Origin of the sequence: Kitasatospora sp. NPDC058444, assembly GCF_042721415.1 — a bacterium.
Taxonomy (GTDB): Bacteria; Actinomycetota; Actinomycetes; order Streptomycetales; family Streptomycetaceae; genus Kitasatospora.
In genome coordinates this window covers 286,352-333,550 of the sequence record NZ_JBHXLL010000004.1, presented here as the reverse complement: position 1 = coordinate 333,550, position 47,199 = coordinate 286,352, and the positions used below count along the sequence as shown (strand labels likewise).

General features: G+C 73.0%; 42 protein-coding genes and 1 tRNA gene. 12 read left to right on the top strand and 31 right to left on the bottom strand.

Annotated elements, in window-relative coordinates:
• Window positions 1-1,569 (bottom strand): ATP-binding protein (locus tag ACFWP2_RS07815; RefSeq protein WP_380449362.1); only part of this gene is annotated, 1,569 nt, incomplete at its 3' end.
• Between the two features lie 310 nt (window positions 1,570-1,879).
• Here ACFWP2_RS07815 and ACFWP2_RS07810 point away from each other — a divergent pair.
• The 3 genes from ACFWP2_RS07810 to ACFWP2_RS07800 all read left to right on the top strand — a co-directional run bounded on the left by ACFWP2_RS07810 (window position 1,880) and on the right by ACFWP2_RS07800 (window position 5,354).
• Entirely contained in the window at window positions 1,880-2,827 is a 948-nt protein-coding gene (locus tag ACFWP2_RS07810; RefSeq protein WP_380449361.1) for a terpene cyclase, read from the top strand.
• Window positions 2,828-3,223: 396 nt separating this feature from the next.
• Window positions 3,224-4,747, top strand: coding sequence for an aldehyde dehydrogenase family protein (locus tag ACFWP2_RS07805; RefSeq protein ID WP_380449360.1), 1,524 nt, complete (start codon window positions 3,224-3,226; stop codon window positions 4,745-4,747).
• A 283-nt stretch (window positions 4,748-5,030) separates the two neighbouring features.
• Entirely contained in the window at window positions 5,031-5,354 is a 324-nt protein-coding gene (locus ACFWP2_RS07800; RefSeq protein ID WP_380449359.1) for a nuclear transport factor 2 family protein, read from the top strand.
• A 69-nt stretch (window positions 5,355-5,423) separates the two neighbouring features.
• Here ACFWP2_RS07800 and ACFWP2_RS07795 read toward each other — a convergent pair whose 3' ends face one another.
• The gene (locus ACFWP2_RS07795; protein ID WP_380449358.1) at window positions 5,424-6,647 is read right to left on the bottom strand and encodes a serine hydrolase domain-containing protein; all 1,224 of its coding nucleotides are present in this window, start codon (window positions 6,645-6,647) and stop codon (window positions 5,424-5,426) included.
• Between the two features lie 111 nt (window positions 6,648-6,758).
• Between ACFWP2_RS07795 and ACFWP2_RS07790 the strand changes: the two genes are divergently transcribed.
• The 3 genes from ACFWP2_RS07790 to ACFWP2_RS07780 all read left to right on the top strand — a co-directional run bounded on the left by ACFWP2_RS07790 (window position 6,759) and on the right by ACFWP2_RS07780 (window position 10,273).
• Window positions 6,759-7,268, top strand: a complete 510-nt coding sequence (locus ACFWP2_RS07790) for an NUDIX hydrolase (protein ID WP_380449357.1) — start codon at window positions 6,759-6,761, stop codon at window positions 7,266-7,268.
• A 97-nt stretch (window positions 7,269-7,365) separates the two neighbouring features.
• Window positions 7,366-8,208, top strand: a complete 843-nt coding sequence (locus ACFWP2_RS07785) for a TetR/AcrR family transcriptional regulator (RefSeq protein ID WP_380449356.1) — start codon at window positions 7,366-7,368, stop codon at window positions 8,206-8,208.
• A gap of 139 nt (window positions 8,209-8,347) precedes the next feature.
• Window positions 8,348-10,273 carry a hypothetical protein gene (locus tag ACFWP2_RS07780; protein WP_380449355.1) on the top strand — a complete coding sequence of 642 codons (1,926 nt, stop codon included), beginning with the start codon at window positions 8,348-8,350 and terminating at the stop codon, window positions 10,271-10,273.
• Between the two features lie 195 nt (window positions 10,274-10,468).
• On the opposite strand, the gene ACFWP2_RS07775 is transcribed toward ACFWP2_RS07780, so the two are convergent.
• From ACFWP2_RS07775 to ACFWP2_RS07725, 11 genes are all read right to left on the bottom strand, one after another.
• Window positions 10,469-11,179 (bottom strand): spermidine synthase, encoded by a 711-nt coding sequence (locus tag ACFWP2_RS07775; protein WP_380449354.1) that lies wholly within the window; start codon window positions 11,177-11,179, stop codon window positions 10,469-10,471.
• A 142-nt stretch (window positions 11,180-11,321) separates the two neighbouring features.
• Entirely contained in the window at window positions 11,322-12,449 is a 1,128-nt protein-coding gene (locus tag ACFWP2_RS07770) for a YeiH family protein (protein ID WP_380449353.1), read from the bottom strand.
• Between the two features lie 58 nt (window positions 12,450-12,507).
• Window positions 12,508-13,089 carry a cysteine dioxygenase gene (locus ACFWP2_RS07765; RefSeq protein ID WP_380449352.1) on the bottom strand — a complete coding sequence of 194 codons (582 nt, stop codon included), beginning with the start codon at window positions 13,087-13,089 and terminating at the stop codon, window positions 12,508-12,510.
• Between the two features lie 83 nt (window positions 13,090-13,172).
• On the bottom strand, window positions 13,173-14,078 hold the full coding sequence (locus tag ACFWP2_RS07760; RefSeq protein WP_380449351.1) for a LysR family transcriptional regulator: 906 nt from the start codon (window positions 14,076-14,078) through the stop codon (window positions 13,173-13,175).
• Between the two features lie 182 nt (window positions 14,079-14,260).
• Window positions 14,261-15,130, bottom strand: coding sequence for an amino acid ABC transporter permease (locus ACFWP2_RS07755; RefSeq protein ID WP_380449350.1), 870 nt, complete (start codon window positions 15,128-15,130; stop codon window positions 14,261-14,263).
• On the bottom strand, window positions 15,127-15,771 hold the full coding sequence (locus ACFWP2_RS07750) for an amino acid ABC transporter permease (RefSeq protein WP_380449349.1): 645 nt from the start codon (window positions 15,769-15,771) through the stop codon (window positions 15,127-15,129). The genes ACFWP2_RS07755 and ACFWP2_RS07750 overlap by 4 nt, the downstream gene beginning before the upstream one ends.
• 12 nt (window positions 15,772-15,783) lie before the next feature.
• The gene (locus ACFWP2_RS07745) at window positions 15,784-16,719 is read right to left on the bottom strand and encodes a glutamate ABC transporter substrate-binding protein (protein ID WP_380449348.1); all 936 of its coding nucleotides are present in this window, start codon (window positions 16,717-16,719) and stop codon (window positions 15,784-15,786) included.
• 87 nt (window positions 16,720-16,806) lie between these two features.
• Window positions 16,807-17,535 (bottom strand): amino acid ABC transporter ATP-binding protein, encoded by a 729-nt coding sequence (locus tag ACFWP2_RS07740; protein WP_380449398.1) that lies wholly within the window; start codon window positions 17,533-17,535, stop codon window positions 16,807-16,809.
• A 47-nt stretch (window positions 17,536-17,582) separates the two neighbouring features.
• Entirely contained in the window at window positions 17,583-17,828 is a 246-nt protein-coding gene (locus ACFWP2_RS07735; RefSeq protein WP_380449347.1) for a LapA family protein, read from the bottom strand.
• A 147-nt stretch (window positions 17,829-17,975) separates the two neighbouring features.
• Window positions 17,976-19,748: an ABC transporter ATP-binding protein gene (locus ACFWP2_RS07730; RefSeq protein WP_380449346.1), complete on the bottom strand. Its 1,773-nt coding sequence runs from the start codon at window positions 19,746-19,748 to the stop codon at window positions 17,976-17,978.
• Between the two features lie 43 nt (window positions 19,749-19,791).
• Window positions 19,792-21,570, bottom strand: coding sequence for an ABC transporter transmembrane domain-containing protein (locus ACFWP2_RS07725; protein WP_380449345.1), 1,779 nt, complete (start codon window positions 21,568-21,570; stop codon window positions 19,792-19,794).
• A gap of 612 nt (window positions 21,571-22,182) precedes the next feature.
• On the opposite strand from ACFWP2_RS07725, the gene ACFWP2_RS07720 reads away from it, so the two are divergent.
• Window positions 22,183-23,049 (top strand): aldo/keto reductase, encoded by an 867-nt coding sequence (locus ACFWP2_RS07720; protein WP_380449344.1) that lies wholly within the window; start codon window positions 22,183-22,185, stop codon window positions 23,047-23,049.
• 179 nt (window positions 23,050-23,228) lie between these two features.
• Here the strand turns inward: ACFWP2_RS07720 and ACFWP2_RS07715 are convergent, their stop codons facing one another.
• On the bottom strand, window positions 23,229-24,053 hold the full coding sequence (locus ACFWP2_RS07715; RefSeq protein ID WP_380449343.1) for a MarR family winged helix-turn-helix transcriptional regulator: 825 nt from the start codon (window positions 24,051-24,053) through the stop codon (window positions 23,229-23,231).
• Window positions 24,054-24,498: 445 nt separating this feature from the next.
• Here ACFWP2_RS07715 and fabG point away from each other — a divergent pair, with 445 nt between their 5' ends.
• Both fabG and ACFWP2_RS07705 read left to right on the top strand, forming a co-directional pair.
• Window positions 24,499-25,266: a 3-oxoacyl-ACP reductase FabG gene (gene fabG / locus ACFWP2_RS07710; protein WP_380449342.1), complete on the top strand. Its 768-nt coding sequence runs from the start codon at window positions 24,499-24,501 to the stop codon at window positions 25,264-25,266.
• A 231-nt stretch (window positions 25,267-25,497) separates the two neighbouring features.
• A complete protein-coding gene (locus ACFWP2_RS07705) occupies window positions 25,498-26,316 on the top strand; it encodes a phosphatase PAP2 family protein (RefSeq protein ID WP_380449341.1) in 819 nt (272 codons plus the stop codon).
• A gap of 114 nt (window positions 26,317-26,430) precedes the next feature.
• Here the strand turns inward: ACFWP2_RS07705 and ACFWP2_RS07700 are convergent, their stop codons facing one another.
• Complete coding sequence (locus ACFWP2_RS07700) at window positions 26,431-26,724, bottom strand: I78 family peptidase inhibitor (protein ID WP_380449340.1); 294 nt, start codon at window positions 26,722-26,724, stop codon at window positions 26,431-26,433.
• 75 nt (window positions 26,725-26,799) lie between these two features.
• On the opposite strand from ACFWP2_RS07700, the gene ACFWP2_RS07695 reads away from it, so the two are divergent.
• Window positions 26,800-27,072, top strand: coding sequence for a DUF6343 family protein (locus ACFWP2_RS07695; RefSeq protein ID WP_380449339.1), 273 nt, complete (start codon window positions 26,800-26,802; stop codon window positions 27,070-27,072).
• 72 nt (window positions 27,073-27,144) lie between these two features.
• Here ACFWP2_RS07695 and ACFWP2_RS07690 read toward each other — a convergent pair whose 3' ends face one another.
• From ACFWP2_RS07690 to ACFWP2_RS07620, 15 genes are all read right to left on the bottom strand, one after another.
• Complete coding sequence (locus ACFWP2_RS07690; RefSeq protein ID WP_380449338.1) at window positions 27,145-28,542, bottom strand: aspartate aminotransferase family protein; 1,398 nt, start codon at window positions 28,540-28,542, stop codon at window positions 27,145-27,147.
• The gene (dxs, locus tag ACFWP2_RS07685; RefSeq protein WP_380449337.1) at window positions 28,532-30,442 is read right to left on the bottom strand and encodes a 1-deoxy-D-xylulose-5-phosphate synthase; all 1,911 of its coding nucleotides are present in this window, start codon (window positions 30,440-30,442) and stop codon (window positions 28,532-28,534) included. Before dxs ends, ACFWP2_RS07690 begins: the two co-directional genes overlap by 11 nt.
• 159 nt (window positions 30,443-30,601) lie before the next feature.
• The gene (gene hpnH / locus ACFWP2_RS07680; RefSeq protein WP_380449336.1) at window positions 30,602-31,630 is read right to left on the bottom strand and encodes an adenosyl-hopene transferase HpnH; all 1,029 of its coding nucleotides are present in this window, start codon (window positions 31,628-31,630) and stop codon (window positions 30,602-30,604) included.
• Window positions 31,631-31,632: 2 nt separating this feature from the next.
• Window positions 31,633-32,313: a 1-hydroxy-2-methyl-2-butenyl 4-diphosphate reductase gene (locus tag ACFWP2_RS07675; protein ID WP_380449335.1), complete on the bottom strand. Its 681-nt coding sequence runs from the start codon at window positions 32,311-32,313 to the stop codon at window positions 31,633-31,635.
• The gene (gene shc, locus ACFWP2_RS07670) at window positions 32,310-34,334 is read right to left on the bottom strand and encodes a squalene--hopene cyclase (protein WP_380449397.1); all 2,025 of its coding nucleotides are present in this window, start codon (window positions 34,332-34,334) and stop codon (window positions 32,310-32,312) included. Before shc ends, ACFWP2_RS07675 begins: the two co-directional genes overlap by 4 nt.
• Window positions 34,335-34,398: 64 nt before the next feature.
• Window positions 34,399-35,487: a polyprenyl synthetase family protein gene (locus ACFWP2_RS07665; protein WP_380449396.1), complete on the bottom strand. Its 1,089-nt coding sequence runs from the start codon at window positions 35,485-35,487 to the stop codon at window positions 34,399-34,401.
• A gap of 206 nt (window positions 35,488-35,693) precedes the next feature.
• Window positions 35,694-37,142 (bottom strand): hydroxysqualene dehydroxylase HpnE, encoded by a 1,449-nt coding sequence (gene hpnE, locus ACFWP2_RS07660; protein WP_380449334.1) that lies wholly within the window; start codon window positions 37,140-37,142, stop codon window positions 35,694-35,696.
• Between the two features lie 127 nt (window positions 37,143-37,269).
• On the bottom strand, window positions 37,270-38,127 hold the full coding sequence (hpnD, locus tag ACFWP2_RS07655) for a presqualene diphosphate synthase HpnD (RefSeq protein ID WP_380449395.1): 858 nt from the start codon (window positions 38,125-38,127) through the stop codon (window positions 37,270-37,272).
• 41 nt (window positions 38,128-38,168) lie between these two features.
• Window positions 38,169-39,131: a squalene synthase HpnC gene (hpnC, locus tag ACFWP2_RS07650; protein WP_380449333.1), complete on the bottom strand. Its 963-nt coding sequence runs from the start codon at window positions 39,129-39,131 to the stop codon at window positions 38,169-38,171.
• Window positions 39,132-39,403: 272 nt separating this feature from the next.
• Window positions 39,404-40,213, bottom strand: a complete 810-nt coding sequence (locus ACFWP2_RS07645) for an ABC transporter ATP-binding protein (protein ID WP_380449332.1) — start codon at window positions 40,211-40,213, stop codon at window positions 39,404-39,406.
• Complete coding sequence (locus ACFWP2_RS07640) at window positions 40,206-41,147, bottom strand: ABC transporter permease (RefSeq protein WP_380449331.1); 942 nt, start codon at window positions 41,145-41,147, stop codon at window positions 40,206-40,208. The genes ACFWP2_RS07645 and ACFWP2_RS07640 overlap by 8 nt, the downstream gene beginning before the upstream one ends.
• Window positions 41,148-41,298: 151 nt before the next feature.
• Window positions 41,299-42,195 carry a glycosyltransferase family 2 protein gene (locus ACFWP2_RS07635; protein WP_380449330.1) on the bottom strand — a complete coding sequence of 299 codons (897 nt, stop codon included), beginning with the start codon at window positions 42,193-42,195 and terminating at the stop codon, window positions 41,299-41,301.
• Window positions 42,192-42,929: a CDP-alcohol phosphatidyltransferase family protein gene (locus ACFWP2_RS07630; protein WP_359901747.1), complete on the bottom strand. Its 738-nt coding sequence runs from the start codon at window positions 42,927-42,929 to the stop codon at window positions 42,192-42,194. Before ACFWP2_RS07630 ends, ACFWP2_RS07635 begins: the two co-directional genes overlap by 4 nt.
• A 91-nt stretch (window positions 42,930-43,020) precedes the next feature.
• Entirely contained in the window at window positions 43,021-44,082 is a 1,062-nt protein-coding gene (locus tag ACFWP2_RS07625) for an iron-containing alcohol dehydrogenase family protein (RefSeq protein ID WP_380449329.1), read from the bottom strand.
• On the bottom strand, window positions 44,070-44,825 hold the full coding sequence (locus tag ACFWP2_RS07620) for a sugar phosphate nucleotidyltransferase (protein WP_380449328.1): 756 nt from the start codon (window positions 44,823-44,825) through the stop codon (window positions 44,070-44,072). Before ACFWP2_RS07620 ends, ACFWP2_RS07625 begins: the two co-directional genes overlap by 13 nt.
• A gap of 569 nt (window positions 44,826-45,394) precedes the next feature.
• On the opposite strand from ACFWP2_RS07620, the gene idi reads away from it, so the two are divergent.
• Window positions 45,395-46,048, top strand: coding sequence for an isopentenyl-diphosphate Delta-isomerase (gene idi / locus ACFWP2_RS07615; protein ID WP_359901625.1), 654 nt, complete (start codon window positions 45,395-45,397; stop codon window positions 46,046-46,048).
• A 57-nt stretch (window positions 46,049-46,105) separates the two neighbouring features.
• On the opposite strand, the gene ACFWP2_RS07610 is transcribed toward idi, so the two are convergent.
• Window positions 46,106-46,672 (bottom strand): ATP-binding protein, encoded by a 567-nt coding sequence (locus ACFWP2_RS07610; RefSeq protein ID WP_380449327.1) that lies wholly within the window; start codon window positions 46,670-46,672, stop codon window positions 46,106-46,108.
• Window positions 46,673-46,993: 321 nt separating this feature from the next.
• Between ACFWP2_RS07610 and ACFWP2_RS07605 the strand changes: the two genes are divergently transcribed.
• Window positions 46,994-47,078: transfer RNA gene (locus ACFWP2_RS07605), tRNA-Leu, on the top strand.
• Window positions 47,079-47,199 lie beyond the last annotated feature (121 nt).

The following is a 47,199-nucleotide window of genomic DNA, read 5'->3' as shown; positions in this document are numbered from 1 at the left end:
GCCCTGGCCCAGCTCACCGGCGTGGGCGAGCACCTCGGAGAGCCGGAAGGTGGCGTCCACGCGCAGCGCGGGGCGCAGCGGGACCTCGTCGGGGTCGAGGGCGAGCTTGAGCTGGTTGACGGTGGCGACGGGGTCGGTGAGCAGTGCGGAGCACCCGAGTTCGTAGAGCACCTCGGCCTTGATCTCGTCGGCGGGCGGCTCGTTGAGCGCGCGGTGCAGACAGCGCTGGGCCGCCTCGGGGGCGCCGATCAGCTGGTGTTCGACGGCGGCGCGGCGCAGTTTCTTGACGATCCGGTCGTCGCCCTCGCCGGAGTGGGTCTCGACGAGGTGGCGGGAGGCGGCGAGCAGGCCGAGTCCGGCGTTCTCGATCTCGGCGGCGGCGATGCCGTGCATGCCGAGGCGGGTGGCGTCCGGCATGGTGTTGTAGATGGAGCTGGCGATCAGCGGGTGGACGAACTCCAGGTTCCCGTTGGGGGTCTGGGTCAGCACGCGCTGCTTGCGCAGCTGCTTGATGGAGTCGCGGGCGCCCTCGGTGCTCTGGGTGGAGATCCGGGTGGCGAGGTCGACCCGGATGTCGGTGCCCAGCATCGCGCAAGCCCAGGCGAAGCGCAGGGTGCTGGCACCGAGCCGGTCCAGCCAGCTCTTGAGCGTCATCCCGGCGGCGTCGACGGCGAGTTCGCGCAGCTGCCGGGAGTTCTCCTCGACCGGTTCGAGTTCCTGTTCGCGGACCTGGTCGAGCAGGGCGTTGGCCTCGAACGGGTTGCCGTTGACGACGTTCCAGAACTCGTAGCAGAAGGCGTCCTCGGCCTTGTCGCCGAGTTCGGCGCGGATCATGTCGGTGACGGAGCTGAGGGTGAGCCGGTTGAGCTCGTGCTTGCGGCCCTTGAGCGCGAGGACGTCCTTGAGGAAGTCCTGGGTCTCGATCGGCCAGTCGTTCTCGTCCTCACGGAAGGCGAAGACGAGCAGGACGGGAAGTTCACTCGATCGGATGGCGAACTTGGTCAGCCAGGAGAGTGACTCCCCGTCCGCCCAGTGCAGGTCGTCGACGATCATCACCATCGGTGCGCGGCGCGGTGCGAGCTGGGTGAGGACGTAGTCGAGGCCGTCGCGCACGCCCTGCGGGTCGAGGCGGCGGGCGCCGGCCTTGGGCTGCTTGAGGCCCATGGCCGGTCCGACGACCTCCTCCCAGGTGCCCATGACCTGGCGGAACACCTCGGGCTTCAGGTTGCTGAGCACGGGCTGGAGCAGTTGGCGCAGTACGTGGTACGGCTCCTTGAACTGCCGCTCGCCGCCTCGGGCGAACAGCACCGTGGCGCCGTCGCGGAGCTTGGCGAGCCGCCGGACCTCGTGCAGCAGACTGGTCTTGCCGATGCCGGGGCGGCCGGAGAAGGTGAGCAGGTCACCGATCTCGGTGCCGCCGGCGGCGAAGCCGCGGCAGAGCCGGTCGATGGCGGCCTCCACCGAGCGCAGTTCGGCGTCCCGGTCGCGCAACCGGACCCTGGGCGCGATGCCCTCGCCGTCATGGGCGGAACCAGCACCCGCCCGAAGTGCGTTCTCCTGCTCGGTCACCGTCGTGCCTCCGCCTCACCCGCTGCGTCACAGCTCCATCACTGCGTGGAGCCGAGGTTAGCGCCGCGCGGACCTCCCCGTGGGACATTCGTGCAGGCTGGGGCGGACGGTGAGGGTTTGGGGGACCCACCAGGGGCATTTGCCCTATATCCCTAACGTCCGATCATTGCATCAGATACCCTACGGCCTTCGAGGCAGCGGATGATCTTGCGAAGCCCACCCCCACCGTCCGCGCCCCGTCGCGCCAACTCCCCCCACCATCAGTGCTCGAACATAAAGCGCCCCCACCCTCCGCTGCACCGGGAGTCCGATGTCTGACGACACCTCACTTCAGATTCCGTTCCCGCACCGCCGCAGTCCGCACGGCGTCCGCGCCACCGCACTGCACAGGGACTGGCTGATCCGCCACCCGCTGCTGCCCGACGCCGATCACCCCGGCTACGCCCACTGGGAGGTGGTGGACCTCGCCGCACTCGGCTATCCGGACGCCGGCCCGGACGAACTCGCCCTGGCCGCCGACCTGATGGGCTTCTACTTCCTCTTCGACGACCAGTTCGACGGCCCGCTCGGCCGCCGCCCCGCCGAGGTGGCCCCGATCTGCGAACGGCTGATCGCCGTGCTGCACGGCGCCCGCCCCGACCAGGGCTCCGCGGTCGAAACCGCCTTCGCCGACCTGTGGGACCGCAGCGTGCGGGGCATGCCGGCCCGCTGGCAGGCCCGCGCCGCCTACAACTGGGAGTACTACCTGGCCAGTCACCCCGCCGAGGCGGCCGGCCGGATCTCCACCCGGCCGCCGGACCGGGCCGGCTACCTGGAGCTCCGACGGGGCACCGCGGCGATGGAGACGATCTTCGACATGGTCGAACGCCTGGGCCAGTTCGAGGTCCCGGCCGCCGTGCTGCACCACCCGGTGCTGCGCCAACTCCGCCAGCTGGCCGCCGACATACCGTCCCTCAGCAACGACGTGCACTCCTACCCGCTGGAGGCGCCGCGCGGGGACGTGAACAACCTGGTCATGATCGTCCAGCGGGAGCGGCAGTGCACGGCCGAGGAGGCCTGCGCGGCGGTCATCGCCGAGGCCCAGCTGATGGTCGACCGCTGCGCCGAACTGCACGCCCGACTGCCGGACGTCCACCGCGAGTTGGGGCTCTCCCGGATCGAGCGAACGATCGCCCAGCGGTACGCGGACGGGCTGCTCACCTGGCTGGCCGGCTACCTCCGCTGGGAGGCCCGCACCGGTCGGTACCACGCGGTCTGACCGGCACGCGCCCGGAACCGTCCGACGGGCGTGCGGCGGCGCGCGGCAGCGGGTCGCGGGGGTGCGGCCGAAACGCGCGCCCCCACGGAGATCCGGTTCGGGATGCCCGCGGCGATCCGGCGCCAGGCTCCCGCGGAGATCCGGTTCGGGGGCATCCGGCGGCCGCACCCCGGGGAACGAGGACACACCCTCCGTACCGGACGGGCGTACGGACCGTAGCCGCGCCGGGCGCCCGGCGGTTATCGTGCTCGGCGGCGGGCGCCCCGGCGGGGCGCCGGTCCGATGGCGTGTCCGACCCCTCCCGCCGGACCGACCCGTGACCGGGCGGCCCGGCGCGCCGCCGCCCACGGCCGAGCCGTACCGGACGGCCCCCGACACAGCGAGGAGACACCGAGCATGACGGTCTACCAGCCCCCCGGAACTCCCGGCAGCATCGTCGACTACCGTTCCCGGTACGAGCACTGGATCGGCGGCGAATGGACGCCGCCGGTGCGCGGCGAGTACTTCGGCAACCCGACCCCGGTCACCGGCGAGGTGTTCACCGAGGTCGCCCGCGGCACCGCCGAGGACATCGAGGCCGCCCTGGACGCGGCCCACGCCGCCGCCCCCTCCTGGGGCCGCACCTCGGCCGCCGAGCGGGCGCAGGTCCTGCAGCGGATCGCCGACCGGATCGAGGCCAACCTGGAGCGGCTGGCCGTCGCCGAGAGCTGGGAGAACGGCAAGCCGGTGCGCGAGACGCTGGCCGCCGACCTCCCGCTCGCGGTCGACCACCTGCGCTACTTCGCCGGCGCGCTGCGCGCCCAGGAGGGCAGCCTCTCCCAGCTGGACGAGGACACGGTGGCGTACCACTTCCACGAGCCGCTGGGCGTGGTCGGCCAGATCATCCCGTGGAACTTCCCGATCCTGATGGCGATCTGGAAGCTCGCCCCGGCGCTGGCCGCCGGCAACGCGGTGGTGCTCAAGCCCGCCGAGCAGACGCCGGCCTCGGTGCTGCTGCTCGCCGAGCTGACCGCCGACCTGCTGCCGCCCGGCGTGCTCAACATCGTCACCGGCTTCGGCGAGGAGGCCGGCGCCCCGCTCGCCGCCAGTAACCGGATCCGCAAGCTCGCCTTCACCGGCGAGACCACCACCGGCCGGCTGATCGCCCGTTCGGCGGCCGACAACCTGATCCCGGTCACGCTGGAGCTCGGCGGCAAGAGCCCCAACGTGTTCTTCGCGGACGTCGCCGCCGAATCGGACGCCTTCTACGACAAGGCCGTCGAGGGCTTCGCGATGTTCGCCCTCAACCAGGGCGAGGTCTGCACCTGCCCGAGCCGCGCGCTGATCGACTCCGCGATCTACGAGCGGCTGCTCGCCGACGGCCTGGAGCGGGTGCGGGCGATGCGCCAGGGCAACCCGTTGGACACCGAGACCCAGGTCGGCGCCCAGGCCAGCGTCGAGCAGCTGAAGAAGATCCTCTCCTACTTCGAGATCGGCCGGGACGAGGGCGCCAACGTCCTGGTGGGCGGCGAGCGGGCCGACCTCGGCGGCGCGCTGGCCGGCGGGTACTACGTGACGCCGACCGTCTTCGAGGGCGACAACTCGATGCGGGTCTTCCAGGAGGAGATCTTCGGCCCGGTGGTCTCGGTGACCCGCTTCAACGGCTTCGACCAGGCCGTCGCCCTCGCCAACGACACCCAGTACGGGCTCGGCGCGGGCGTCTGGACCCGCAGCCTCAACACCGCCCACCGGGCCGGGCGCGCCATCCAGGCGGGCCGGGTCTGGACGAACTGCTACCACGCCTACCCGGCCCACGCCGCCTTCGGCGGCTACAAGAACTCGGGCATCGGGCGGGAGAACCACAAGGCGCTGCTGGAGCACTACCAGCAGACCAAGAACCTGCTGGTCAGCTACTCCCCCGACGCGGTCGGCTTCTTCTAGGCCCGGCAGGCCCGGCTGGCTCGAAGAGTCCGGCCCGGCAGGTCCGGCAGGCCGGGTGGATCCGGGAAGAGCCGCTCGGACCGGAAAGCGGAGCGGGAGGCCCATCGGGGCCTCCCGCTCCCTCGCCACTCCCCGTGGCGGGCTCCGCGGCAAATCGCCTGTTCCGGGGATCAAAGCACATGAATGTCGCCAATTCACCGACGCGCCGCCGACATGCCCGGACGACCCGCGCGAAAGCCGTAGACAGGACTCCCCGACCCTCACCCTCATCCGGGAGTCCCGCGTGACCATCGCCCCCACGAAACTCAGCGACCCCGCCGTCCGCGCCTTCGTCACCGCGGTCAACGCGGGCGACCGCGAGGCCTTCTTCGCCCTGCTGGCCCCGGACGCGACCATGTCCGACGACGGCTCGGAACGCGAGCTCGCGGACTGGGTCGACCGGGAGATCTTCGGCCCGAACGGCCGGATGGCCGTCCAGACCGAGTCGAACGGCGGCCATGCGCTGGTCGCCGAGTTCACCAACGAGACCTGGGGCACCATGCGCACCGCCTGGCGCTTCACCGTCGACGGCGGGAAGATCCACCGCTTCGAGACCGGCCAGGCCTGAGGCCCCCGCCGGCCGGGCGCAGGGCCACCGCCGGCCGGGCGTCAGGCGTGCGGCCGCCGCCGGCCGGGGCTACCGGTCCAGCCCCAGGCACCCCCGCACCGCGCGGATCAGGTTCCGCGAGCGGATGTCCCCGGTGACGCCCGGCTGCATGCCGTTGGTGACGTAGCCGAAGCCCAGCCCCAGGTCGGGGTCGGCGAAGCCGAGCGAACCGCCCCGACCCGGGTGGCCGAAGCTCGCCGGGGAGGCCATCGGCGCGGTCGGGCCGTGCCGCCAGAAGCCCAGGCCGAAGGTGGAGTTGACGATCAGCACCCGGTCCGGCCCACTCGCCACCGGCCCGACCGCGCGCTCCAGCACCTCGGGGCCGAGCAGCGGCGGCAGCAGCGCGCCGGAGCCGTCCGGGCGGTCGGCCGCACCGATCAGTGCCGCGTAGAACCGGGCCAGCGACCGGGCGGTGCCGATGCCGCCGGCGCCGGGGATCTCGGCGGCCTGCACCGCCGGGTCGTTGAGGTCCACCCCGGGGCGGACCGAGGCGAAGGAGCGGGCGGTCAGCGAGGCCGGGTCCTGGTAGGCGTCCCGGACGGACTGCTTGGGCCGCACCCGCAGCCCGTTCGGACCGGTCCGGGCCGCCTCCGGGGCCGGGAGGTCGACCAGCTTGCCGACCCGGGGCGCGGCACCGGCCGGCAGCCCGATCCACAGGTCCAGCCCGAGCGGCCGGGCGACCTCCTCCGCGAAGTACTGGCCTATCGTCCGGCCGCTGACCCGGCGCACCACCTCGCCGACCAGCCAGCCGAAGGTGTACGGGTGGTAGCCGTGCGCGGTACCGGGCTCCCAGGCGGGCGCCTGCGCGGCGACGGCGGCGGCCGCGCGCTCCCAGGTGAGCACGTCCTCCAGCCGCAGCGGCACGTCCAGCGCGGGCACTCCCGCCTGGTGCGAGAGCAGCCAGCTCACCGGTGTCCGGCCCTTGCCGGCCGCCGCGAACTCCGGCCAGTACGAGGCCGCCGGGGCGTCCAGGTCGAGCAGGCCGCGTTCGGCCAGGAGCAGCGCGGTGGTCGCGGTCAGGCCCTTGGTGACGGAGCGCAGCACCTGCGCGGTGTCCGCCGTCCACGGCACCGCGGGCGCCGGCCGGCCGCCGATCTCGGGCCGGGCGTCGCCGCCCCACAGGTCGACCACCTTGCGGCCGCGCACGTACAGCGCGAAGGCCGCGCCGAGCTCGCCGTAGTCGGCGAAGTTCCGCGCGAAGGCCGCCCGTACGGGCTCGAACCCCTCGGCCGTCTCGCCCCAGATCTCCACCACTGCGCGCCGCCCTCGACCAGTTCCGTTGCTTCTCGTGCCACTCGCGTTCGCTCTCGATCTCCTTCGATCGAATCCGTTCGAACCGAGCCCCGAAACCCTAACCTGTCCTCCATGACCAACCCTGCCGAGGAACTGCTGGACATCGTCGACGAGCACGACCGCGTGATCGGGACCGCCCTGCGCGGCGAGGTGTACCGGCGCGGGCTCACCCACCGCTGCGTCTTCATCCTGGTCCGCGACCCGGCCGGGCGGATCTTCGTCCACCGCCGCACCGACACCAAGCTGTTCGCCCCCGGCGCGTACGACATGTTCGTCGGCGGCGTGGTCGGCTCCGGCGAGACCTACGCCGAGGCCGCCGTCCGCGAGGCCGAGGAGGAACTCGGCGTCCACGGCATCACCCCGCGGCCCCTGTTCAAGTTCCTCTTCGAGCAGGACCGGCTCTCCTGGTGGTGCGACATGTACGAGGCCGAGTGGGACGGCCCGGTCTCCCCCCAGGAGTCCGAGGTCGCCTGGCACGCCTGGCTCACCCCCGCCGAGCTCGCCGACCGCCTCGCCCACGACTCCTTCGTCCCCGACGGCCGCGACGCCTACCGCCGCTACCTGGACCTCCGGTCCGCGTAGCGCCGCCACGGCCTCGGCTCCGGGGCCGCTCCGCGGGCGGCACCGCAGCAAGCCCCCGTATCCACCGGAGGGCCATCGACGAACTAGGGTGGCGCGCATGGCCTCCCGTACGCCGTCGCCGACGGCCGACCGCGCAGCACGGACCTCCGCATCCACCCGGGCGGCGGGCGAGCGGCCGCGCCGGCGGCTGAGCGTGGACGAGCGGCGGGAGCAGCTGATCGCCGTGGCGCTGGAGCTGTTCAGCCGGCGGCCGCCGGAGGAGGTGTCGATCGACGACATCGCCGCCGCCGCGGGCGCCTCCCGGCCCCTGGTGTACCACTACTTCCCCGGCAAGCAGGCGCTGTACGAGGAGTCGCTGCGGCGGGCCGGGCAGGAGCTGTCGGCCCGCTTCGAGGAGCCCATGGACGGGCCGCTGTCGGAGCGGCTGCACCGGGTGATGGGCCGCTACCTGGACTTCGTGCAGAGCCACGGGCCCGGCTTCGCCGCACTGCTGCGCGGCGGCTCGGTGGCGGCCAGCGCGGGCACCTCGGCGGTGATCGACGAGGTGCGCCGGGCCGCGCAGGAGCAGATCCTGGCCCATCTGGCGCTCCCCGAGCCGAGCGCCGGACTGCGGCTGACCGTCCGGGCCTGGATCGCCAACGCCGAGATCACCTCGCTGGAGTGGCTGACCGAACGCTCGGTGCCACTGGAGGAGCTCCAGCTGCACCTGGTGCAGGAGTTCGTCGCGTCGCTCACCCTCACCGCCGCCCGTGAGCCGGCCCTCGCCGCCCGACTGGCCGCCTTCTTCGCCGACGAGCGTCCGGACGGCCCGACCGGCCGCCTGGTGCGGGACCTCGCGGGGCTGTTCGCCGTGCCGGGAATCGTCGAGGCGGGCACGGCACTCGCCTCCGGCGCCCCTGCGGACGGGTCGGCGCAGGCCACCGGCGCCGCCTCCGAGTGATCATCGGGTCATCCTGCGGTTCGGTCAGGACAGTGGGCTCTGATAGGAATGAGCAGGGATCTGACGGCACGCCGCCGCGGCGGGCCCGGTCCCACCCGAACCACCGACGGCAGACGGAGCAGAGCGGGGGGCTCACCAGGTGACCCAGGACGTCCAGTTCAGCGTGGAGGCCAATCCCTTCGCGGCGGCGGAGCAGGTCTGCGCGACCCTCGGCACCCTCACCGACGCCCTCTTCGACGCGCACACCTCGCGCCATCCGGCGGCCTCGCTGAGCGCCCTGCGGACGGCCGAACACCCCGCCGCCGAAACGCTGTTCGGCCTGCCGCTGGCCCCCAACGGCCCGGTGCACACCGCCCTCGACCGGCTCGGCACGGTGACCACCGCCGGCACCGCCCGTCCGGGCACCGGCGCACGGCTCACCGACCGGGTGGTCGCCGCGCTCCAGGCCCGGTACGGCGGCGGCGCGGTACGAGGTGCCATCGCCGACCGGGGCACCACCTCGGCCGCGCTGTTCCAGCTCCCGGTCACCGGCGAGTTCGCCGACGCCAAGCTGCGCCCGCCGTTCGCCCCCGCGCTGGCCGCGCTGGCCTCCGGTCAGCAGACCCGGCGGCCGGTCGAACTGCCCACCGGCGCGGGCGCGGAGGTCCGGCTGGTCGTGCCGCCCGGCTTCCACGCGCTGACCTCCCCGGGTGGTCCGCCCGGCGTCTCCGCCCGTGCGGTGCCCCCGCTGCCGGCTCTGCCCGACGGCACGGGGACCGACGGCACGCAGCGGACCGGCGGCACGGGGACCGGCGGCACGCACCGGACCGACGGCGCGGACCCGGCCACCGTGGCGGCCGCCCACGAACTGGCCCGGCACCTGGCGGAGGTTTCCGAGGAACTGTTCAGCGCCACCGGCCCGGAGCCGCGGCGCGACTTCGCGGTGATCTCCGCCACCCTGGCCGACCTGATCCGCGATGCGGGCGTCGTGTACGCCGGCGTCTGCGCCCTGGAGCTGGACGACCACACCTCGGACGCCGCCCTCGTCGTCTCGCTCGCCCGGCACCCGCTGCCGATCACCGCGCTCGCCACCGAACTGGCCACCGTCCGGCGGCACGCCGAGGTGTGGACCGTCCTGCTGCCGGCCGGTCCGGCCGCCGTCCTGGTCGAGGGCCGGACCGCCCCGGTGCCCGGACCGCTGGCCGCCGACGGACAGCGGCGCTGGGTGGTCACCTCGGCCGTCCAGGCCTTCGTACCGCTGCCGGACGGCGGGACGGTGCTGTGCGTCCAGCTGTCCACGGCGCGACCGGAGGACTGGGAGCTGTACACCGAGGCGTTCGCGGAGCTGCTGAAGAGCGTCCAGTTCGGCTGGGACGGCGTGCCGACCGCGGTGGGCAGCGTTCCGGTCCAGGCACCGGCTCCGGCGCAGACCTCTGCTCCGGCTCAAGTTCCCGCTGTTCCCGCTGTTCCCGCTGCCGCCGCGGCTCCGACCGCCGAGCAGAACGCGGAGGAGAAGCCGGTGCACCTGCGCGGCACCCCGGTACGGGTACCGCCCGCGGACTTCAACCCCTTCGCACCGGTCGCCGAGGTCCCCGCCGCCGGTGGGGGCGACGCGGCGCCGGACACCGGGGACGGACCGAAGGGCACCCCGGTGATGGTCCCACCGCCGGACTTCAACCCGTTCTCCATGGAGGGCATCCCGGACGCGCCGGGCGAGGTGCCCGCGACGCGGCCCGCCGGAGCCGCTCCGGTCGCCGACCCGTTCGGCACCACGGTCGCGGCCGAGGAGAAGGCCGACCCGTTCGGCACCACCCTTCCCACGCAGGGCCCTGCCGTCCCGCCGCCGCCCTCGACCCCACCCGTCATCCCGGCCCAGGCCCCGCCCGTCGCGGTGGAAGCGGCGGCACAGGGTTCGGAGGAGCGCGGGGACGCGGAGGAACCCGCTCCGGGCAAGGGCACGCCGGTGATGGTTCCGCCGCCGGACTTCAACCCGTTCTCCATGGAGGGCATCCCGGCCCTGCCGACGGACGACCCGGAGCCGGCGGCCGAGGTCGAGCCCGAGCCCGGAAGCCGACCGTTCGGCTGAGCCGGTGCGCGCCGCGGGCGAACAGATGACGGCCGACGGATTTCAGCTAACAGATTTCAGATTTCGTTCGCTGAAATCTGTTAGCTGTTACCTGCTACCTGTCGGCCGTCATCTGCTCGCCCGCTCCCGGCGGAGGCCGGCCGACCACGGATGCCGCCGGTGGACCCGCCCGACCCGCCCGACCGGGTTCGGCCCTCAGCCCGCCCGCCGGGCCAGGTGCACCACGTCCGGCACCCCGCGGGCCACCGGGACCTCGTGGGTCACCACGTCCGAGAACCCCACCGCCCGCAGCGCGTCCTCGAAGGCCGCCGAGGGCTGCGCACTCCACACCGCCAGCACCCCACCCGGCCGCAACCGGTGCCACAGCACCGCGAGCCCGTCCGCGCCGTACAGCCCGTCGTTGGACTCGGTGACCGTCCAGTCCGGCCCGTTGTCGATGTCGAGGCAGAGCGCGTCGTAGCGCTCGCCGTCCGCCGCCGCGAGGTACTCCAGCAGGTCGGTGTGGAGCACGTCGACCCGCTCGTCGTCCAGCGCACCGCCCGAGAAGGCGCCGAGCGGGCCGGTCCGGTGCCAGTCGATGATCGCGGACTCCCGCTCGACGACGGCGATCCGCCCCCAGCGCGGCTCGGCCGCCGCGTACGCCAGCGAGAAGCCGACCCCGAGGCCCCCGATCAGCACCGACGGGCGCTCGACCGGGTCTCCGGTACGGTCCAGCTCGTCCAGCGCCGCCTGGATCAGCAGCCGCTCCGAGCGCCCGTCGGCGGTGTCCATCAGGAAGCAGCCGTTGGCGATGATCTCGAAGTCCCCACCGCGTTGCCGGAGCACCACCTCGCCGTACGGGCCCTCCCGCCGGTCGAGCGTGACGACGGCCTCGTAGCCGTCGCGTTCGGGCAGTGCGGTGGTCATCCATCCTCCTTGACGGACTCCGGCGAACTCCGGCGGACACCGGCGGAATCCGGTGAACTCGGGCGAACTCGGCTACGCGGCCGCCCTGGTACGGGCGGAGCGGGCTCCCGCCCGACAATAGCCGAGTCCGCACCCGGGTCCGTCAGGTCGTGACCAGCACCCCCGCGTACGAGACGCCCGCGACGACCACCCAGGATCCGAGCCCGAGCAGGGCGATCCGCCCGCCGGTGCGGGCCATGGTCGGCAGGTGCACCGCGCTGCCGAGGCCGAACAACGCGGCGGCCAGCAGCAGTTCCTGGGCGTCCGCGGCCAGGCCGAGCGCCCGCTCGGGCAGCACCCCGGTGGTCCGCAGGACGATCATGGCGAGGAAGCCCGCCACGAACAGCGGCACGATCGGCGGACGGCTGCCGGTCTTCACCGACTTCTCACCCGGCTCCTCCGCCGCCTCTCCCGCCGCCGAAGCCTCCGTTGAAGCCCCCGCCGAACTCCCCACCGGACTTCCCACCGAGGCCCCTACCGAGGCCCCCGCCGGTACCTTCACCGAAGCAGCAGCCCGCGCCGCCCGCAGGTTCCGCCGCACCATGACGGCCACCCCCGCGACCAGCGGCGCCAGCAGCACCACGCGCATCAGCTTGACCAGCACCGCCTCCCGCAGCGCCCCGGCCCCGCCGGTCTGCGCGGTGGCGACCACCTGCCCGACGTCGTGCACGCTCGCCCCGACCCAGCGCCCGAACTCCAGCTCGCCGAGCCCGAGCGGATGCTGGAGCAGCGGCAGCACGGCGATCGCCAGCGTCCCGCACAGGGTGACCAGCGCCACCGAGGCCGCGACGTCCTCCTCCTCGCTGCCCGCCGCCTGGCTGACCGCGCCGATCGCCGAGGCCCCGCAGATCGAGTACCCGGTGGCGACCAGCAGCGGCTGGTCGCCGGGCAGGCCGAGCCGCCGGCCCAGCCAGAGCGTGCCCGCGAAGGTGGCCGCGACCACGGCGAGCACCATGGCGACGGTGGCCCAGCCGAGGCCGAGCACGTCCTCCAGGCTGAGCTTGAGCCCGAGCAGCACGATCCCGAGCCGCATCAGCCGCTTCCCGGCCGTGGACAGCCCCGGCCGGGCGATCCCGCGGACCACCGGGCGCAGCCCCGGCAGGTGGGCCGCCACCATGCCGAGGACGACGGCGGCGGTGAGTTTCGGCACGGCCGGCACCAGCGCGTGGACGCCCAGCGCGGCGGCCACCCCGAGGGCGGCGAGCAGCAGTCCGGGGGCGTCCCCGCGCATCGGGGGCAGGGAGCGGGTTCGGGCAGTACGGTGCCGGAGGGTCAGTGACACGCCGTGCTCACTGCTGCCCGTCGGCGGGCAGCCGGTAGACCCGCCGGATGCTGGTGCCGAGCCGCGAGACGTCCGCGCCGTAGACGTGGATGGAGATCGCCGTGCTGCTACAGGAGTTGCGCACGAGGTGGATGTCGCCGGGCGGGGCGAAGGCGGCCACGGTGCCGGCCGGGCCGGCCACGTGCTCGGTCTCGACCAGCCGCGCGGTCGGGCCGTCGGAGACCAGCCGGTAGCGGGTCTCGCTCTCCTGGCCCTGGTGGACGCCGGCCACGCACCAGGAGACGTGGTCGTGGATCGGGGTCTGCTGCCCGGGCAGCCAGACCAGGGCGACGACGGAGAAGCTGCCGTCCTCCTCGGCGTGCAGGACGTGCTGGCGGTAGCGCTGCGGGTCGCCCTCGCGGTGGACGGGGGCGAGCAGCGCGCCGGGACCGTCCGCGTCGGCGTGCAGGTGCGGGGCGAGGCGTTCGCCGACCAGGTAGGCGGTGAGCTCCGGCGGGAGACCGCGGTCCACGATGGCGCGGATCTCACTGATCAGCGCGGTCATCCGCTCGGTGAGTCGGTCGCTGCCGACCGTGGCTGAGGGTGTCATCCCAGCAGGTTCACCCCGGACGACCTATCACGTCCAAGGAGGATTCCTAAGCGACCTCCCCATCAACGCTTATAGGTCGGCGCTCAGCACCCGACCCGGCTCGCCGCCGCCTGCCGCAGGTGGTCCAGCACCAGCGCGGTGGCCGGGATCCGGCGGTGCTCGCGCAGCACGTACGCGCTCACCTGCCGCCGCAGGTGCGGTTCGGCGGCCCTCCCGGTGACCTTGCGGTGGCACATGAAGGAGAGCACCAGCGCCGGCATCAGCGCGATCCCGACCCCGGCGGCGACGAGCGACTGCACCGCGAGGTTGTCGTCGGTGGAGAACACGATGTCCGGTGCGAAGCCCTCCTCCGCGCAGACGTGCAGCAGGTTGGCCCGGCAGCGCGGACAGCCTGCGATCCAGCGTTCGCCGCCGAGGTCGGCCAGCCGTACGGCGTGCCGGCGGCCGAGCGGGTGCCCGACCGGCAGCAGCACCGTGAGCAGGTCCTCCATCAGCGGGATCTCGTCCAGGCCCTCCGGCACCTCGGTGGCCCCACCGGGGTAGCGGAAGGCCAGCGCGATGTCGCACTCCCCGCGCAGCAGCCGCTGGACGGAGTCCGGCGGCTCGGCCTCCAGCAGCTCGACCCGCACGCCGGGGTGTTCGGCCAGCAGGCGGGCCATCGCCTCGGGTATCAGGGTGGCGTTGGCGCTGGGGAAGGCGCAGACCCGGACCCGCCCGGCGCGCAGCCGGGCGAGCGCGGCGAGCTGCTGCTGGGCGGCGGACATGCTGCCGAGGATCAGCTCGGCGTGCCGGGAGAGCGCCTCGCCGGCCTCGGTGAGGCGCAGTCCGCGGCCGGCCCGGGTGAAGAGCGGAACGCCGACGGTGCGTTCCAGTGCCTTCATCTGCTGGGTGATGGCGGGCTGGGTGTAGCCGAGCTCGCGGGCGGCGGCCGAGTAGGAACCGGCCCGGACGACCTCGTGGAACGTCCTGATGTGCCGCGAATCGAACACCGGCTCCACGGTCCCTCCCGCCCATCCACTCTCGACAGCCCAGCTCCGGCCGCGCTCCGGCCGTGCCCGGCCCGCGCCGACCCGCTCGGCCGCGCCCCGGGCACCCGAGAATCATAAGAGGAATTTGGAGGTACCGACCCCGACCCCACCCGTACCTTTGAGTCAGCCCCGAACCGGCCGGCTCACTGCTGCGCCGACGGCGGCAGCCCCATCGCCACCCCGGCCTTGACCACCGGCGCCCCGCCGCGCGCGCTCGGGCTGCGCCGGCTGCGCCGCTCCACGAAGCGGGCGAGCCAGGAGAGCAGCAGGCACATGCCGATGTAGACCGGTGCGATCACCATCACCACCGGGATGAACGGCAGGTCGTAGTCCAGGTTGGTGGCGATCAGCTTGCCCGCGTGCAGGAACTCCTCGTAGGTGATCAGGAAGCCCAGCGAGGTGTCCTTGAGCGCGACCACCAGCTGGCTGATGATGGCCGGCAGCATCGCCCGGTTGGCCTGCGGCACCAGGACGTACGACATCACCTGGGTCTTGCGCATGCCCAGCGCGTACGCCGCCTCCCGCTGCCCCTTGGGCACCGCGAGCACGCCGGCCCGGAACACCTCGGCGAGCACCGAGCCGTTGTAGAGCACCAGGCCGGCGACCAGCGCCCAGAGCGGCTGCGCCTTGAGCGCGACGAAGACGAAGAAGATCATCACCAGCACCGGCATGGCCCGGAAGAACTCCACCACCAGCGTCGCGAACCAGCGCACCACCCGGTGGTCGGAGAGCCGCCCGGCGGCGAACAGCGCGCCGAAGGGCAGCGCGAACAGCACCGTCCAGCCGAAGGCCTTGAGGGTGTTGCCGAGCCCGCGCAGCAGCAGCTCCTGCACGCCCCGGTACTCGAAGGCCATCCACTTCTCGTACGTGAACTGGTCGGTGTGGAACAGCATGTAGATCACCCAGCCGATCAGCGCCGCGATCAGCAGCAGCGCGATCCCGCCGTACAGCCGGTGCCGGGCGAGTGCCTTGGGGCCGGGGATGTCGTACAGCGCCGAGGCTTCAACGGTCATCGGGACACCGCCACTCGTCGTTCCAGCAGGTTGAAGACGGCGCTGATGGCCAGGGTGATGATCAGGTATCCGACGGCGATCCAGACGAAGGTCCAGATGATGCTGTAACCCAGTTCGTTGATGGTCCGGTAGGTGCCCAGCAGTTCGGTGACGCTGAACGAGCCGGCGATGGCCGTGTTCTTCGCCAGCGCGATCATCACACTGCCGAGCGGTGCCACCACCGAGCGGTACGCCTGCGGCAGCACCACCAGGCTCATCGTCTGCCCGAAGCTCATGCCGAGGCTGCGGGCCGCCTCGCCCTGCCCGGTCGGCACCGTGTTGATGCCCGCGCGCATCGACTCGCAGACGAAGGCCGAGGTGTAGCAGCCCAGCGCGAGCACCGCGAAGGTGTAGAAGGGCAGGGTGATGTCGAACCGGGGCAGGCCCAGCACCACGATGAAGAACAGCAGGGTCAGCGGCGTGTTGCGCAGCAGCGTCACCCACACCGTCCCGAACACCCGCAGCGGTTTGACCGGCGAGACCCGGAAACCCGCGATCAGCACGCCCAGCACCAGCGACAGCACGGCGCTCACCGCGAACAGCGAGAGCGTGCCGAGGAACCCCTCCCAGTAGGTCGACCAGTTGTCGATCAGCGTTTTCACGGCGCGGCCCTCTCAGTACCGGACGATCTGCGGCGGGGTCGGCGCGGGCTCCCCGGAGAGGCCGAGGGTCGCCTCGAAGGCCCTCTGCCAGTCGCCGTTCTGCATGTGGTGCTCCAACGCGTCGTTGATCGCGCCGCGCAGCACGGTGTCGTTCTTCGGCACCCCGACCCCGTAGGGCTCGGTCGAGAAGAGCGGGCCGACCACCTTGAGCTCGTCCGGCACCTTGGCCGCGTACCCGAGCAGGATCGCGTTGTCCGTGGTCACCGCGTCGACCTGGTTGGTGATCAGGTTGTCCACGCAGGCCGAGTAGGTGTCGTAGCCGATCAGCTTGGCCTTCGGGTACTGCGACTGGATGCGCTGGTACGGCGTCGAGCCGGCCGCCGAGCAGACCTTCTTGCCGTCCAGGTCCTCCGGGCCGTGGATGGTGTCGTTGTTCTTGCGCACCAGCAGCGACTGCCCGGCGATGAAGTACGGGCCGGCGAAGCCGACCAGCTTCTTCCGGTTGTCGTTGATGGTGTAGGTGCCGACGTAGTAGTCCACCTGGCCGTTCTGCAGGGCGGTCTCGCGGTTGGCCGAGGCGATGGTCTTGAACTGGATCCGGTCCGGCGGGAAGCCGAGCGAGGCGCCGACCATCTTGGCGATCTCGATGTCGAAGCCGGAGTACTCGCCGGTGGCCGGGTTCTTCTGGCCCAGGTACGGCTGGTCCTCCTTGGCACCGACCACCAGGTGGCCCCGGCTGCGGGCGGCGTCCAGGGTCGGCGAGCCGGTGATCGCGGAGGCGTCCTGCACCTGGTACGTGGGCAGGGCACTGGGCTGCGGGCCCTTGGGCGGCGGGGTCCCGGGCTTGCCGCAGCCGGCCGCCAGCGCGGCGAGCAGCAGGGCGACGGCGAGCGCGCGCTTGCCCGCCCGCGCGGCGGGCACCCGCTCTCCCGCCCGCGCGGTGGGCACGCGCGTACCGACTCGCACGGCGGGCCGCGCGCCGGCCCTCCCCGCGGACCGCACCACGGGCGTCGTCTCACGGTTCACGGCGCCGCCTCAGTGCTTCAGGATCTTGGACAGGAAGTCCCGGGCGCGATCGCTCTCCGGAGCGCTGAAGAAGTCCTCCGGGGCGCGGTCCTCGACGATCCGGCCGTCGGCCATGAACACCACCCGGTTCGCGGAGGCCCTGGCGAAGCCCATCTCGTGGGTGACCACGACCATCGTCATGCCCTCGCTCGCGAGCTGGCGCATGACGTCCAGCACCTCGTTGATCATCTCGGGGTCGAGCGCCGAGGTGGGCTCGTCGAACAGCAGCGCCTTGGGGTCCATGGCCAGCGCACGGGCGATCGCGACCCGCTGCTGCTGCCCTCCGGAGAGCTGCGCCGGGTACTTGGCGGCCTGGTCGGCCAGGCCCACCCGCTCCAGCAGCGCGCGGGACTTGGCGTCCGCCTCCGCCCTGGGCCGGCCACGGACCTTGATCTGCGCGAGCGAGACGTTCTGCAGCACGGTCTTGTGCGCGAACAGGTTGAAGGACTGGAACACCATGCCGACCTCGGCGCGCAGCCCGGCCAGGCCCTTGCCCTCCTCGGGCAGCGGCCGGCCGTCGATCAGGATGCTGCCGTCCTCGATCGGCTCCAGCCGGTTGATCGCCCGGCAGAGGGTGGACTTGCCGGAGCCGGACGGGCCGATGATCACGACGACCTCGCCGCGCCCCACCGTGAGCTCGATGTCCTGCAGGACGTGCAGGTCACCGAAGTGCTTGTTGACCCCGCGCATCTCGATCAGCGGGGTGAAGGCCGAGCCACCGGTCGGCGTCGGCCCTGGGGCCGCCGTCACCTGTCGCGCCGTCCCTTCAGCAGCCAGCCCAGCGCGACGCCCGCGATCAGCGTGGCCAGCAGCGCGATCCAGAGGGGCGCGGTGACGGTGAAGACCCAGAACTGGATCTGGACCCGGTCGAGGTTGGCGAACAGGAACCACACCGCGAGGACGACGATGACGCCGATCCCGATGTAGCGCGTGGGAATCCCGCCGATCTCACCGCGCGGGGAACGGGACGAGCCGTCTGAAATCTTGGTCACCGGAGCAGTCTGCGGGCCGGGCGGCCATTTTGCCCGGTTACGCGCCCCTTCCGGGCCAGGGAGTAACCCGTACGGGGCAATCCCGCCCCGTACGGGTTTGAAACCGCTTCGGCCCGACACCCGTCCGGACGGCTGCGGTGGGGCCCGCTACCGCTCGTCCCGCCAGGACCGCCAGAGCGCCGCGTACGGACCGCCGGCCGCGACCAGCTCCGGGTGGCTGCCGTACTCGCTGATCCGCCCGCCCTCGACCACCGCGATCACGTCCGCGTCGTGCGCGGTGTGCAGCCGGTGGGCGATGGCGATGACCGTCCGCCCCTCCAGCACCCGCGAGAGCGAGCGCTCCAGGTGCCGCGCGGCCCGCGGGTCCAGCAGGGAGGTGGCCTCGTCCAGCACCAGGGTGTGCGGATCAGCCAGCACCAGCCGGGCCAGCGCCAGTTGCTGGGCCTGCGGCGGGGTCAGCGAGGTGCCGCCGGAGCCCACCTCGGTGTCCAGGCCTTCCGGCAGTGCGTCGACCCAGGCCCCGGCGTCCACGGCGTCCAGCGCGGCCCGCAGCTCGGTGTCGTCCGCCTCGGGCGCGGCCAGCCGCAGGTTGTCCCGCAGGGTGCCGACGAAGACGTGGTGCTCCTGGTTCACCAGGGCGACCTCCGCGCGCACCCGCTCGGCCGGCATCCGGGCCAGCGCCGCCCCGCCGAGGGTCACGCTGCCGCGGCCGGGGGCGTAGATCCCGGCCAGCAGCCGGCCGAGGGTGGACTTGCCCGCGCCGGACGGCCCGACCAGCGCGACCCGGCTGCCCGGGGCGACGTCCAGGCTGATCCCGTGCAGGACGTCGGCGCCCTCGCGGTACCCGAACCGGACGTCCGTGGCCTCGACCCGACGGCCCTCCGGCCGGGCGGACTCGTCCCCCTCGTGCTCGGGCACCTCGCGCACGCCGACCAGCCGGGCCAGCGAGGCCTGGCCGATCTGGAGCTCGTCGTACCAGCGCAGGATCAGGTCCACCGGGCCGGTCAGCATCTGCGCGTAGAGCACGCCGGTGGTCAGCTGGCCCACGGTGATCCAGCCCCGGAGGGTGAACAGCCCGCCGAGCACCAGGGTGGCGAGCATAGCCACGGTGTACACCGCGTCGATGGTCGGGAACCAGACCGAGCGCAGCCACAGGGTGTACCGCTCCCAGGCCAGCCACTCGCGCAGCTTGCGGTCGGTCAGCCGGACCCGCTGGTCCCCCAGCCGCAGCGCCTCGACCGTCCGACCGGCGTCCACCGTCTCGGCCAGCACGTTGCTGACCGCCGCGTACCCGGCCGACTCGCTGCGGTAGGACTGCGGCGCGCGCCGGAAGTACCAGCGGGAGCTGACCAGCAGCAGTGGCAGCCCGGTCAGCGCGGTCAGCGCGAGCAGCGGCGAGGTGACCAGCAGCGCACCGATCACCAGCAGCAACGACACCACGGCGACGGCGAGTTCGGGCACCGCCTCACGCACCGACTTGTCCAGCCGGTCGACGTCGGTGGTGCCCCGGGAGACCAGGTCCCCGGTGCCGGCCCGTTCCAGCACCCCGGTCGGCAGGGCCACCGAGCGGACCAGGAAGTCCTCGCGCAGGTCGGCCAGCACCCGCTCGCCGAGCACCGCGCCGCGCATTCGCGACCAGCCGGTGAACGCCGCCTGCGCCACCAGCGCCAGCAGGTACCAGGCGACGGCCACCGCGATGGTGGACCCGGCCGTCCCGGTGACCAGCGACTCGACCAGGCGCCCGAGCACCCAGGGCCCGACCAGCCCGGCCACGGTGGCCAGGGAGTGCAGCGCCACCACCGCGGAGAACCCGGCGCGGTGCCGCCGCGCGAGCAGCAGAAGGTACTCGCGCACGGCGGCCGGGGAGCCGACCGGCAGGGTGGCGGCCGGCCCCTGTTCCTCCTGGAGCGGAGGCTTCATGACGTACTCCTCGCCTGTGTGGAAGGGAAGTTGGCGATGTCGCTCATACGGCCTCACCCACCGGACGGGCCGCCTCCTCGCCGCGGGTGACCACGTCCCGGTAGGCCGGCTCGGTGCGCATCAGCTCGCGGTGGTGCCCGGCCGCGACGACCCGGCCCTCCCGCAGCAGCACCACCCGGTCCGCCTGGTCGAGCAGCAGCGGGCTGGTCGCGAACACCACGGTGGTGCGGCCCGCCCGGGTGTCCCGCAGCCCGGCGGCGATCCTCGATTCGGTGTGCGCGTCCACCGCGCTGGTGGGCTCGTCCAGCACCAGCACCGGCGGGTCCGCCAGCAGGGCGCGGGCCAGGGCGAGCCGCTGGCGCTGCCCGCCGGAGAGCGACCGTCCGCGCTCGGTGATCCGGGCGCGCATCGGGTCTCCCCCGCACTCCGGCGAGCCCTGCACCAGGGCCTCCAGCACGTCGTCCGAGCGGGCCGCCGCCAGGGCCGCGGCGGCCGTGACCCGCCCCGAGGACGGGATGTCGAACAGCTCGGCCAGCGTGCCGGAGAGCAGCACCGGTTCCTTGTCGTGGACCAGCACCGCCGCCCTGGCCTCGGCCAGCGGCACCGCGTCCAGCTCCGTGCCGCCGAGCCGTGCCGGGGCCTGCGCCCGCTCGTCCTCGGCCCGCGGGACGTGGCCGCCGAGCCGCTCGGCCAGGGCCCCGGCGACGTCCGGGTCCCCGCAGACCACCGCGGTCAGCTCGCCGGCCCGCGCCGTCAGCCCGCTCGCCGGGTCGTGCAGGTCGGCCTTGTCCGGCCTGACCAGCGACGCCTGCGCCGTACCGGACGTCCGGCCGAGCGAGAGCACCCGGACGGCCCGCCCGGCGGAGACCCGGGCCACGCTCCACGCGTGCGCCGCCTCGCCCAGGATGCGCAGCGGAGCGGCCAGGAAGGCCGTGGCGCCGTAGACGGCGATCAGGGTGCCGACGGCGAGTTCGCCGGAGGCCACCTGCCGGGCGCCGTACCAGGTGACGCCGACCACGAACAGGCCGGGCAGCAGCACCTGTTGCGCCTGCATCAGCGACTGGATCCGGGCCGAGCGGACGGCCGCCGCCCGGACCTTCTGGGAGGCGGCCCGGTACCGCTCCAGGAACAGCTCCTCGCCTCCGATGCCGCGCAGCACCCGCAGCCCCGCGACGGTGTCGGCCGCCAGCTCGGTGGCCTTGCCGCCGAGGGCGCGCTGCTGCTCGTAGCGCCGCTCGAAGGGCCCGATCAGCGGCCAGACGGAGGCCGCCAGCACCGGGACGCCGAGCAGCACCCCGGCCCCGAGCACCGGATCGACCAGCAGCAGCACCGCCAGGCCGACGGCCAGCCAGACGATCACCGCGGACCGGACCCGGGCGGCCAGCTCGACGTACCAGCCGATCCGCTCGACGTCCCCGCTGCCGACCGCGACGACCTCGCCGGTGGCGATCCGGCGGGACAGCCCGGCCCCGAGGTGCGAGGCCTGCCGGGCCACCAACTGCCGTACGTGGGTGGCCGCGTGGAGCCAGTTCCAGACCGCCTGGCGGTGCGCCAGCACGGTGCCGAGGGCGGCGCTTGCACCCAGCAGCAGGAGGAGCCCGCCGGAACGCCAGATCCCGCCGGCGTCGCCGTCCACGACGGCCTGCACGCCGAACCCGAGCAGTATCGGCAGGGCGGCCTGGCAGCCCATCTCGATCAGCGTCCAGACGGTGGCGAGCAGCTGCCCGCGCCGCTGGCTGCGGCGCAGCCAGCGCAGGAAGGCCCGGGGCGAGGAGAGGTCGGGGCCGCCGGGATCGGCCAGCGGGAGGGGGATGAGCAACATGACACTCCGATACGAGCGGTGCGCGGGCGCGGGGGCACGGGCGCACGGGGTGCGTGGGTACGGGGAGCTACGGGAGCTCGGGGAACAGCGCGCACGGAACACCGCGGCGGCATGCGCACGGCACGGACGGCGGCCGAACGGCGGGCGGCCCGACGAGGAGCGGCCCGAGCCGACGGGCGGAGGACGCGCGGCACGGCAGCCCGGCTGCGGCGCGACGTCGACGATGCGTCCGGAGCGGAGCCGGACGGCGTGGGATGGGCACGAAGGGCCCGGAAGTCAGGAGGTCATGGCCGTGAGACTGCCAACCTCCGCGTGATCTGCGCAACAGGTTTTTCGCGGCGGCCCGCGCGCCCCACACCCCCGGCCACCGCGCACCGGACCCGCGCGCCCCCGCACGCCCCCCGCACGCCCCGCCGGTGACCAGCACGTGCCCGGCTACTGCCCGGCAGTCGCCCCGCACCGGTGCTCCCCGCCCGCCACCGGCCGGCCGCCGCCCCGGCCAAACCCCCGCAAAGCTTCACCAAAGTTTCGCCCGTTCGGCGGGAACAATCACACCGGGGCGCCAGTTGCCCCCACTGGAACCACAGGACAATCAGGAGGGCACCCCTTCCCGTGAGCACCATCCCCACCGTCACCCTCAACGACGGCGCGCAGATCCCGCAGCTCGGCTTCGGCGTGTGGCAGGTCCCGGACGCCGAGGCCACCCCGGCCGTCCGCAGCGCGATCGAGGCGGGCTACCGCTCCATCGACACCGCGGCGATCTACGAGAACGAGGCCGGCACCGGCGCGGCGATCGCCGAGGCGCTGGCCGGCGGCGTGGCCCGCGAGGACCTCTACGTCACCACCAAGCTGTGGAACTCGGGCACCCGCGACTGGTCCGGCGCGCAGGGCCGCGACGCCGTGCTGCGCGAGTTCGACGCCTCGCTGGCCAAGCTCGGCCTCGACCACCTCGACCTGTACCTGATCCACTGGCCGCGCCCGATGCACGGCGACAGCTACCTGAACATCTGGAAGGCCTTCGAGCAGCTGAAGGCGGACGGCCGGGTCACGTCGATCGGCGTCTCCAACTTCGGCACCGAGCAGCTGACCCGCCTGCTGGCCGAGGCCTCCGTCGCCCCGGTCCTGAACCAGGTCGAGCTGCACCCGTACTTCCCCCAGACGGAGCTGCGCGCCTTCCACGCCGAGCACGGCATCGCCACCGAGGCCTGGAGCCCGCTGGGCCAGGGCAAGGACCTGCTCGCCGAGCCCGCGCTGGTGAAGATCGCCGAGAAGCACGGCCGCACGGTCGCCCAGGTGGTGCTGCGCTGGCACCTCCAGAGCGGTGTGATCGCCATCCCGAAGTCGGTCACGCCGTCCCGCATCCGCGAGAACCTGGACGTCGCCGGCTTCGAGCTGGACGCCGAGGACCTCGCGGCGATCGCCGCCGTGGCCACCGGCAAGCGGATCGGCCCGGACCCGCAGGAGTTCGACTGGAACTGACGTCCGGCCCGGGGCCCCGTTCCGGGCCTCCGAGTGCCTGACCATCCGTCATGCCGAAGACCGCCCGCACCCCTACGGGAGCGGGCGGCCTTCGGGATGCTCCGATCCGCCGAAGTCCATGGCCATGGACCCTCAGCGATTTTGGCGAATCGTTTTGGCTACCGCGGCGAAGATTTGACCTAGAGCCTGCCCGCCTTCGCGATGAGCGCGAGCGCGGCCTCGTGCTCCCCCTCCTCCAGCGGAGCCAGCAGCAGCCGCTGGACCTCGGCCACCCCGGCGGCCGAGCGGTGCAGCAGGTCCTGTCCCGCCGGTGAGAGCGAGAGCAGGTTGCGCCGTCCGTCCGAGGGGTCACGCCGGCGCTGCACCAGACCGCGGCGCACCAGCCTGCTGACCATCTCGGCCATCGTGGCCTTGTCCAGCGAGGCCAGCTCGCCGACCGTGCGCTGGTCGGCGCCCGGTTCCAGTTCCAGCGCGTCCAGCACCGCGTACTGCGGAGCCGTCAGCTCGGCGCCCACGTGCTCCGACCAGAGCTTGGTGTGCACCTGCTGGCTCACCCTGATCAGGTAGCCGATCGCCCGCTGGGCGTCCAGTATCGGCCGCGCGTCGGTGATGACGGCGACCGCCGCGGGCTCCAGCCTGGCTATCTTGGCCATCACCCGGACGATCTCGACCTGTTCCTCCGCCGTGAGCGGCTCGAACAGGACGCGCTGCACGCGGACCACACCACCGGTGGCCTCGCGCACCGCCTGAGCACCGCTCTGCGAGAGCGCCAGCAACTTGCGCCGGCCGTCGGCCGGGTCGCGCCTGCGCAGCACCAGGCCGCGGCGGACCAGCCGCGCGACCATCTCCGCCATCGTGGCCTTGTCCAGCGAGGCCCGCTCGCCGACCGTCCGCTGGTCCGCACCCGGTTCCAGGGCCAGGACCAGCAGCACGGCGAACTGCGGAGCCGTGAGATCGGCTCCGACGTGTTCGGACCACAAGCGGGTGTGAACCTGCTGTGCCACGCGAATGAGGTGTCCGGGCGACTGCTGAAGTCGCGCAGACACGCGGGTTGTCGGGATCTCCCCCAGCACCATGTATCCGTCCCGATGTCACACCCGGTGTGTGTGGGACACCCGGGTGGGGCAGTAACGGCGAGTGGGCGTCCAGCTATGAGGGAGGGCGCTCCAGCCGTGCAGCCGGTGGCTGCTGGCGGACACTATACAAACGGCGGGCCCTTGCTGGCAGGCAGGGGCGGATAGTAGACGCAGGTTCGGCAACATTGGCATATTTACGGGCTGCGAAGGCCTTGCAGTAACCCGTTCTCAGCAGAAAGCCGACCGGTCGGTCCTTACCGACCGTCACCTGCGTCTCTCCACCCTGGTCGCCCTCCCTACCCGCCGGTAGGGTGTGGCCACCCTCTCCGGGGGCTCTCCCCGGGAGGCAACCCCGAGAGAGACGAGAGCAAGCATGACCGAGCAGAGCACCGCCCCCCGGGTCGCCGTCGTCACCGGCGCCGCCCGCGGCCTGGGCGCCGCCACCGCCGTCCGGCTGGCCGCCGACGGCTACGCGGTCGCCGTCCTGGACCTGGACGAGTCGGCCGGCAAGGAGACCGTCGACCGGATCACCGCCGCCGGCGGCAGGGCGCTGGCCGTCGGCGCCGACGTCTCGGACGCCGAGCAGGTCCAGGCCGCCGTCGACCGGGTGACCGCCGAGCTCGGCGCCCCGGTCGTCCTGGTGAACAACGCGGGCGTACTCCGCGACAACCTGCTCTTCAAGATGTCCGAGTCCGACTGGGACACGGTCATGAACGTTCACCTCCGCGGCGCCTTCCTGATGACCCGCGCCGTGCAGAAGCACATGGTCGACGCCGGTTTCGGCCGCATCGTCAACCTGTCCTCCTCCTCGGCCCAGGGCAACCGCGGCCAAGCCAACTACTCGACCGCCAAGGCCGGGCTCCAGGGCTTCACCAAGACTTTGGCCATCGAGCTGGGCAAGTTCGGCATCACGGCCAACGCGGTCGCCCCCGGCTTCATCGCCACGGACATGACAGCCGCCACCGCGGCCCGCGTCGGCATGGACTTCGAAGACTTCAAGCGGGCTGCGGCCTCTCAGATCCCGGTCCAGCGGGTCGGTCAGCCTGAGGACGTCGCCCACACCATCTCCTTCCTCGCGAGCGAGGGCGCCGGATTCGTCTCCGGCCAGGTGATCTACGTCGCGGGCGGCCCCCTCGACTGAGCACGGAACCTACACAGGGTTACCACGGAGTGGGAAGCCGGCCCCGCCGGCCTCCCGCTCCGTCTGCTTTACCGGGGCTTTTGCAGAATCATTCGACGACCACACGGACTTTCGATCCCGGAATAGTCGAAATCACCCCCCGGGCCACCCCCGATCGGCCCGATTGTCGATTTCCCGGGAAAATGACAATTACCACCGGAATAGCCCTGTCCGGCTGGGTAAGGTCACCCCGTGCAATCCAGAAGTACCCCCGCTCCCATTCCGCGCCAGGGGCCGGAGCGCCGCACCCCCGAAACCGGCCACCGGGAACGTCCCACCACCCCCAGGCGCACCCTCGCCCCGGCCGGCCCCGACCCCCGCGACCCCGGCGACCCCGGCTGGCCCCCGATGAGCCGACGGCAGGCCGCCCTGCTCGCCGTCACCCTCGCCGGCTACCTGCTGGTGCTGGCCGGGGTCCTGCTCAACACCGCGCTGGTCGACCTCGACTGGTCGGTCCGGCTGCTGCGCCCCTACGAGCGGTGGCCCCGGCTGGAGCCGCTGCTGGACACCTGGGTGGTCGCCGGGCAGCGCGGGCCCTCGGCGATCGCCGCCTTCGTCTGGCTCGGCTGGCGGGCCCGCCGCCTCGGCCGGCTGCGCCCGCTGCTGGTCATGGGCATCGCGCTGCTGTTGCTCAACGTCACCGTCGGCGCGGTCAAGATCGTCACCGGCCGGCTCGGCCCGCACTACGCCCAGTACGTCGGCTCGCCCGAGCTCTTCTCCGGCGGCACCATCTTCCCCTCCGGCCACACCGCCAACGCCGTGGTCACCTGGGGAGTACTCGCCTACCTCGCCGTCCGCTGGCGGCGCACCGGCGCGCTGATCGCCGCCGCCACCGCCTGCTCGATCGGCCTGACCACGGTCTACCTGGGCACCCACTGGGTCACCGACGTGCTGGCCGGCTGGGCCGCTGGACTGCTCGTCCTGCTCTCGCTGCCGCTGCTGGAGCCGCTGGTCGCCGCCGCCGAACAGCGGCTCCACCGGCGCTTGGCCCGTCGGCACCTGCCCTGCTGAACCCGTGCCGCACCGGACCCGAGCCGCACTGGACCCGAGGCACACCGGCCCCGAGGCACACCGGCCCCGAGGCACACCGGCCCCGAGGCACACCGAGCCCGACCGGCGCCGGGCCTACCCCTCCCAGCTGCGCTCGACCACACCGTCGCGCACCGCGAGGTTGAGCCGCCCCTGCCGGTACTCCATGGTCATCAGGTCCCCCGGCTCCAGCACCCGGACCGACGCCCAGCCGTGCCGCCGGGCCAGCTCCCGGGCCCGCTCGATCCGCAGCCCCGCGTACCCCTCGCCGTCCTGGCCCGCCGCACCCGCACCCGAACCCGCGCCGGAGCCGGAGCCGGAACCCGCGTCCGAACCGGAGCCCGAACCCGCCTTACCCGCTCCCGCCCCCACCGCGCCCGAACCCGACATCGCGCCTCCCCCGCTCGCCTCCTCGGACGTACGCTGGAATCGTAGCCCGACCCACGCGGTCCGGAGGTGAACGGCATGCGCACCCGCACCCCGCGACGGTGGCGCAGCGGCACCGAGCCGGCCACCGCCCGCAGTGACCTCAAGCTCCGCTACCTGCTCTCGCTCACCTTCACGCCGCTGTTCGCGCTGGCGACGGTGGGCTTCGCCCTCTGGGCGGCCGCCTCCCCCGCCGACGGCGCACCCAGCCGGGGCACCCTCACCGGCTTCGCCGTGGCCTGCGGCCTGCTCACCCTGTTCGCCGCCGTCGATCTCGTGGTGGTCATCCGGCGTCGCCGGACCGAGCTCTGACGCGGTGTCTCCCACGGAGTGGGAAGTCGGCTGGGCCGACTTCCCACTCCGCGCCACCCGCGGCACCGGGTCTCAGCGGCCGCCGACCGCCTGCTTGACCAGCGTCCGCCCGAAGTCCCACATCAGTCCGCTCCCCTTGTGGGCCTCGTCCATGATGTCGGTGAAGGCGTCCACGAACCGGTCCACATCGCGCTCGGTGATGATCAGCGGCGGGATCAGCTTGATCACTTCCAGGTGGTCACCGGACACCTGGGTCAGGATGCGGTGCCGCTGCAGCAGCGGCACCACCACCATCTGCGCGAACAGCCCCTTGCGCGCCGCCTGGAGCGCGGTCCAACCGGTGCGCAGCTTGAGCGACTTGGGCCGGCCGAACTCGATCCCGATCATCAGGCCGCGCCCGCGCACCTCGGCGAGCAGCTCGTACCTGTCGACCAGTGCGGCCAGCCGTTCGCGGAAGTGGTCGCCCACCTTGCGGGCGTTCTCCACCACCTGTTCGTCGCGCATCACCTCCAGGGTCGCCAGCCCGGCCGCCATGGCCTGGGCGTTGGACCCGAAGCTGGCCGAGTGCACCAGCACCCGGTCCATCGAGGAGTACACCTTCTCGAAGATCCAGCTCTTGCCGAGCGTCGCCCCGACCGGCACGTACCCGCCGGACAGCGCCTTGGCCGCGCAGACGAGGTCGGGCAGCACGCCGTCCTCGTGCTGGTAGGCGAAGAACTCGCCGGTGCGGCCGATGCCGGTCTGCACCTCGTCGCAGATCAGCAGCGCCTTGTGCTCGTGCAGCAGGGCCTGGGCGGCCCGCAGCCAGCCGGGCGGCGGCGCCTGGACACCCTTGCCCTGGATCGGCTCGACGATCAGCGCCGCGACGTCGCCGCGCTTCAACTCCTTGGCCAGCGCGCCGAGATCGCCGAGCGGGATGGCGGTGTCCGGCAGCAGCGGGTCGAAGCCCTTGCGGAATCCGCTCTCCCCGTTGACCGAGAGCGAGCCGGTGGTCAGCCCGTGGAAGGCGTGGTCGGCGTAGAGGATCCGCCGGCGTCCGGTGGCGTACCGGGCGAACTTGAGCGCGGTCTCCACCGCCTCGGTGCCGCTGTTGCCGAAGAACACCCGGTCCAGCCCGGGCGCGTACGACAGCAGCCGCTCGGCCAGCAGCCCGGGCAGCGGTGAGCAGTCGAAGCGGACGAGGTCCGGCAGATCGAGGTCCATCACCTGCTGGATCGCCGAGCGCACCACCGGGTGGTGGCGGCCGAGCGCGAAGATGCCGAAGCCGGCCAGCATGTCGAGGTACTCGTTGCCCTCGGCGTCGTAGAAGTACTGGCCCTGGGCGCGCTCGTAGTACTTGTCGAAGCCGATGGTGTGCAGCATCCGCGACAGCTGCGGATTGAGGTAGCGACTCTGCAACTCGTAGCGCTCGCCTCCCCGTTCGGCGATCAGGGCGGCGATGTCGAAGCGGCGGTCTGGGTCAGCCGGCATGGCGCGGGTTCGCTCCTCGGGTCGGTAGCAGGTTCTTGGCGAAGACGGCGGTCTGGGCGGCGACGCCGGTCCCGGTCAGCCCGGCCTCCTCCAGGATCTCCCCCCGCGAGGCGTGGCCGAGGAACTCCTGGGGCAGGCCGAGCACCCGCACCGGGACGTCCGCGTCGGCGTCGCGCAGCGCCTGGGCGACGGCCGAACCGACGCCTCCGGTACGGCCGTTGTCCTCGACGGTGACCACCAGCCGGTGGGCGGCGGCCAGTTCGGGCAGCGCCGGGTCGACCGGCTTGACCCAGCGCGGGTCGACCACGGTCGCGGTGAAGCCCTCGGCGAGCAGCAGCCGGGCCGCGTCCAGGCAGGCGGAGGCGGTGGTGCCGACCGCGACCAGCAGGATCTCCGGCGCCCGCCCGGTGCGCAGCAGCACGTCCACCCCGCCGATCCGCTCGACGGCCGGCACCGCGGGTCCGACGTTCCCCTTCGGGAAGCGCACGACGGTCGGGGCGTCCCCGACCTCGACGGCTTCGCGCAGCTGGGCACGCAGCTGTTCGGCGTCGCGGGGCGCGGCGAGCCGCAGGCCGGGGACGACCTGGAGGATCGACATGTCCCACATGCCGTTGTGCGAGGCGCCGTCCGGCCCGGTCACCCCGGAGCGGTCGAGCACGAAGGTGACGCCCAGCCGGTGCAGGGCGACGTCCATCAGGACCTGGTCGAAGGCCCGGTTGAGGAAGGTCGCGTACACCGCGACCACCGGGTGCAGCCCGCCGGTGGCCAGCCCCGCCGCGCTGGTGACGGCGTGCTGTTCGGCGATCCCGACGTCGAAGGTCCGCTCCGGGTAGGCCTTGGCGAACGGGGCCAGGCCGACCGGCTGGAGCATGGCCGCGGTGATCGCCACCAGGTCCGGTCGCTCGGCGCCGAGGGCGACCAGCTCGTCCCCGAACACCGAGGTCCAGGAGACCCCGCCGCTGGGCGAGATCGGCAGGCAGGTGTACGGGTCGATCGGGTTGACGGCGTGGAAGCGGTCGGCCTCGTCCTGCTCGGCCGGCCGGTAGCCGCGTCCCTTGACGGTCAGGCAGTGCACGATGACCGGCCCGCCGAAGTTGCGGGCCTGGCGCAGCGCCTGTTCGACCGCGCCCAGGTCGTGGCCGTCGATCGGTCCGAGGTACTTGAGGCCGAGGTCCTCGAACATGCCCTGCGGGGCGAAGGCGTCCTTGAACCCCTTCTTGGCACCGTGCAGCGCGTCGAAGATCGGCTGGCCGACCAGCGGGGTGCGCTGCAGGGCCTCCTTGCCGAGGGCGAGGAAGCGCTCGTAGCCCTGGGTGGTGCGCAGGGTGGCCAGGTGGTTGGCGAGCCCGCCGATGGTCCTGGCGTAGGAGCGCTCGTTGTCGTTGACGACGATGACCAGCGGCCGGTCGCGCGCCTCGGCGATGTTGTTGAGCGCCTCCCAGGCCAGCCCGCCGGTGAGCGCTCCGTCGCCGATCACCGCGACGGTGTGCCGGTCGTGCTGGCCGAGGAGCCGGGCGGCCTTGGCCAGGCCGTCGGCGTAGGAGAGTGCGGTGGAGGCGTGCGAGTTCTCGACCAGGTCGTGCTCGGACTCGCCGCGCGAGGGGTACCCGGAGAGCCCGCCGCGCATCCGCAGCCGGCTGAAGTCCTGGCGGCCGGTGAGCAGCTTGTGGACGTAGCTCTGGTGCCCGGTGTCGAAGACGATCCGGTCGTACGGCGAGTCGAAGACCCGGTGCAGCGCGATGGTCAGCTCGACCACGCCGAGGTTGGGCCCGAGGTGGCCGCCGGTGCGGGTGACGGCGTCGATCAGGAAGTCGCGGATCTCGTCGGCGAGCAACGGGAGTTCGGCCGCCGGGAGCTTGCGCAGCTCGGCCGGGGACGTGACGCGGGAGAGCAGTGACATGGGTACACCTCACGACTCGGGGCGGTGCGGTGGCGCCTCGGCCCGGCCCGGGCCCGGGGCCCGCGCCGGTTCGGGCACGGGGCCCGGCCTGGTGGGGGGCGGAGCCGGCCCGGGCGCGGGGCCCGGGCCGGGGTTCCGACCTGGAGTTCGACTCCCGGCTCAGCGGCCCTTGTTGCCGCTGACGGTCTCGGTGATGGCGCGCAGCGACTGCTGGAGCGAGCCCATCGTCGCGAGGACGGCGGTCGGCTCGTAGCCGCAGTGGGCCATGCAGTTCTCGCAGCGCGGGTCCTTGCCGCGGCCGTACTTGCTCCAGTCCGTCTTCTCGACCAGTTCGCGGTAGGTCGGCACGTAGCCGTCGGCCATCAGGTAGCAGGGCCGCTGCCAGCCGAACAGCGAGTAGTTGGGGATGCCCCAGGGGGTGCACTCGAAGTCGGCCTTGCCCTCCAGGAAGTCCAGGAAGAGCGGGCTGTGGTTGAGCCGCCAGCGCCTGCGGTTGCCGTCGGCGAAGGCCTTGCGGAAGAGCTCCCTGGTCTGCTCGACGCCGAGGAAGTGCTCCTGGTCGGGGGCCTTCTCGTAGGCGTAGGCCGGGGAGATCATCATCTCGTCGACCTTGAGCTCGTCGTTGAGGTAGTCCAGCACCTCGACGACGGTCTGCGGGGTGTCGGTGTTGAAGAAGGTGCTGTTGGTGGTGACCCGGAAGCCGCGCCGCTTGGCCTCCTTGATCGCGGCCACCGCCTCGTCGAAGACGCCCTCCTTGGCCACCGACTCGTCGTGCCGCTCGCGCAGGCCGTCGATGTGCACCGCGAAGGTGAAGTACGGCGAGGGCTTGAACTTGTCGATCTTCTTGCGCAGCAGCAGCGCGTTGGTGCAGAGGAAGACGTACTTGCGGCGCTCGACGAGCTGGCGCACGATCTCGTCGATCTGCGGGTGCATCAGCGGCTCGCCGCCGGCGATCGAGACCATCGGGGCACCCGACTCCAGGACCGCGCCGACCGCCTGGGCCACGGGCATCCGCTGCTTCAGGACGCCCGCCGGGTGCTGGATCTTGCCGCAGCCCTCGCAGGCCAGGTTGCAGGCGAAGAGCGGTTCCAGCTCCACGATCAGCGGGAACTTGTCCCGGCGCTTGAGCAGCTTCTGCTGCATGAGGTAGGTGCCGACCCGCACGGTCTGGCGCAACGGCATGGCCATGGCTAGCTCGCCTCCTGGGGGAGCGTCGAGGATGTGGGGTGGTTCAGGTCTGCGGAGCCGGGCGCGCGCTCCTGCCGGTACCAGTCGACCAGGGCGGGGACCGTCGCCCGCAGGGTCCGCCAGGCGCGCACCCCGGCCGGGAGGGTGCCGAACCGCAGCAGTTCGTGTTCGGGTGTGTCCACCACCACCCGCAGGACGGCCGCCGGCAGCGCGGGCCGCACCTCGCAGAGCGCGGCCAGGACGGCGGCGGCCTCCATGTCGACGGCGAGCGCGCCCTGGAGGTGCAGCGCCCGCCGCTCGATGCCGCGCACCACGTGGTCGGCGGTGTGGTGCACGCCGGTGTGCACGGTCAGGCCGCGCTCCTTCAGGGCCCGGGTGAGTGCCGCCCCGGAGTCGAGCGGGTACAGGTGGCCCTCGGCGTCGCGCACGCCGTCGGCGGCGACCACGTCGCCGGGCAGCACTCCCGGGCCGAGCGCGGCCCCGAAGCCGGCCACCGCCACGGCGCCGTAGCCGGTGGGGGCGGAGCCGAGCAGCCGCCGGACGGCCATCCCGGCGCGCCGCCGGCCGACCCCGGTGCGCACCAGCACCGGGGGCCCGCCGGCCGCACCGCGCCAGTCGCCGCCGCGCAGGGCCCAGACCTCGGGGCCCAGGGCGCAGAGCACCAGCAGCGGCGCGGTGGTCACCGCGCCGCCCCGATCGCCGGGGCTCCGTCGGCCCGGCCCGTGCCCGGGGCGCCGTTGAGGTAGCGGCCGAGCGCGGTGACCGGGAAGACCAGCCGGTACAGGTGGTAGTTGATGGAGAAGTCCCAGGGGAAGCCGGTGCCGGTGAACTGCGGCTCGTCCCAGGTGCCCTCGGGCAGCTGGGTGCGCACCAGCCACTCCACGCCGCGCTCCACCGCCGGATTGGCCCGGCCCTGCGGGCCCTCGCCGGCCGCGAGCAGCGCCATCAGCGCCCACGCGGTCTGCGAGGCGGTGGAGTCGCCGCGCCCGGCCCAGCGCGCCGGGTCGTCGTAGGAGCGCATGTCCTCGCCCCAGCCGCCGTCGGCGTTCTGCCGGTCCTCCAGCCAGCGCACCGCCCGGCGGATCGCCGGGTGCTCGTCCGGGACGCCAGCCGCCACCAGGGCGGGCAGAACCGAGCCGGTGCCGTAGATGTAGTTGGTGCCCCAGCGGCCGAACCAGGAGCCGTCCGCCTCCTGGTTGCGCAGCAGCCATTCGATGCCGCGCCTGGTCCGGGGGTCACGGGAGCGGCCGGTCTCGGCGAGCATCTCGACCACGTGCGCGGTGACGTCGGCGGACGGCGGGTCGACCACCTCGCCGAAGTCGCAGAACGGCAGCTTGTTGGGCAGCGTGCTGGTGTTGTCCACGTCGAAGGCGCCCCAGGCGCCGTTCTTGGACTGCATGCCGAGGTTCCACAGCACACCCCGGTCCACCGCCGCGTCGACCCTGCCCGGGTCGGGGTGGGCGACCCGGCGCAGCGCGAGCACCACCTCGGCGGTGTCGTCGATGTCGGGGTAGGTGTCGTTCTCGAACTCGAAGGCCCAGCCGCCGGGGGCGAGTCCGGGCCGCTGGACGGCCCAGTCGCCGCGCTTGCGGATCTCCTCGCCGAGCATCCAGTCGACGGCGGAGACCAGCGCCGGGTGGTCGGTCGGCACCCCGGCGTCGACCAGCGCGATGGTGGCCAGGCAGGTGTCCCAGACCGGGGACTGGCAGGCCTCCAGCCAGCGCTTGCCGTCCTCGGTGTGCACGGTGAAGCGGTCGAAGGAGGAGAGCCCGGCCTTCACCACCGGGTGCTCCAGCTCGTAGCCCTCCAGGTGGAGGGCGATCAGCGAGTAGACGGCGGGCGGCTGGATGCCGCCCCAGCAGCCGTCGGCCTCCTGCCGTTCGACGATCCAGCGGCAGGCCTGCGAGAGGGCCAGTCGGCGCAGCGGGCGGAAGGCCCGGCGGTGGTAGGCGTGCAGCGCCTTGTCGAGGCGTTCGAAGAGGCCGTCCCAGGTGGTGGCGGGGGCGAGCGGCCGGTGGGGGTACGGGTCGTTCGGGTCGGTGTGCAGCTCAGTGAGCGCGAAGGGGGCCGGACGGACCGGGCGGTGGGACGAGACGACGGTCAGCGGGACGATGGTCTGGCGGGCCCAGCAGCCGAAGGCGTAGATGTTCAGCGGCAGCCACTTGGGCAGGAAGATGATCTCGGGCGGCATCTCGGGCAGCCGTTCCCAGGGCCACCAGCCGAACAGCGCGAGCCAGATCCGGGTGAACACCCGGGCGGCCGCGATGCCGCCGGCGGAGCGGACGTAACGGGCGGCGGCCAGCATGTGCGGGGCGTCCGGGTCGTCGCCGGCCAGTTTGAGCGCGACGTACGCCTCGACGGTGGTGGACAGTTCGGGCGGCCCGCCGTGGAAGGTGGACCAGGTGCCGTCCTCGCGCTGCTGGGAGCGGATCCACTCGGCGGTGGCGCGGGTCTGCTCCTCGCTGCGGATTCCCAGGAACTGGCGGAGCAGTAAGTCCTCGGCGTCCATGGTGACGTTGGTCTCCAGGTCGCCCTTCCACCAGCCCTCGGACGACTGCAGGGAGAGCAGGTGGGTGGTGGCGCGGGCCAGGGCCTCCCGCGCGTCGGCCGGCCGGAGGTCCGCCCCACCGGCCGGCCGGAGCTGGTCGGTGTCCTCGGGCTGCCACCGCCCCGGACCCAGCAGGGCCGGGGGGCGGTCGCCCACCGCGACCGGCTCGGGATCGTACTCAGGGTCGAGCCGGCCGTCCGCGGTTGCTGTCAACGTAACGTCACCTCTCTCGTACCACCACGAATTCGGCGAGTGCGACGAAGTGCTCGCGCACCTCGTCGGTCATGGGCACCTCGTCCAGGGCGGCGAGGGCAGTCGTGTGCTGGCGGCGGGCCTCCTCCTGGGTCCAGGCGCGGCCGCCGGCCTCCTCGATCAGCGCGGCCCGGTCGGCGAGCTCGGGCTCGCTCTCCTCTCCGCGTCCCTTCGGGTCGGCCAGTTGCTCGGCGAGCCGGCGCGAGGCCGCTCCGCCCTCGGCCAGTGCGGCGGCCACCGGCAGGGACTTCTTGCGCTGGCGGAGGTCTCCCCAGTGCGGCTTGCCGGTGACCTCGGTGGCACCCCAGATGCCGAGCAGGTCGTCCACCGCCTGGAAGGCCAGACCCAGGTGGTGGCCGTAGCGCTGGAGCGCGCCGGAGACCTTGTCGTCGGCGCCGGCCAGGACGGCGCCGATCGCCGAGGCGGCGGCCAGCAGGGCCGCGGTCTTGCCACCCTCCATCTCCAGGCACTCCGCGACCGTGACGCTGTCGCGCTGTTCGAAGGCGACGTCCATGGCCTGGCCGTCGATCAGCCGGCGGGTCGCCGTGGTGAGCAGCCGGACGGCACGCGCGGCGTCGGTGGCACTCGTGCCGCCGGTCACCGCGGCGTCGAGCAGCACCTCCGTGCCGAGCGTCGCCAGGGCGTCGCCGACCAGGATCGCCTGGGCCGGCCCGAAGACCGTCCAGGCGGTGGCCCGGTGCCGTCGGGTCTCGTCACCGTCCATCAGATCATCATGAAGGAGGGAGAAGTTGTGCACCAGTTCAACCGCGACCCCGCCGGGCACCCCCACCTCCTCCGCCGCGCCGGTGGCCCGGGCGGACAGCAGCGCCAGCGCCGGGCGCACGGCCTTGCCGCCGTCCCCCGTCACCGGGGTGCCGTCCCGGTCGATCCAGCCGAAGTGGTAGGCGCCGACGGTGTCCATGGGTGCCGCCAAACGGGCGACGGCGGCCCGCAGCGGCGGAGTGCAGAGCGTACGGCTGCGGGCGAGCAGCTCCGGCACCGAGACCGGTTCGGCGTGCGCCGTGCCTCCGACGGCGAAGCCGGTGCGTGACTCCACGTGCGTTCCCTCTCCCTCGTGGTGCCGGACCGCACGGGGCGGCCGGGTGATGTCGGTGCGGCTGGTGTCGAATCGACTGCCGGTGCCGGTGCCGGTGGTGGCGGTGGTGGCGGTGCGCCCGTCCGGGCCGCTCCCGGTGGTCGCGCCGATGCGCTCGACGGTACGCCCGTCGGCTCTGGCGGGCTCTCCGGCGGCGGGGCCCGCCGTCACCTGGGCCACCTCCCGTCGCCGCGGTCCACCGGCACCCGGGCACCGGCCGAGGCGAGCGCGGCGTCCGCCGCGGCGTGGCCGCTGCGCACGGCCCCCTCCATGGTCGCGGGCCAGCCGGTGGCCGTCCACGAGCCGGCCAGCAGCAGCCCGGCGACGTCGGTGCGGGCCGACGGGCGCAGCGTCCCGTTGCCCGGGGCCGGGTCGAAGGTCGCGGTGCGCTCCCGGGTGACGAAGAAGTCCAGCACCTCCGCCTGGGCCGCGGCCGGCAGCAGCCGGCCCAGCTCGGGCAGGTAGCGGCGGCGCAGCTCGGCGACCGGCAGGTCGATCTCGTCCTGCGCGGCGGACTGCGACAGCGCCAGGTACTGGGCGCCCGGGTGGGCGCGGCCCAGCGCAGTGGCGGCCAGGCCGGAGTGCGCGGTGCGGTCGAAGACCCACTGGACCGGGGAGCCGAGCGCGGCGAAGAAGGGCCGGCGCAGCACCTTGCGGTCGTAGACGACGTGCACGTTGAGGATCGGCGCGGTGCCGAAGCCGGCCAGCCGGTCCTGTCCGGGGATCGCGTTCGGCGGCAGCAGCGCGGCCGCGCTGTCCTGGGCGCCGGCCAGCACGACGGTGTCGGCCGTGAGCAACTCCCCGTTCCCCAGGTGGCCGCCCTCCAGCCGGACGGCGTGCTGCGGCGCGGCCGGCTTCAGCTCGGCCACCCGGGCCCGCAGCAGCACCCGGACGCCGGCCCGCTCCAGCTCGGCGAGCGCCCGGTCGTGGTGGATCGTGCCGAGCGGGACGGCGGAGACGCCGATGTCCGAGGCACCCGGGTCGGAGAGCAGGCCGGTCTTGAACACCATCCCGGCGAGCGCCATCGACACCTGGTCGGCCCGGCCGTTCAGGGTGGCGACGCCGACCAGGTCCCACAGGGCGGCCTGGGTGGCGGCGTTCTGCCCGTTGCGGCGCAGCCACTCGCCGAAGGAGAGCTCGTCCAGCGCCGGGTCGGCGAGGTCCAGGCGCTGCAGGGCGAGCGCGCCGCGGACCACCCGGGCGCGGTCGGCCGGGGACAGGTGCGGGTAGCGGGCCAGGCTGCCGGCCAGGTGCAGCGGGACGGGCAGGCCGGCCCGGCGCAGCCGCCCGAGGGTGCGCACCGGGGCGGCCTGCGGCCCGGTCGCGGAGAGCACCGGGATGTCGAGGCGGTCCTGGAGGTGGACCAGCCGGGTGGCGCCGAGCCGCTCCAGCAGTCCGCGGTACGCGGTACAGCAGCGCAGGTAGACGTGCTGGCCGTTGTCGACGGTCAGCTCGCCGCGCTGGAAGGAGAAGGCCAGGCCGCCGAGCCGGGGCCGCCCCTCGGCGAGGGTGACCCGGTGGCCCGCCTCCGCGAGGCGCAGCGCGGTGGTGATCCCGGCGAGTCCGCCGCCGACCACGACGGCGGCCGGGCGCGCGGCATCGGCTCGCCCGGTCATCGGCCCTCCCCCTCGCAGTCGGTGGACCGCCCGCGGGCGGTCGCTGAAGCCGGTACCCGTCCGGTCGGCACGGACCTGCCCGCACGTGATTCCACGCTGACACAGCGTGACAGAAGTGGTGTGAGAATCAAGAACGCCCCCCGGCGAGCCCGGAAAGCGCCACGTACGCCTTCTCCCAGCCCGGCAGCGAGACCCGGCCGCGCAGCACCGACTCCGGGTCGGCGGCGATCCGGCCGAGCAGCCGGTGGTAGATCCCGGCCATCGCGGCGGTGCAGGCGCGGCTGCGGCGGTCGAGCATCGGCAGCAGCCGCAGGCCCTCCTCGAAGGCCGCCTGGGCGCGGGCGGCCTCGAAGGCCACCAGGCCGCAGAAGTCCGCGCCGACCGGGGGCTCGGGCAGGGCGAAACCCTGCTCGCAGCCGAACCGGACCAGGTCCTCGGCGGGCAGGTAGGTGCGGCCGTTCAGGGCGTCCTCGCGCAGGTCGCGCAGGATGTTGGTGAGCTGCAGCGCCAGGCCCAGGGTGTCCGCGTAGCGCGCCCCGAGCTCCGGGTCGTCGCAGCCGTAGACGCCCAGCGAGAGCCGCCCGATCGCGCCCGCGACGCAGCGGCAGTAGACCTTCAGCTCCTCGTAGGTCTGGTACTCGGCGCCCTTGAGGTCCATCTCGACGCCGTCGATCAGTTCGTCGAAGCCGCCGAGCGGGATCGGGAAGCGCCGGGCCGCGTCGGCCAGGGCGACCTTGATCGGGTCGGTGTCGTCCTCGGAGACCACCCCGGAGCGGACCTCGTCCACCAGTTCCCGGGTGCGCAGCAGTGCCTCGGCCTTGCGGTCGTCCGGGAGGTCGCCGTCGCCGATGTCGTCCACCCGGCGGGCCAGGGCGTACAGGGCCGACATGGCCAGCCGCTTGGGTTCGGGCAGCAGCCGGATGCCGTAGCTGAAGTTGCGCGCCTGCAGCCCGGTGACTGCCTCGCAGTACCGGTACGCCGCCATGACCTGGGCCGACGCCAGTGGTGATGCCGCCACTCGGGCGTTCACCTTCCCTTCGCGAAGATGGCCGCCGCCTTCGCTGCGAGGCGGCGCTTGTCAGGCTTCGCCTGCTGGGCGAGCACGTCGTACCCGGCGTCCTCGACGGCCGCCAGGGCCGCGTAGCCGCCTGCGGTGAATCCCGCCAGGAGCAGTCGAAGCCTCCCCCGAACCGTACCTACCAATGGTGCGCCGCGGTCGAGCAGGGTGCGGGCCCGCTCGACCTCGAAGGCGATCAGCTCGCGCACCGCGCCGTCGGCGGACGGGGCGGCGAGGTCCGCCTCGGTGACGCCGAAGCGGGCCAGGTCCTCGGCGGGCAGGTAGATCCGGCCGTGGGCCAGGTCCTCGGCCACGTCCTGGATGTGTTCGGCCACTTGGAGGCCGCTGCACACGGCGTCCGAGAGCTCGATCCGCTCGGGGGTGGAGACGCCGGCGATGGCCAGCACCAGGCGGCCGACCGGGTCGGCGGAGAGGGTGCAGTAGCCGATCAGGTCGTCGAAGGTCGCGTAGCGGGCGGTGGTCTGGTCCACCCGGTTGGCCTCGATCAGACGGCGGAACGGCTCGGGGGTCAGGCCGTGCCGGTCGACCAGCGGGACGAGCGCGCCCATCAGCGGGTGGCGGGGCCGGTCGGCGCCGGCCGCGGAACCGCCGGCGGTGCGCAGCGCGGTCTCGAACACCCGGTCGAGGTCCTGCTCCAGTCCGTCGAGCAGGGCGAGCCGGAAGGCGGTCTCCTGCGGGGTCGGCGGGCCGGGCTGGGCCGAAGGGGTGGCGGGGGGCGCCTGCTCGACCCCGAGCAGGCGGGCGGTGGCGGCCGGGTCGGCCAGGTCGCCGTCGCCGGCGTCGTCGACCAGGCGGGCGAAGCCGTACACCGCCATCAGGTCGTCGCGCCAGGCCGCGGGCAGGAAGAACGGCGCGACGGGGAAGTTCTCCGCGCCCGCCTTGTCCAGGGTCTGTCCTGCGGAACTGTTCACCGGCGTATCTCTGGGCTGGGCCGAAGCCGACACTGCTGTCACTCCCCCGTTCTACACCGCGTGGCACGACCGGCCCGACTCGGACACGCGTCCGAGCGCGGGGGTCACGCACGGCACACCGCCCCCTGGACCACCAGGCTGGCACGCCTGGGCCCGCCGGGAAAGACCGCCCCGCCCGGGGGCTCCGGGCGCTCTCCCCCGCGCGGGGCGGCGGGCACGGCGCGGGGCCGGCTCCGGAAGATCCGGAACCGGCCCCGCGGAAGTGACGGATACTACGGTCGCTCGCCGCGCTCGTAGCGGCTCACGACCTCCTCGGTGGGTCCGTCCATGACCAGCTCGCCGGCCTCGATCCATATCGTCCGCTCGCAGACCTCGCGGATCGAGTTGTTGTCGTGGCTGACCAGGAAGACCGTACCGGCGGACTTGCGCAGCTCGTCGATCCGGCGCTTGCTGCGCTGCTGGAAGGACTGGTCGCCGGTGGCGAGGGCCTCGTCGATCAGCAGCACGTCGTGGGTCTTGGCGGCCGCGATCGAGAAGCGCAGCCGTGCGCCCATGCCGGAGGAGTAGGTGCGCATCGGCAGGGAGATGAAGTCGCCCTTGTCGTTGATGCCGGAGAAGTCGACGATCTCCTGGTAGCGCGCCTTCACCTGGGCCGGGGTCATGCCCATCGCCAGGCAGCCGAGTATGACGTTGCGCTCGCCGGTGAGCTCGTTCATCAGCGCGGCGTTGACGCCCAGCAGCGAGGGCTGGCCGTTGGTGTAGATGGCGCCCTTCTCGGTCGGCAGCAGGCCCGCGATGGCCGCCAGCATGGTCGACTTGCCGGAGCCGTTGGAGCCGATCAGGCCGACCGCCTCGCCCTTGTACGCGGTGAAGCTGATGCCCCGGACCGCGTGCACCTCGCGCACGCCGGCGGCGCGCTTGCGGCTGATGATGCGGCTCAGCGCCGAGGTGGCGCTGCCCTTGCCGGCGCCGGCGCCGTGCACCTTGTAGACGATGTGCACGTCGTCGACGACGACGGTGGGCTCGCGGGCCACGTCCACGTCCTGGACGGTGCTGCTGGTGCTCAGGTCGATGTCAGCCACGGCCGTACTCCTCCTCGGCCTTCCAGAAGAAGACGTATCCGACGACGAACATGCCCACGCCCCACGCGAGGCCGTACGCCCACAGGTGCGGCGGGAGGGTCTGGTGCACCGGCTGGTGCGGGTTGTAGATGACCGGCGCGAAGGCGTGCCGCAGCAGGTCCATGTAGACCGACGCCGGGTTGGCCGCCATCAGCGTCTGGATGTAGTGCGGCCAGTGGGTGATCTTGTCCTGGATGCTGAACATCACACCGGACAGGAACATCCAGGCGCGCATCACGAACGGGATCAGCTGGGAGATGTCGCTGGTCCGGGAACCGATCCGGGCCAGCACCAGCGAGATGCCGGTGTTGAAGAGCGTCTGCAGGAGCAGCGCCGGGATGATCAGCAGCCAGGTCCGGCCCGGGGTGATGCCGGCGGCGAGCACGGTGATGATCAGGACGACCATGGAGATCAGCAGCTGCTGGAGCTGGATCACGGTGAAGGCGATCGGGAGGCTGGCCCGGGGGAAGTGCAGTGCCCGGATCAGGCCGAGGTTGTCGGAGATCGCCCGGGTGCCGGCCTGCACCGCGTTCTGGGTGAACTGGAAGACGAAAACGCCGATGCAGAGCCAGGCGATGTAGGTCTGGTCCGGGAAGCCCTGCTTGCTCGCCAGGATCACGCCGAAGACCAGGTAGAACACCGCGCAGTTGAGCAGCGGGGTCACCACCTGCCACAGCTGGCCGAGCTTGGCGTTGGTGTACTGGGCCACCAGGCGGGCGGTGGCGAAGGCCCAGATGAAGTGGCGCCGGGCCCAGAGCTGCTTGGAGTAGGCGAACAGGCCGGGACGGGCGCCGCTCACCGCCAGACCGTACTTGGCCGCAAGCTGCTTGGGGGTCAGGCCCGCGTCCGCCCCTCTGGGGGCCGAGAGGCTGACGGGTTCACTCACTGTCGACACATTCGTCCTTCACGCGGGATCGGTCGGGGCGGCCGGTCGGCGGGGCCGCCGGTGCGCCCGATGGGATCCACTGGGATCTCGGGGGAGCCGGCCGGTGTGTGGGCACCGGCCGCAGCGATCGATCATTCGATGCGGATGTCATCGGATGTGATCAGATGATCGGTGGTCGGCCCAGCCTGGTCAGTCGCCAAACGGTACGCCACCGCATGGGCCGCCGCGGACCGCAGGGTTCGCGCCAACCCGCCCGGAATCCGCCCCACCAGGCCTTCAGCGCCTCCGGGGAGGGGCGGCGGGCCAGGGTCAGCAGGAACCAGGTTCCCAGATAGAGAGGCACCAACAGGGCCGGAAGGTTCCGCCTCGCGAGCCAGACCCTGTTGCGGGCCACGTTGTGGAAGTAGGTCGCGTGGCGTGCGGGCGAGGTCGTGGGGTGGTGCAGCACCACGTCCGCCCGGTAGTCGATGGCCCAGCCGGCGTCCAGCGCGCGCCACGCGAGGTCGGTCTCCTCGTGGGCGTAGAAGAACTCGGCGGGCAGCTGCCCGGCCTGCTCGAACACCTTGCAGCGCACCGCGCTCGCGCCGCCGAGGAAGGTCGTCACCCGGGACGAGCGCAGCGGGTCGCTGGCGCGCAGCCGGGGGACGTGGCGGCGCTGGGTGGCCCCGGTGTCCGGGTCCGCGATCCGGAAGGAGACGATGCCCAGCTCCGGGTCGGCGGTGAAGGCCTCGCGCAGCAGCCGGGCCGAGTCGGTGCGCGGCAGGTTCCCGTCGTCGTCCAGGAACAGGACGGCGTCGACCTCGGCACCGTCGGGGCCGAACAGCTCGATGCCGACGTTGCGACCGCCGGGGATGCCGAGGTTCTCCGGCAGCTCGACGCTGCGCACGCCCTCCGGCAGCGGGGGCAGCGTCGCGCCCTGGCCGACCACGGCCAGCTCGACCGCCGGGCCCTCCTGGGCGCGGACGGCCTCGATCAGGGTGTTGAGCTCGGCGGGCCGGTTGCCCATGGTGATGATCACGGCGCCGAGGCGGAAGTTCTCCGCTGTCGTCGCGTTCATCGCAGCCTGCTGGAGAGGACGATGCTCAGCAGGTGCAGCACGGTCTGGAGCATGGCGATCGCCGCCAGGACGACCACCGCGAGCCGGGTGAAGAGGAGTCCGCCGTGCACGGCGTCGGCGACGCCGGCGGCCAGGACGAACAGCGAGGCCTCGACCGCGCCGACCAGGCGGTGGAACTTCAGGAAGGACGCCGCCCGGCGGGCCCTGGCGACGGAGGACGAGCGCGGCACCGAGGCGCTGTCCTCGACGGCCGTCATGCCGCTGCGGGCCCGGGCCACGTCCACCAGGTCGGTCTCGGACTTGATCAGGATCGCGCCGAGCGCGGCCAGGGTGCCGAGGAAGGCCCACTCCCAGTGGGAGCCGGCGCCCTCGCGGTGCAGCAGGTCGGTGGCGCGCAGGCCGAGGCCGGTCAGCAGGGCCGCCTCGGACATGTAGTGGCCGACCCGGTCCAGGTAGACGCCGGTGAGCGAGGTCTGCCGGCGCCAGCGGGCCACCTCGCCGTCCACGCAGTCCAGCAGCAGGTAGACCTGGATCAGCAGGGCGCCCAGGACGGCGCCCGCGATGCCCGGCACGACCAGCGCGGCACCGGCCAGGATGCCGGTGAACATCATCAGATACGTCAGGCCGTTGGGCGTGATCGCCGTCATGGTGGAGAGCACGCGGGTGATCCGCAGCGAGATCTTCCGCATGTACAGGCGGCCGGCCCAGTGCTCGGCGCTACGGCGCTGGAGCATGCCCTCCGGGTGGATCACCGCGCGCAGTTCCTCGATCGAGGGCCTGCGGGTCAGGTCCACCGGGGGCCGTCGGGCTCCCGCGGTGGAGGGGTCAGCTGTTGACGGCTTGGACATAGTCGGCGTACGCGTCCCTGATTGCGGAAGGGGAGAGGTCGAGGTGTTCGAGGATGGTGAAGCGCCCCGGTCGGGTGTTCGGAGCGTAGTGCACCGCTTCGGTGAACTCCGCCTCGGTGAAACCGATCTGAGCCGCGGTCACCGGCAGTCCATGGCTCGCCAGGCGCTCCACGATCAGACCGGACAGCTCACGCTCGCCCCGCAGGAAGCTGGCGAAGGCGGCGCCGAGGCCGACCTGCTCGCCGTGCTGGGCGGACCGCTTGGGATACAGCACGTCCAGGGCATGCGAGATCTCGTGGCAGGCACCCGACGAGGGCCGGGTGCTGCCCGCGATGTTCATCGCGATGCCGGACAGTACCAGGGCCTCGGCCAGCGCTGTCAGGAGGTCCTGGTCCTGGGTGCTGCCCGGGTGCCGGAGCAGGTTCTCGCCCGCCGAGCGGGCCATCGCCACGGCCAGTCCGTCCACCGGCTCACCGGTCACGGCGTGCGACAGCTCCCAGTCCGCGCACGCGGAGATGTTGGAGACGACGTCGCCCACACCGGCCGCCACGAAGCGCTGCGGGGCCTGCCGGATCACGTCCAGGTCGACCACGATGCCGATCGGGCTGGGCACCCCGTAGGAGCCGCGCCCGGCGTCGTTGTCCAGGGTGGAGACCGGCGAGCAGATGCCGTCGTGGGCCAGGTTGGTGGCGACCGCGACCAGCGGCAGGCCGACCCGGGCCGCGGCGTACTTGGCGGCGTCGATGATCTTGCCGCCGCCGAGGCCGACGATCGCGTCGTAGTGCCCGCCGCGCATCGCCTCGGCCAGCCGCACCGCGCTGTCCAGGCTGCCGTCGTCCACGTTGTACCAGTCGGCTCCGGGCAGGGCCGGCTCCAGGCGGCGGCGCATGGCCGAGCCGGAGCCGTTGCTGATCGCGACCGCGATCCGGCCCGAGGCCGACAGCCGCTGGTCGGCGAGGATGCCGCCGAGCGCGTCCAGCGCGCCCGGGCGGATCTCGACGAACAGCGGCGACGGAACCAGTCGGGTCAGTACCGGCACGCGATCTCCCGCGCCTTCGCCAGGTCGTCGTGGTTGTCGACCTCGACCCAGGAGACCTCGCCGATCGGCTGCACGTCGATCCGCAGGCCGCGGTTCACCATCTCCTGGTAGCCGTCCTCGTAGTACAGCTGCGGGTCGCGCTCGTAGGTGGCGCGCAGCGCGTCGGTCAGGTCGGCGGCGGCGGACGGGTTGATCACCGTGACGCCGATGTACTCGCCGGTCGCCTCGGCCGGCTCCATCAGCTTGGTGATGCGGCGCATGCCGGTGGCCGGGTCGACGACGACCTTCATCTCCTCGTCGGCGAGCTGCTTCACCGTGTCGAGGGCGAGCAGGATGCCGGGGGCGGTGCCGGCGTCGATCAGTCGCCGGTTGCCCTCCAGCATGGTCCGCTGGACGGAGGCCGGGTGGACGGTGTCGCCGTTGGCGAGCAGCAGGCCCTCGGCGAACAGCTCGCGGGCGCACCAGAGCGAGTAGGCGTTGTTCCACTCCTCGGCCTTGTCGTTCTCGACCAGGTGGAGCTTGACGCCGTACTTGCTCTCCAGGGCGTCCTTGCGGTCGTACACCGCCTCCTTGCGGTAGCCGACGACGATCGCGGCCTCACGCAGTCCGACCTCGGCGAAGTTGCCGAGCGTGAGGTCCAGGACGGTCCGTTCCCCGTCGACCGGCACCAGCGCCTTGGGCAGGGTGTCGGTGTACGGGCGCAGCCGGCGGCCGGCGCCGGCTGCCAGAACGAGGCCGATCATGCGGGTCTCCTGATCCGTCGTGCTGTGCGCGGGGCCGCGCCGGTGGTCGGCGGCGCCACTGGTTCGCCCGGACCGGCGTTCGACCGGGCCGGGCGGCGGCGCGCCGGTGCCGGCACAGATCCGGGCACCGTGTCGTATGTGATGGTAGGCGACCGGGGCGACCGGCCAGAACGCGCCCGCGGGCCCGGGCGGCGGCGGGCGGCGGGCCGGGGCGCCGGGCGGGGGTGGTGGCCGGCGGCGGGCCGGGGCGGTGGGGCCGTGCGGGAATCCGCCCCCGGGTCCGCCCCCAGGTCCGCCGCGAGCCGGTCGAACGGCATCCGAACGCGCGACGAACGATTCTGCGAATTCCGTGACTCTTTCGAGGGCTTCCTGGATCCTTCACTGGCCGGTTTCCGACTCCTCCGGGTCATGATCCGTCCGGTTGTGCGTGGGACCCCTGGCGAGTGCCACCCATACGGCAGACTGGAGCCCGACGCCGGCGCCGGTGCCCCTGCTGTGTCCGCCGCACTCCACCCGGTGCGTCGGAGACGCCCGATGCTTCCGTTGCTCCCGTTCCCGAAAGAGGCCCCATGCCCCAGAGTCTGCCGACCGACCCGACGCACTTCGCCGCCGAGATCGACACCGGCCTCGACGTGGAGACCGACGTCACGGTCGACCCCCGGGCCACCGGGTCCGCCCCGGCCGGAGCCGAGATCCTGCTGGAACTGGTCGACGACGAGGGCGTCACGATCGGCACCGGCGAGAAGCTCTGGGCCCACCAGCAGCCGGGCCGGCTGCACCGGGCCTTCTCCGTCTTCCTGTTCGACCGCCAGGGCCGGCTGCTGCTCCAGCGCCGGGCGCTCGGCAAGTACCACTCCCCCGGCGTCTGGTCGAACACCTGCTGCGGCCACCCGTACCCGGACGAGCCGCCGTTCGTCGCCGCCGCCCGGCGCACCGCCGAGGAACTGGGCGTCGCACCGGCGCTGCTGTGCGAGGCGGGCACCGTCCGCTACGACCTGCCGGACGAGGCCTCCGGGCTGATCGAGCGGGAGTGGAACCACCTGTTCGTGGGACTGGTCACCGCGCCGGTCGAGCCGGACCCGGAGGAGGTGGACGACTTCGCCTTCGTGACCGCGCAGGAGCTGCGGGAGCTGCGCGCGGAGCGGCCGTTCTCGGTCTGGTTCGAGACGGTCTTCGAGGCCGCGCTGCCGGGCATCCGGGAGATCGCCGGACGGGACTGGTAGTCCGGTCGCTCCGGCCGCTCCGACTGTCGGCCCGGCCTGCCCGGTCGGCCCGGCCCGTCAGTGGCCGGGCTCCGGGGGGACGGGCAGCGAGGCCCAGATGACCTTGCCGCCCTCCCCCGTGTGTTCGACGTCGCACACCCCGCCGGCCTGCAGGGTGACGCTCTTCACCAGCAGCAGGCCGCGCCCGCCGGTGCTGCCGGTGTCGTTCTCCAGCGCCTTCGGCCGGTACGGATCACCGTCCTCGACCGCCACCCGCACCGAGGCCCGGCGCACCGACAGCTCGGTGACCACCTGGGGGGACAGTTCGGCGGCGTGCGTCACCGCGTTGCTCACCAGCTCCGAGACGATCAGCAGCAGGTCGTCCACCAGCTCCTGGTAGCGCACCCCGGTCATGCCCTGGGCCCGCAGGCGGTCGCGCACCGCGTGCCGGGTGAGCGGCACCGAGGCCTCGGCGGCGGGCACCGGGAAGCGCCACACACCCTCGGCCGGGCCTCCGGAGGCCGTGGCCCCGCCCTGGCCCTCCCTCCGCCTGCCGCGTCTCGGTTCGGCCTTCGCCGCTCCGCTGATCTGCTCCACGTCCAGCCGCCCTTCGTCCGCGACCCGGGAATCAGGCGATCCGCTCATGGCGCCCTCGGTCCACAGACGCTACGAGAGCCGTCGCGGCGGCCGTGGCACCGTCGACAAGTTGCCCGTGTCGGACCGGTTCCGGCCGGAACCGACCGCGGACGGTGCGGGAGTCGACCGGTTCCTTCGCGGACGCCACCGGTTCGGGCCGGATTCGAGCGCGTTCGCAGGCCGTACCAACCTGTGCGGGCCGGGCGGGCCCGCCCCGAGGGCCCCGGTGGCCCGGCCCGAGGAAGCGCAGGTGAGAAGCACTCCAGAACCCTGGTAATGTTCTCTATGTCGCCGAGGGGGCGAGGAAAAAGCCCCCGAAGCACACACCCGGTCCGGGTGGCGGAATGGCAGACGCGCTAGCTTGAGGTGCTAGTGCCCTTTATCGGGCGTGGGGGTTCAAGTCCCCCCTCGGACACAGCCGAATTCCCCGTGGGAGCCGAGAGGCACCCACGGGGAATTTTGTTTTTCGGGCCGCCCGCCTCCTCGGGCCCACCCCGATCGCCATTCCCGGCCACCGCCCCTTCCAGGCGCTGTGA

Excerpts from the sequence above, each read along its gene's own strand:
- ACFWP2_RS07765 (WP_380449352.1), bottom strand. The coding sequence starts at position 13,089 with ATGACACCCTCAGCCACGGTCGGCAGCGACCGACTCACCGAGCGGATG.
- ACFWP2_RS07695 (WP_380449339.1), top strand. The coding sequence starts at position 26,800 with ATGCGCACCCGCACCCCGCGACGGTGGCGCAGCGGCACCGAGCCGGCC.
- hpnE (WP_380449334.1), bottom strand. The coding sequence starts at position 37,142 with ATGACCGGGCGAGCCGATGCCGCGCGCCCGGCCGCCGTCGTGGTCGGC.
- idi (WP_359901625.1), top strand. The coding sequence starts at position 45,395 with ATGCCCCAGAGTCTGCCGACCGACCCGACGCACTTCGCCGCCGAGATC.
- hpnH (WP_380449336.1), bottom strand. The coding sequence starts at position 31,630 with ATGGCCATGCCGTTGCGCCAGACCGTGCGGGTCGGCACCTACCTCATG.
- ACFWP2_RS07775 (WP_380449354.1), bottom strand. The coding sequence starts at position 11,179 with ATGACCACCGCACTGCCCGAACGCGACGGCTACGAGGCCGTCGTCACG.
- dxs (WP_380449337.1), bottom strand. The coding sequence starts at position 30,442 with ATGTCACTGCTCTCCCGCGTCACGTCCCCGGCCGAGCTGCGCAAGCTC.
- ACFWP2_RS07810 (WP_380449361.1), top strand. The coding sequence starts at position 1,880 with ATGTCTGACGACACCTCACTTCAGATTCCGTTCCCGCACCGCCGCAGT.
- ACFWP2_RS07635 (WP_380449330.1), bottom strand. The coding sequence starts at position 42,195 with ATGAACGCGACGACAGCGGAGAACTTCCGCCTCGGCGCCGTGATCATC.
- ACFWP2_RS07805 (WP_380449360.1), top strand. The coding sequence starts at position 3,224 with ATGACGGTCTACCAGCCCCCCGGAACTCCCGGCAGCATCGTCGACTAC.
- ACFWP2_RS07785 (WP_380449356.1), top strand. The coding sequence starts at position 7,366 with ATGGCCTCCCGTACGCCGTCGCCGACGGCCGACCGCGCAGCACGGACC.
- ACFWP2_RS07755 (WP_380449350.1), bottom strand. The coding sequence starts at position 15,130 with ATGACCGTTGAAGCCTCGGCGCTGTACGACATCCCCGGCCCCAAGGCA.
- ACFWP2_RS07770 (WP_380449353.1), bottom strand. The coding sequence starts at position 12,449 with ATGCGCGGGGACGCCCCCGGACTGCTGCTCGCCGCCCTCGGGGTGGCC.
- ACFWP2_RS07630 (WP_359901747.1), bottom strand. The coding sequence starts at position 42,929 with ATGCTCCAGCGCCGTAGCGCCGAGCACTGGGCCGGCCGCCTGTACATG.
- ACFWP2_RS07690 (WP_380449338.1), bottom strand. The coding sequence starts at position 28,542 with ATGCCGGCTGACCCAGACCGCCGCTTCGACATCGCCGCCCTGATCGCC.
- ACFWP2_RS07700 (WP_380449340.1), bottom strand. The coding sequence starts at position 26,724 with ATGTCGGGTTCGGGCGCGGTGGGGGCGGGAGCGGGTAAGGCGGGTTCG.
- ACFWP2_RS07620 (WP_380449328.1), bottom strand. The coding sequence starts at position 44,825 with ATGATCGGCCTCGTTCTGGCAGCCGGCGCCGGCCGCCGGCTGCGCCCG.
- ACFWP2_RS07610 (WP_380449327.1), bottom strand. The coding sequence starts at position 46,672 with ATGAGCGGATCGCCTGATTCCCGGGTCGCGGACGAAGGGCGGCTGGAC.
- ACFWP2_RS07730 (WP_380449346.1), bottom strand. The coding sequence starts at position 19,748 with ATGAAGCCTCCGCTCCAGGAGGAACAGGGGCCGGCCGCCACCCTGCCG.
- ACFWP2_RS07790 (WP_380449357.1), top strand. The coding sequence starts at position 6,759 with ATGACCAACCCTGCCGAGGAACTGCTGGACATCGTCGACGAGCACGAC.
- hpnD (WP_380449395.1), bottom strand. The coding sequence starts at position 38,127 with ATGGCGGCGTACCGGTACTGCGAGGCAGTCACCGGGCTGCAGGCGCGC.
- fabG (WP_380449342.1), top strand. The coding sequence starts at position 24,499 with ATGACCGAGCAGAGCACCGCCCCCCGGGTCGCCGTCGTCACCGGCGCC.
- ACFWP2_RS07725 (WP_380449345.1), bottom strand. The coding sequence starts at position 21,570 with ATGTTGCTCATCCCCCTCCCGCTGGCCGATCCCGGCGGCCCCGACCTC.